This window comes from Flavobacterium sp. UGB4466 (genome assembly GCF_903469665.1).
Classification (GTDB): Bacteria; Bacteroidota; Bacteroidia; order Flavobacteriales; family Flavobacteriaceae; genus Flavobacterium; species Flavobacterium lipolyticum.
This window is the reverse complement of record NZ_CAGKLC010000011.1, coordinates 1-57,671: the sequence shown is the minus strand read 5'-3', so window position 1 is coordinate 57,671 and position 57,671 is coordinate 1. Positions and strand designations below refer to the sequence as shown.

Below are 57,671 nucleotides of genomic sequence, written 5' to 3'. Positions count from 1 at the left end.
ATTTTATTTCCTTAAAGTAAAAGCTGAAGGACAAATCAAAACCATTAAAATAGTGAAGAAATAAAACCACCAAAAGCTCATCACTTTCTATAAAACAAAAGGAGACTGTCTGATTTAGACCGTCTCCTTTTTTAATTGAGTTATCCCATTAAGTGCAATTCAAAAAAAATAATATTCAACACATAGAAACATAGTCATTTCGCCTAAAAAGAATACTACAGAGAAATATTTTTCTCTCACATAGCTGATGTATTTTTAAAAATTAGTGAAGCGCCTTTTTGAGACAACTACATCTATGTTCCTATGTGTTTAAATCGATTACAACCAATGGCTTGAATTAATTGTACCGTTAAGAATTCGCTCCGGGATTTGGAATAATACATCCTGCCCAATTGAAAGCACCGTTAGCAATATTGTTGTACGTTACATAAAAGAACCCGCTGCGTCCCCAACCTGCTCCCCAGGAATTTTGTACTTTAAAAAGTCCGGTAGCATCGTCATATCCTATGATACAAACACAGTGACCTCCTTGTCTGCTGCCGTAAAGACTGGACCAAACATGGTTGTTATTACGGATATCATAAAAACTCTGATTGACATCAAAACACACTGCAACAGCATAATTTTGATTCAGATAATACTTGATATCAGCTGTACTTCTTGGATTCACATTAAACCATCCTCCCGTTTTTCTGGCGGCAGCCCACGTTTTTTGCTGAGCTGAAGGCTGAGTATTACATCCTCCGGCAATGTAAGGCATTTGAGCCTCTGAACATTCTCCCTGATTTTTGATCAAATTCATGGCATCATTCGGGTAAGAACCTGCTCCGCAATTCCCCAGTTTTATCTGATTGTAAATATAAGCCGCACTTCTTGAAGCCCCGCTCCAATTGCTTTGATGTACTGAATTATTAAGGTACCGGGCAATACTGTGTGCCGCATAACCCACTCCCCAGCCTACGCAGGAACCTTCGCTTCCCTGATCTCCAACCGGTGGAGTCGGTAAGTTTTTTGCGGCCGCAACTTTAGCCGTCAAAGACATTTTTTGCGTGCTTGTCACTAAATCTGGTCGTAACTCCGCAATTCTCGCACGATAATCAACGGGAGTTAAAAATTCAATACTTTTTAAATAGGCATCCGGCATCTGAGCAAGTCCGTATCTTCCTTTGTCTAAAAGATCGACATTACCGTCCATTAATTTGTCCTGAGCAACGGCATCAGCCTGGTCATTTCCTTTCTCACAAGAGTATAAGGCAAGCAATGCCAGCAGTACAAGTGCCAGTTTTTTAATCGAAAATTTGGTAAATAGTTTTTTCATAATTCTTTTGGGTTTTGTTGTTAATTTTTAATTTGTTAAATTATTTAACGAATTTATTATTAATTTTAGCAGAACATTAACACTAAAAAGATCACAACAATAACTTATCTTACACACAAATCTATAATCAGGATTTAATTAACAGGAATTGTATTTAATTATCGTCAAAACGAACGTCAATTATTAAAAAATTCGCCTATGGAAATCATAATAGAAAAATTAATAAAGGGCATACAATCACATCCAATCATACAAAACAGTACGCTCTCTGGTGTTACAGATTGGAAAAGAGCGCACTACATTATCCTTTCGGAAATAATCTCTGATGTTTTAGAGAAATCGGAATTTATGCAGGGCTCCAAAAGAAATGAGCTTGGATGTTCGATCTCGAGCATGACCTTGCAAAGGATTTTCACCAATGACTCTTCTAAAACCAAAAACTCTGATTTGCGGTTTTTAAAGAGTCTGGACAAACTGGCTATTTTTATCGGCTATCCTTCTTTAAACCATTTTCTGAACGATGAAGCGACAGACGCTGTAAAAACTTTACAGTCTGAAAATAAAATGGAATCGGGTGCCTTTTTTGAAAAACTGATTAGCGATTATTGTCAGGAAGAGTTTAATTCTTTACAAAAATTACCAGTCGTTAGTATGGAGGGATTATGCGATTTTGTATTCAAAGAAGGACCTTTTGCAAAAAGGATCAAGGATCTTTTTGAAAATTATTCGACTTTAAAATATCATTTAAACTGTGAAGATAATCGGTCTAATTTTGAGCTTTATGATTTTAAGATTTCAAGTCTGGAAGAAAATATCGCAATTCTTACGGTGAAGGAGTTTTGGAATCTGGAATGGAAAAACGAAAATGACGTTACTACAATTGTACTGAATAAGGTGAACAGACAGACTTATTTCATTAAAAAAAGAGACGATGTCTGGAAAATATGGGACAACTACAACCCCGATTATAACGAGATCTCAACTAAAATACACTCGGCTATAGAAAACCAGCACATCAAAAAAGTTCTTATTTAAACCGTTGGGGCTAACTTTTTTTAACACATAGAAACATAGCTTTTTTTAATTGAAAACTAGGCATTTCACTTCAAATAAAACTTCCCGATGCATCGGAATGAAAGAAATGTATTTCTTTTAAGTATTCTTTATCGTTTGTTAAAAATCTATGTTTCTATGTGCTGAAAAATTTTTTTTGAATCACATCCAAAAGATTTTTTTATGAACGTTCTCCCTGATCAATTTTTTATCAACAGCTAACAGCTCTTAAACCATAAAAAATCCCAAATTCCAATTTTAGTAAAGGAATCTGGGATCTTTCATTGAAATTCCAAGTTCGGGCTATAGAATTTCGCTATTAAAAATCAAAACTATTAATGGGTATGTTTAGGATTAAAACCATCTTCACTTAATTCTGTTGGCGTATAATCCGCGAACATTTCAGCTTCGTAGTTGATTTTTTCTCCTTTAGAGAATTTATAAATAATTTTCTCCATGATATTATAAATAACCGGAACCACAATTAAGGTAAGGAATAAAGACGAAATCAATCCTCCGATAATTACCCATGCCAAACCGTTTTTCCACTCAGCTCCTGCTCCTGATGCTAATGCAATTGGGAACATACCGAATACCATCGCAATAGTGGTCATCAAAATTGGACGCAAACGAGCGTGGTTGGCCTGGATTAATGCGGTACGAATGGATTCCCCTGCCGCTCTTCTCTGGTTCGTATAATCGACCAACATGATCGCATTCTTACACACCAGACCGATCAACATGATGATCCCCAAAATCGTAAAGATGTTCAATGAGTTGTTGGTCAAAGCCAAGGCTAACATCGCACCGATAAACGAAAGCGGGATAGCAAATAACACGACAAACGGGTGAACAAAACTGTCATAAAGTCCAACCATTACCAAGTAAACCAAGATAATAGCGGCCAATAAAGCGATTCCTAAAGTACCAAATCCTTCTGATTGGTTCTCCTGGTCACCACCCCAGATGTAGTTTACACCGGCTGGTTTTTTCAATTTGTCTAATTTCACTTGCCATTGCTGAACAATTGTTCCTGATGGTACTCCAACGTTTTGTCCTTTAACCGTTACCGAAGCCGATTTGTCTCTTCGCTCTAACTGGCTAGGTCCTGAACCTTCTGTAATGTCTGCAAACTGCGACAATTTAATTTGTTGACCAGCTGCATTAACAAAAATCAGGTTACTAACGTCAGTAATACTTTTTCTGTCGAAGGCATTGTATCTGATGTTGATATCGTATTCGTATTCACCAGCTCTGTATTTACCGTCTGTATTTCCACTAAAAGCAGTCTGCATGGTTAAACCAACGGTTTGAAGTGTTAAACCCAACGCTGCCATTTTATCACGATCTACTTTAACGTTGATCTCCGGGTTTCCGTCCTCAACCGTTAATTTAATCTCTGTTGTTCCCGGAATCGTACGTAATTCTGCTTCTGCCAATTTAGCAAATGCCATAGCACTTTCTGTTGACGGACCTGTTACGATCAATCCTAATGTAGCATCTTCGGCTGTTCCTAGGATACCTACCGGAACGGTTTTTACTTTAGCACCAACTAATACTTTTTCTAACTTTCGTTTGATTTTTGCTGCATAAACGTTAGCATCGTCGGTACGGTCTTTTTGTTCGATCATTTTTACGTCGATCTCCGCTTTGTAAGCCGTTGCCTGTGATGCTCCAAAACCTTCACTGGTTTGTCCTACCGTTGTAATCTGGCTGTGAACATATTCTTGTCCTTTCAAATAAGCTTCTGCTTTCTGAGTCATGAAGTTGGTTTGCTCTAACGAAGCGTCTTTCGGCATTTCGATTTGAACTAAGAACTCCCCACTATCAGAAGAAGCAAAGAACTCTCCTCCGATGAACCCCCCTGCCATTAAACCAACTGTTGAAGCAAAGAACAATACAATTACTACTGCAAATGTTTTTATATAATGATCCAGACACCAGGTTAATAAATGAGAAACCCAGTCCGTAAAACGTGTTAAATAACTTTCGAAGCCAAGAATGATTCTTCCAAATAAATTCTTTCCTTCAATATGCTCTAATTTACCATAACGAGAAGACAACCAAGGAATGATGGTAAAAGAAGCTAAAAGCGACAACATCGTTGAAATGATTACCGTCACACAGAATTGTGTAATGATATTCGATACTAATCCGGAGCTCATCGCAATTGGAAGGAATACCACCACAATTACTAAGGTAATCGAAGTTACAGTTCCTCCAATTTCGGCTGTTCCGTCATACGAAGCACGAATTCGGCTTTTACCCATTTCCATGTGTCTGTAGATGTTCTCCAGTACCACAATCGCATCATCCACCAGAATACCAACTACAAGAGATAATCCTAATAAACTCATTAAGTTCAGAGTATATCCCATTAAATAAATACCGATAAAAGTAGCAATCAAAGAGGCCGGAATCGACACCATTACAATCAGCGAGTTTCTGATACTATGAAGGAAGAACAACATTACGAAAGCTACCAGTACTACCGCAATTAATAAATCGTGTACTACAGAGTCTGCCGCCTCTAAAGTAAAAACGGTACTATCCTTTGCTACTTCCAGTTTTAACTGGTTTACTTTATAATCTTTTTCAAGAGTAGCAATTGTCTTTAATAAATGCTCACTTACCGCAACCGCATTTGCATCTGATTGCTTTACAATTTGCAAAACGATCGCACTTTTCTGATCTACACGTGATATTTTTTCAGCAATCTTTTGAGTATCCTGTACATCGGCAATATCTTTTAAACGAACCTGAATTCCGTTTTGAGAAGAAACTACCAGGTTTCTTAATTCTTCAACACTTTTGTATTTACCTGCTAAACGAATTAATATTTTTTGATCACGAGTCTGGATGTTTCCTGTGGGGAAATCCAGATTCGAAGTCAAAATGTTTTGTTGCACCTGCGGAACAGATAGTCCGTAACCCTGCATTTTTAAAGCGTCAAGGTTTACCTGAATTTCACGCTCTGAACCACCAATAATATTTACCTGAGCCACACCTTGTACACGGGATAAGATAGGAGCAATTTTTTTGTCAATTAAGTCATAAAATTCTGCCTCATCCATTTTTCCGTTGGCACCAAGTGTCATGATGGGTAAATCACTTAGCGAGAATTTCGTTAGTGCCGGTGTTTTTACGTCTTCCGGTAAATCACTAATAATCGCGTTTATTTTTCGCTGTGCATCATTCAGAGAGAAATCGACTTTTGCTTCAGATGTTAGTGTAATCGAAACGATGGATAAACTCTCGTACGATTTCGAGTCAATTTTCTTAACGTTCTCTAAGGATGCGATCGCATCTTCAATTTTCTTGGTTACTGTATTTTCTACCTCACTTGGAGAAGCTCCCGGGTATATGGTAGAAATGGTAATAACGTTTTGTTCAAATTTTGGGATCAGCTCATAACCTAACTGGCTGTAGCTGAACAGTCCACCTAATGTCAGAATTGTAAAGAGTACAATTACCAACGACGGACGTGTGATGGATATTTCGGCTAATTTCATATATTTTGCTTTATGCTATAGGCTGTAAGCTATAGGCTTTAGGCTCTTGTTAAACGGCTTAAAGCGTATTGCTTAAGGCTTAAAGCCAATAATTATTTAATAATTTCTACTGTGTTACCGTCTTGCAGGTTGATTTGACCCGTTACAATTACAGTTTCTCCATCAGTTAATCCGTTGATGATTTCTACTTTATCACCCAAAATTCTTCCGGCAGTTACTTTTCTTAATTTTGCAATACCTTTTTCTACTACGAAAATTTGGTTACTGCTCACACTTCCTACGAATGCATTTCTAGGTACAACCATAAGGTGTTGTTTTTGTTGTTTCGATGCAAAGTTTGCAGTTCCGTACATACCAGCTTTCAGGTCGTTGTTTACGTTATTTGTAATTTCGATTTCAACCGGGAAGTTCAAAGATTCATCCGCTTTTGCAGCAATGAAAGTAATTTTTCCAGAGAAGTTTTTATCCGGATAAACACTTGCTGTTACGTTAATATGATCTCCTGTTTTTAAACTCGCTACCTGATTTTCGTTTACGGTAACTACTAATTTTAATTTAGAAACGTTAACAATATCAAACAATGCTGTTGCAGGCATTCCGGTTAAGATAGATCCCGGCTCGATGTATTTTTTATTGATAAAACCGCTAATTGGAGCTTTTACTCTGGTATCACCAACATTGATTTTTGCTTGTGTCAAATGCGACTGTGCATTAGTTAAAGCCAGTTTTGCCTGGTCTACCTGCTGCTTGGTAACTCCTCCGGTTTTAAAAGCATTTTCATATCTGATGTAATCTGATTTTGCATTTTGATAAGCCGCTTCTGCAGTCTGAGCATCAACATTGATAACATCTCCTCTCATTGTTAATAAAGTTTGCCCCACTCTTACGTAGTCTCCTTCTTTAGCCAGAACACTGATTACTTTTCCTGATTTCTCAGCAGAGAATGTCAACTGCTGGGTCGGTTGGAAGTTTCCGTTTGCTACGAAATCAAGTGAAACTTCTTCTGTTTTAACCGGAGATACTTTTACTGAAACTGCAGCATTCTTTTCTGCTACGATATCTGTCTTTTCCTTGTTCTCTTTCTTATTTTTATTTAAGATATATCCAATCACGCCCAGAGATGCGATTATGATTACGATTGTTATAATAGTTTTCTTCATTGTACTTCTAGTTATTTAATAAGAGTTTTAAGTTCGCCTTTTGATTTGATTAATGCTACTTCGGCAATTTTATAATTTAAAACTGCTCTGGTATAATTATTTTGTGCTTCAAGAGAGGCATTTTCTGCATCTAACAAGTCTGTTAAAGAGGCCAATCCCTGAAGGTAATTGTTTTTTGTATTGCTTAAGATTTCTGTCGCTAAGCGCATATTTTCTTTTTGATTGGTGATCGTCACAAGGTTGTTATCGATTTGTGCCATCGCATTTTTATAGTCCAGATCAAGTGAAAGTTTGGTATCCTTGATATCTTCCTCAAGTGATCTTAGCTCAACATCGGCCTGTCTTACTTTTGCACGAGTTCCGAAACCTGTAAAAATCGGCACATGTAAGTTTAAGGCAATTGCAGAGAAATCGGACCAGTACACTCCCTGAGAAGGTTTTGCAAACCAGGGCATTTGAGGCCCCTGACCAATATAGTTATACCCAGCAGTTAAGGAAAGTGTTGGATAATATCCTGCTTCAACCGCTTTTTTATTGAATACTAAAAGTTCCTGTTGTTTTTTCAAAAGCAGGTACTCTGTTCTGTTTGCAGTATTTGGCTGTTCTGTCAAGGCAGCAGGTACCACTTCAAACTCTTCTTTTGGCAAATCAATTTGAGTTTCAATTGGCATTCCCATATAAAACTTCAAAGCGTTTTCCTGTAACGTAATCTGATTTTTGATTTGCTGACGTTCTGTATCAATGTTTGACATTTTTACGATGATACGATCTAAATCAATCTTTTTAGCCAGACCATTGTCAAACTGTCCTTTTACGATATCACGAACTTTAGTAGTATTCACATAATTACTGTCTAATAAAGTAAGTCTCTCTTTTTGTACGTAAACAGAATAGTAGTTATTGGCTACTCTTTCAATAACCTGCTCTTCTGTTAACTGATCGTTGATCTGATAGAACTCACGGGTAGATCTTGCCGCTCTTAATCCTGTAAAAACAGACTGATCAAAAATGGTCTGTGTTAAAGAAACTCCGGCAGTCGAAACCCATTTCTGACCAAATGCTGCCTGAATCGTAGTCCCCGGTGCACCAAATCCTGCACCATCAATTACGGTAGTCTGAATGATCGGATTGTGTGTTAAATTTCCATTTGCCGAAATTTGAGGCAAAGCTCTTGAGCGTATTTCCTGTATTTTGTATTCACTGTTTTCAACCTGAAGTTTCGCCTTTTTAGCATCGGCTTTATTTTGAAGCGCATAAGTAAGCGCGTCTTTTAAGGTTAAACGTGTGACTTGTGCACTGGCCGACAGACCTATTGTACACAAAAAAAAGAGAACTATTCGTTTCATATGCTGCTAGATATTTGTTTGTGTTGATGATTTAAAAAATCATACTATTATTGATTGATGATTATACTTTGATTTTCTTAAGTTGCTTTTCCAATTCCACTATTCCTTTTTCTGTTGCCATAGCTCTGGTGTGATATTCCAGTGCCTCCAGTTCTATTTTTTGTGCTTCACTTTCTGAAACAGTAGTTTCGTTGATATGAAAAATTAAGGTGTAATAAAATTTCACATACACTGGTATATTGATATCCGTACGATACAATCCTTCACGGATTCCTTTTTCAATATTGACTCCAAAATAACGGTTGCACTGATCGATTTCGTGCGAAAGTATGTTTTGGTAAATTTCCGGATAGTGTCTTTTCAATTGATAAATAGGAGAAGTATCTGTATTATTCTTAAACATATTTCTAAACATTTCTCTGATTTCAAAATTCTCATGGATCGCATTATAATCTTTCGCCACAATCGTATCAATTATTTCATGTACCTGTTTGTGAACTAATGATGTGCTCTCTTCAATCAATACTTCTTTATTACAGAAATATTTGTAGATCGTTTTTTTCGAAATACACATTTCTCCTGCAATATCATCCATTGTAACACTTTTAAAACCAAGTTTTAAAAACAACTCGCTTGCTTTTGATATGATTTTCTCTTTCATTTTAATTTTCAAATTGTATTACAAATATACTGAGGAAACTAAATTCACGAAAATAGTTTCCGTACTATTTGTAATAATTTTACATTAATTTACTTCATTCTCTAAGATTTATATGCTAAACTCTAAATTTGCAATAAGCTTAATGTCTTTTCCTAAAGCCAAACCTCCATTATGACTGAACGAATTGTAATCTAAACCAAAATCCTGACGCTTAATATCTCCTTTGATTTCAAAAGCAACTTTCTTCTCTCCATTGTATGTATTAACTCCTATAAACTCGGCATCAAGTTCCACTACTTTGGTAACATCTTTAATCGTTAAGTCGCCCTTGAAGAAATTAATATTGTTGTTTACTTTTTGAAACGAAGTCGATTTGAAACTAATAATCGGATGTTCGTTTACATCAAACAAATCCTGAAGTTGTAAATAAGTATCAATTTGCTGAAAATTATCAATCTTGTTGTTAATGTCAAGCGAAAACTCAACCGATGCATCTTCTACTTCATTGTCTTCAATATTCACATAACCACCAAATTTATTTGTAGTTCCTCCCATGTAAGCAATAATCGAATGTCTCATTTTAATCAAAACATCTGATTGGCTAGAATCTAAGGTCCATGTTGTTTTCATAAATTACTGTTTTTACTGAGGTTATAAATTTCTCAATTCTTCGCGGAAACTTTTTTAGTGTCCTAAGTTTCCATTTAACGGTGCAAATATAAACAGGAAACTCTGAATACCAAAAAAGTTTCCAAGTTTTTTTGAAAATAATTTTAAAACAAGCCCAAAACCGCCTTCGACTCCGCTCAGGCCGACAAACACAATCACAATGTGAATGTCAGCCTGAACGAAGTTGAAGCCTCCCGCACTTACACCAAAAACCCATTATCAAATTATCAAATTACCTCCACTATCTAATTCCTCCACCATCTTTTAAAATTTTAAAAACGCAATAATTCATAATGAATCGTATCTTTGGACCTCGCAAATCAGAATTTCATTTTATGCACAATATTAGTCAGTACCAGGATTTTTTTATTCATTATTTAAAAACCCAAAGCATACATAAAGAACCCCAAAATCTTTACGCACCCATTGAATACATTCTGGGCCTCGGCGGAAAACGAATCCGTCCCGTACTTACTTTGATGGCTGCAGAAGTTTTTAATACCCCATATACAACAGCACTTCCGGCTGCAATGGCTGTGGAAGTTTTTCATAATTTCTCGCTTGTACATGACGATATTATGGATGATGCGCCTTTGAGAAGAGGACAGGAAACTGTTCATGAAAAATGGGACCTCAATACCGGAATTTTGTCCGGTGATGCCATGCTTATTCTGGCGTATCAGTATTTTGAACAATACGAACCGATTGTTTTCAGAAACTTAGCAAAACTATTCAGCAAAACGGCTCTTGAAGTTTGTGAAGGGCAACAATGGGACGTTGACTTTGAACAAAGAAATGATGTTACGATTCCGGAATACCTAAAGATGATCGAATATAAAACGGCCGTTCTGGTTGCTGCTGCCATGAAAATGGGAGCTATCGTAGCCAAAACATCTGAAAAAGAAGGTGATTTAATTTATGATTTCGGATTGAATTTAGGTCTTGCTTTCCAGCTTCAGGATGATTATCTGGATGCTTTTGGAGATCCGGAAACTTTCGGAAAACAAGTTGGAGGAGACATTATCGAAAACAAAAAAACGTATTTATACCTCAAAGCAAGAGAATTTTCTTCTCCTGAAAAAGCTTCAGAGTTAGAGCAATTATTCCGTTTACAATTAGAAGACAATACCGCTAAAATAGCTACTGTAAAAGCAATTTTCAATGAATCCGGTGCTTCAAAAGCCACTCAGGATGCCATTGAAATGTATACGTTTAAAGCTTTTGAAACGCTGGATCAAATGGATCTTAACGCTGAAAAGAAAAATATCCTGCGTACTTTTGGGGAGAACTTAATGGGGAGAAAGGTCTAGGCTTCGACTTCGCTCAGCCTGACATTCGACTTCGCTTAGCCTATCATTCGACTTCGCTCAGCCTGACATTTGACTTCGTTAAGTCTATCACTCGACTTCGCTCAACCGGACAATTGACTTCGCTGAGCCTATCACTCGACTTTGCTCAGCCGGACAGTTGACTTCGCTGAGCCGCACATTTGACTTTGCTCAGCATGACATTTGACTTCGTTAAGCTTATCACTCGACTTCGCTCAGCCGGACACAATAATTTAAATGATAACGTTGTGTCCGGCTGAGCGAAGTCGAAGCCCCCCCCTTTTAACTAAAAAAGTACATCCGGATCAACCAAGTCCGATAATTTTTGTTTTAAATCTTCTTCCAAAATAGTTAAACCATACTGGTACGAAGCATTCATCCATCCAAAACCTTCTTCGGGGATAAAATCAAATTCAGTTCCGACGTTTCCATATTCTGCAAAGATTTTATGCGAGCTGATCGACAAATCAAACTTTTCCGGAATGGTTCCGTTATAATCCACTGCATTTCTAGTAATCAGCCAAAGCCAGCGGTATACCATTTCCTGTGCTTCTTCATTAAAATTATAATTCAGCAAACCTTCCCACAAAAGCATTTGATGTGGTGCCCATCCAAACGGATAATCCCATTGACGTACTGGTGCATTTTCGTCTATAGCTGCAATGGATTCTTTGGTACTTCCAGCAATTCCGCCTTTCATTTTAAATTTTGGAAGGGTCTTTTTTACCAGAATATCAGCTTGTTCGGGTGTGCTTATTTTGGCCCAAAGCGGATAAAAAGTAGTTGCAGCCTCAAAAAAATGCTGCTCTTCATTTACAAAATTATAATCCAGATAACATCCATATTCTGAATTCCAGCACAATTGATTGATTTTTTCCTTTCTTGAAGCTGCTTTCGCAAACCAATATTCGGTTGAAAAAGACTGGTCTTCAAAATATTGAAATTCGTTTTTAAAATACTTCCTAATCAAAAAGGCAATATCCGTTTCGTATTTGTAAAGCAGACTATTTATCGCAACGGTATTTAAATTGGCACAAATTCCAACCAGTCTGTTGGTCGTGTCATGACCGCTTTCGCGCATGCTTCGGTCGTGAATAAAATACTTATCCAGTTCAGCATCGACCACTTCTCTTTCCAGATATTTTTTTTCGAATTCGCGGGTAGACAAATTGTATTTTGGTGCGTATTGCTCCAGAATATCATCAAAATGCCCCTCCTCTACTTCAAATGGCAGTCCAATTCCTTCAGCTTTATACCTATTCAACCCATTAGCGGTTAGTCTTTTGCCTTCTTCCATCCAAACCGTCAGATATTCTTTAATGGCCGTTTTTAAATGTCTTTCGATCCAGAAAATATCCGGATTCGATTTTTCCAAAACATCGATAATCAATGACGTATAAAGCGGAGGCTGCGTACGGGTTAAATAATAACTCCGGTTCGCATTTAGTATTTTTCCGTAATGATCAATCTGGTATTTAAAATTCTCTGCAATTCCCAGAGCTAGCTCTATTTTATCATCTATTAAAAGTCCTTTGGCAATAAAATAACTGTCCCAGCCATACATTTCATTAAACCTTCCGCCGGGAACTACAAAGGGAACTCCCGAAATTTCATTGTTTTTAATTTGAAGTGCCAAAGCCAATATGCCCGGCTTTTGATTGAGCGACATGACATACTCCGGTGAAATATGTTTCGGCATTTGTACCACTTTTAACTTTGGAGTTACGGCTTCCAGTTTTTTGAAATAATCAAAAACGATTTCATCTCCAAAAGGAACATACAAATACGAAATAGCATTTTCTATTTTATTGTCTTCCAGTATTTTTTTCACCCCATTGGCATCAATCGTACGTGTTAACCCTTTCCAATACAGGTTTTTTATTTTTCCGGAGATTCTTTTTACAGGATCCTCTACAATTTGATCGAGACTGATTTCGGCAAATTCCGTATTTTCTTTTTTAGCCAAAGCCAGTTCCTGCAATAAGTTTGAAAGCTGGTAGGTTCCTTCAATAAGGATTGAATTTCCCTCTTCACCATTCAGTAAAAATCGCTTCGGACCATGATCATCAATCGTTATTTTTTTATCGCCGTCAGTATCTTCCTGAGCCAATAGTTTTTCGATAGTTTGGGATATATGTAGTTTAAATTTCATCTTTTGCAGTTATTTTTTTAAGAATAAAAAAAGACACTAATAATAAAGACATTGGAATTAATGTAAAATAAAATGCCTTTTCCGGTCCTTCATTTTTAAACAGCCAGCCTGTTATTCTGGAGCCTAATGTTCCGCCAAGAGCCGAAAAAATCACAATTAATCCTGTCATCGAACTTTGCAGATTTTTAGGCAGCGCACTCAATACAATCGAATTTAACAACGGATAAATTGGTGCAATAAACAGTCCAATTAAAGGAAATGCGAAACCAATTAAAGGTATGTCTGCCAGGGTATTGATGCTTTTCACTTCCAATCCAACGGTTTTTGGAAGTACAAAAACTACAATCAGCATGGCTGAAAGAATACAGAAACTTAGCACCCAGAGCCAGCCCACTTTTTTAGTTACAATTCCGGCAATCATCCTTCCGGCTGCCAGTGAAATGGCCAAAATACTAGCCATCATAATGCTTATATTTTCAGGCAAATGCAGCACTTTTGTATTGAATGTAGGCAACCAGGAAAGGATTCCCTGTTCAATCATTACAAACAAAAAGACACTGATTACAAAAACAACCGTTAGCAATTTCGCCATTAAACGGAACATTTGCATGAAATCGTCTTTGAGATTTGCTCCTGCGGCGACTTCGGTTTCTTCAAACTTCACAAAGCACAAAAACAGAAACGACAGCAACGACAATCCGGCAAGAAACCAATACACATTTAGCCACGAATTGGGATCCTCTTCCTTATTAAAAGCCGGAAACAGAAAATAAGCCAGTGCAATTCCAACCATAAAAAAACCTTCAATACTGCTCATCAAGGCATTGTGTTCTTTTTTGGTTTCGGTAACAGTACCAATTAAGGAATAAACCGAAACTTTAATCAAGGCAAACGAAACTCCAACGGTTGCAAAAAGAATTTTAGCATTGTCAAATGAATTTCCAAAATACATGGAAATACAAGCCAGAGTAACCAAACCCAAACCAATCAGCATGGATTTTCGATAGCCGATTCTGGGCAAAAAAGAGGCTATAAAAAAGGAAACAATCGCAATAGGCATGTCCTTAAACGCTTCTAAAATACTCGCCTGAACTTCATCTACTCCATAATTTTTCTGCGATTTCAAAATCACAATGCCTACGCTATTCAGGAGAATAGCGAAGACAAAATAATTGAGGTAAAGAGAGATTTTAATTCCTATGTTTTTCATTTTTTATTGGTTTGTCGTTTAATAGTTGAAATGTTTCAGGTTTCAGGTTTCAGGTTTCGAACATACTCTACATCTCACATTTCACAATCTCTTAAAAATTAATCGCCACCGAAAATCTAAAGGCGCGTCCTAAAATTGGTCTTGCCATAAACACATCACTTGCGGCTGACGTAGTTTGTCTTGGATCACCTTCGGTTAAACCTATTTCATTGAACAAGTTTGAAGCATCAACCGCAAAACGAAGATTATGATAGGTATAATTTAATCCCGCCCCTACTTCTTTATAAGCCGGCAAAACTTGTTTATTGTCCTGATTCGTGAATTTTTTATCATAATAAGAGAACTGCACATAAGCTGTAAAATCTTTTGTAATATCCACTTCCGGTCTTAAGTTACAGAAAAACTTAGGGATTCTTCTGGCTGTGTTTCCGTTAAAATTAAAAGTCGATCCGTCAGCATTGGTACCCGTAAAATTATCATACTCCGGTTTTTGAACCGTAAACGTAAAGTTCATTTTTACCATTTTATATCTGGCATTCGTTTCTACTTCAAGACCAATATTGTTTACATCGGCAAATTTATTCTCAGAAGATCCATCCGATAAAATATCCGTAAAGGCAACATTTTTTAAGCCCATGTGAAACAAGTTGGCATTTACATTGAAGAAAGAATTAGAATATTTATACCCCAACTCAAACTGATTTACCTCGGTGTTTTCCAGCTTGCTCAAATCGGCTGCATTATCATAAAAGGACTCTTCAATAGGCGATCTGAAACCGTGGCTGTAACGTACATACGAAGCCATATTGTCATTGAATTTGTAGTTTCCGGCAGCGGTATACGACCATTCGCTCACATCATATCGCCAGTACGTATACGGATTTCCTTTTACCGTTGTTACCTTATCATCGGCCGTATTGTTGTTTAAAATCCCCAGGTTCTCTGCAAAAAATCTCGCATTGTCTCGGTACCCTGAATACTTGTCTTTATTGTATCGTAAACCGGCATTGAAAGTCAGCTTGTCTGTCGCTTTGATTTCAGCATCGGCATAAACATCATTCAAAACCCCTTTGGTTTGGGCATCTCTTTCTAACCAAGTAATTCTTTCCACCCCATTCCAGGTATGATTTACGCCTGATGTATTGTCTTTTACATTTAACAATCTCGGATTGTCTGAAACTCCCACTAAATACGAGTTCCAATTCCAGTATTGATTCGATTTCCAGTTGGAATAATAGTAACCCGCAGTCAGTTTTACAGGATCTAAATCAAACGCAAAAGAGAAATTGTTCGCAAAATTGTTCATCTTTTTCTCGATGTGCCAAAGATCTGCTCTCATAATTAAGGCATTCGGATCAAGAGTTGCTCCATTATCGACATAAGAATAGGTCAGGTTACTGGCCGTGGTATTCTGAACCCCTGTTGCATAAGCATCTTGTGTCCACGGACCTCCATTTGGAAAAATAGCATTGTAATTCAAATTGATATTGGTTTGTTTGAAGGCATTCTTAAACGTCACTTTCTCCGATATCTTCTTTTTAAATTCCGCACCGATCGAGTTGATGATCGGATGAGATCCATCTTCCAAATCTGCCGTAAAAGTTCCCCCACCGTATTGCGGTACATTTAAACGGCTAAAATTTACTGACGTCAAGGTTCCGTAATTTGGATTAAAGCCCGGAATTCCTTCTATTTTACCATTATTACTTTTTAATGGAATCGGTAAATAGAACGCATTTCTGTCATCCAGATGTTTGAAGTTAATTCTCAAATAATCGTTATCATCAAATTTATAAGTAATATTTCCTTTGATCTGCCCTCCTTTATTAGCAGTAAAACCGGTATTTCTTACCCCATTATCGGCTCTGTAAAAACCTCCAACGTTAAAGAACAATTTGTCCTGAATTAAAGCCCCCGATAAATTAAGGTCGGTACGGAACATTCCGTAATCTGAAGTCGAGAATTTAGCTCTTCCCTGAAAGTCATTCTGTCCTGTCTTCGAAATAAAATTGATGATTCCTCCCGGCGCATTATTAGCAAAAATAGATGCTGAGCCCCCGCGAACTGCTTCCATTTTGCTCACGGTTTCGTCTAATCTGTAAAAAGTATCAGCATTCGCAAATTGCAGCGCGCCATCTTCAAAAACCGGCAATCCGTCTTCCTGAATCTGTACATACTCATAGGCTCCGGCAGACGGAATTCCTCTTGCAAAAAGGTTGTTTCCAATTTCTCCCCCTGAAGCTTCTACCACAAATCCGGGAATCGTTTGCAATAAAGCAGCTGTACTTGCCGGTGCCCTGTCTTCGATAGCCTTAGCTCCCATGGTGGTAATGGCCACACTGGATTCTAATTTAGACCTCGGACTTGAAGATCCTGTTACGACCACTTCTTTCAAACTTTGTGATTCCCCTTCCAGAAGTAAACTAACCTCTAGAGATTCTCCTTCTTTTACAGTGATTTGTTTTCCAAAGGTTTTACACCCCACATTGGTCGCTACAATGGTATAATCTCCTGCGGGAATATTGGAAAATACGAACCTTCCGTTTTCATCTGTAATCGTATTTTTATCTGTTCCTTTAAGCGAAACATTGGCTCCCGGAATCGTTTGTCCGCTCTCATCGAGTACTTTTCCGGAAACGGTATTTTTATGCTGTGCAAACAAATGGTTCGGAACAGAGATTAAGCACCATATCAGAAATACTATGCTTAAATAAGAATGTTGCTGTTTCATGTTTTTTTGGTTTAGTTAGTAAATCTTTCATTTATGAAATGTAAACTTACTCAAGGAATTAACTCTAATTTAAGAATTCTAAATCGAAAACGTTTTCGAAATCCCCTAAAACGTTTTCGGAAGTTATTTTTTTATCAATACACTTTATTTTTTAGTACTTTTATTTCATGAATGACACCAAATTAATAGATATAGCCTCGGCATTGGGAATTTCGGTTACCACGGTTTCAAAGGCATTAAAAGGCTATACCGATATTAGTAAGTCTACACGTGCCCGCGTGATCGAAATGGCCGAAACCATGAATTACATGCCCAATTCGGTCGCGGTAAACCTAAGAACCAACGAAACCAAAACAATAGGTGTAATCATTCCGGCTACCGTGCATCATTTCTTCTCCAGTGTCTTAAATGGTATTCTCGAAGAAGCCGAAAAAAGAGGATATCTTGTCATTATATTACAATCCAACGAAAAATACGAACTGGAGAAAAAACAGCTGGCCTTATTAATTCAAAAACGAGTTGACGGGGTTTTAATGTCACTCTCTAATGAAACAGATGATTTTACTCATATTAATGAAGCGATCCGCAAAAACACGCCCGTTGTTTTATTTGATAAAATTGCCAAAAGAGTCGATTGTTCCAAAGTCGTGATCAATGATGCTAAAGCGGCATTCGATGCCGTTTCCTATCTTATTAATAAAGGATTCAAAAAGATCGCACATTTTAGAGGTTCTTATGTTCCTCAAAACTCCATCGACAGATTCTTAGGATACAAAAGAGCTTTGGAAGCACATGGGATTGAATACGATTCCAAACTGGTTTATGTATGTGACAATAATACCGATTTTGAGGATGGTTACGAAAATGCTCAGAAAATAATGACGGAGCACCCGGACATAGACGCGATTTTTGCCATCACTGATCTGGTCGCTATCGGAATTATCAAATATTTTAATGAGGCGGGAATCAAAACACCGGAACAGGTAGCGGTTTTTGGATTCAGCAACTGGTTTATGAGCACGGTTATCTCACCTAAATTAACCACAATTGACCAGCCCGGCTTTGAAATGGGCCATCAGGCCGTTTCGCTTTTAATCGATGAAATTGCCGACCTGAAAGAGCATCGGCCGGTGACGCATCAAATTATTGAACTTCCTACAAGAATCATTGAAAGAGAATCAACCGTAAAATGATTTTTTAGTTTTAACTTTGCGTCAATTCTTAAAAAGCCTCAATGTTTCCAATCCCTGCAAATACCGACATTTTATTGGCTGATGCCGAAAGCGAAAATCTATATTTAAGTTTGATTGAGCAAATTAACAAAGACTTTAATTTGGCCAACGAAGGAATAGATTTTCCAATGAGCATTTCTCCCGAAGAACTAAAAATTCAACTTCACGAGAAAATCTATAGAATGATTCAGTACAAATTTGCGGAGTACCTCAATCTGCTTTATATCATCGATGTTTCTGAAGATGAAATCAAAAAACTCGACGGTTCTGATTTGGTAATCTTAGCCGAGCAGGTTTCCTTTTTGATTTTAAAAAGAGAATGGCAGAAGGTTTGGTTCCGAAATTATTATAAGTAGAGGGGCTAAGGTACTGAGATACTAAGGTGCTGAGGCTCTAAGTTTCTGAGATTCTAAGTTTTTTCTATACTTGTTTCCCATCCATCGTAATCTCCATTATATTCAATTGCCCTTTCCCATAGATAGATTACATAATCATTTACACTATTTTCATCAACTTTGTCAATCCTTTTTATTTGTAATTGATATGGAAACTCATCATTAATTTTATCTGAACTCACTAGTTCAAATCCTTTCTTACTAACTTCTGTCAAATAATTATTTCTTTGTTTTTCATCTTTGAAATAAATCCAGTGAAAAACTTCTCTTGAAGCAGTTAGCTTATCACCAGCATTACTCAAAGAATTTATCACTCCAAGATTTGCATCTATTTGAGCTTGTTTTTTAACATCAACGTTTTTTGTTTCCTTTTGTTGACAGGACGAACTTCCAAGAAGAATTCCAAAAAGAAGAGCAAAATATTTTTTCATTTAAGAACTGTAATTATGATAATGAATTAAAAACTTAGCATCTTAGCATCTCAGCACCTCTAAAAATAAACTCTCACAAAAGGCATAAATCCTGATCCGTAAAGACTTGTATTTTTATCATACAAAACATCATAACGTGCTCCAATAGTAACACTTCCGGTTCGGTAACCCGCACCGAGGTACAAGGCGGTATTCCAATAATCATCAGAGTAACTTGGTCGATAGGCCGTTGATTTATAGTCTGTATTGATACGAACCTGTTCCAATTCTGCTGACAGCTGAATTTCAGGAATCGGATTCACGAGTCCAACCAGGCTTCCACCATAAACAAAAGAACTATAATAATTTTTAGAAGACAAATAACCAAACTGCAATCCAACACCAACCGCTACAATTTCGTTTACATTATAAATAGCACTTGGTGAAACCGAAATGTCCGTATATCCGGAACCAATTCCTAAACCAAGACCTCCTCCAAACTGAACTTTCTCCCAAAAATGATTGCTGTTGTCTATGACATATTTTTGTTGTGCAAAAGCAGAACTCGAAAATGAGACAGCCAAAATCACAAAAAAAGTTTTGAAAACGATTGAAATTTGATTTTTATCCATAGTAGAGTCTATTTTTAACAAATTTTTACGTAAAAGTACGTAAAAAAAAGATTTAAATAAATGTGATTGTTGTACTTTTGCGATTCTATTTAACAAAAAGTATATTCACTCATATTATGGATAGGTTTTCATTTTTAAATGCAGCGCATACAGAGTTTTTCGCACAATTATATGATCAGTATTTAGTAAACCCAGATAGCGTTGAGCCAAGCTGGAGAAGTTTTTTTCAAGGTTTCGATTTTGGACAAACGACTTATAATGACGAAAATCCGGTTCAACGAATCGTTGAATACGTAACAAACGACAACGTAGATTGTAGTTTAGTTTCTGATAAATTACAAAAAGAATTCAATGTCCTAAAATTAATCGATGCTTACCGTACTCGCGGGCACTTGTTTACTAAAACAAACCCAGTTCGTGATCGCAGAACATCGTCTCCAACTTTAGACATTGAAAATTTCGGATTAACAACTGCTGATCTTTCAACAGTTTTTGATGCTGCTCAGGCAATCGGAGTAGCGCCTTCTACACTACAGGATATTGTTACACGTCTTCAGACTATTTACTGCCAGCACATTGGTATCGAATACATGTACATCAGAAATCCCGGCGTTGTAAAATGGATCCAGGACAAACTGGCTGTAAACGTAAACCAGCCAAACTTCTCTTCTGACGAAAAGAAAACAATCTTAAATAAATTAAACCAGGCCGTATCTTTCGAGAACTTCCTGCATACTAAATATGTAGGACAAAAACGTTTCTCATTAGAAGGTGGAGAATCTATCATCCCGGCTTTGGACGCTTTGATCGAGCAGGCTGCCGAAAAAGGTGTTGAACAATTCGTAATGGGAATGGCTCACCGTGGTCGTTTGAACGTTTTGGCTAACATCTTCGGAAAATCAACTCAGGATATTTTTGGTGAGTTTGACGGTAAAGATTACGATCAGGAATATTTTGACGGTGACGTAAAATACCACTTAGGTCTTACTGCCGACAAAAAAACAAGAACAGGAAAAAACATCAATATCAATTTAGCACCAAACCCTTCTCACTTAGAAACGGTTGGAGCTGTAATTGAAGGAATCACAAGAGCAAAACAGGACAAATATTATCCTAACGATTTCTCTAAAGTATTACCTATTGCCGTTCACGGAGATGCTGCAATCGCAGGTCAGGGAATCTTGTATGAGATCATTCAAATGGCTCAACTTGACGGTTACAAAACAGGTGGTACAATTCATATCGTTATCAACAATCAGGTTGGTTTTACCACTAACTATTTAGATGCACGTTCGTCTACGTACTGTACAGATGTTGCCAAAGTAACACTTTCACCGGTATTACACGTAAATGCCGATGATGCTGAAGCTGTTGTACATGCCGTATCTTTTGCATTAGATTATAGAATGCAGTTTGGACGTGACGTATTTATTGACTTATTAGGATACAGAAAATACGGTCATAACGAAGGTGATGAGCCTCGTTTTACACAACCAGTTTTATATAAAATCATCGCTAAACATAAAAATCCAAGAGATATTTATGCAGAGAAATTATTGTCTGACGGCATAATCGATGCTTCTTATGTAAATGCTTTAGAAAAAGAATACAAATCTGCTTTAGAGGAAAACTTAGAAGCTTCCCGTAAAAAAGATTTGACGATTATAACTCCATTCATGCAAAACGAATGGAATGGATTTGTTCAGGTAACCGATACGCAAATGTTAGAAAAAACAGATACTACTTTTGACAAGAAGGAACTGGATTCTATCATCAATACAATCTCGACATTACCGGCAGACAAGAAATTCATCAACAAGATCACTAAAATTGTTACTGACAGAAAAGTTGGATACGACAACAACACTTTGGATTGGGGAACTGCGGAAGCATTGGCTTACGGTTCACTTTTAACAGAAGGATTTGACATTCGTATTTCCGGTCAGGACGTAGAGCGTGGTACATTCTCTCACCGTCATGCGGTAGTTAAAGTGGAAGATTCTGAAGAAGAAGTTATTTTACTGGACACTATAGCGAACAAAAAAGGAAAATTCGGTGTTTTCAACTCGCTTTTATCTGAATATGGTGTTCTTGGTTTTGATTATGGATATGCCTTAGCGAATCCAAATGCTTTAACTATTTGGGAAGCACAGTTTGGAGATTTCTCTAACGGAGCCCAAATCATGATTGACCAGTATATTTCTTGTGGAGAAGACAAATGGAACAACCAAAACGGTATTGTTTTATTATTGCCTCACGGATATGAAGGTCAGGGAGCTGAACACTCTTCTGCAAGAATGGAACGTTACTTACAACTTTGTGCAAGACACAATATGTATGTTGCCGATTGTACAACACCGGCTAACTTCTTCCACTTGATCAGAAGACAAATGAAAACGAAATTCCGTAAACCATTGGTAGTTTTCTCTCCAAAAAGTTTATTACGTGATCCAAGATGCGTATCTACTGTTGAGGAATTAGCAAACGGAAGCTTCCAGGAAACAATCGACGATACTACAGTAAACAAAAAAGACGTAAAATCTTTAGTATTCTGTACCGGTAAATTCTACTACGACATTGTCGCTGAAAGAGAAAACAATGGAAGAAATGACGTTGCAGTGGTTCGTATCGAGCAATTATTCCCTTTCCCTGTAGAGCAAATCAAAGAAATCATCGCACAATATCCAAATGCTGACGATTACGTTTGGGCACAGGAAGAGCCTAAAAACATGGGAGCTTACAGCTTTATGTTGATGAACTTTGACCTTGTGAAATGGAGATTAGCTTCATTAAAAGCTTACTCTGCTCCGGCATCAGGAAGTTACACACGTTCAAAACGTCGTCACGCCGATGCTATCAGAATGGTATTCGATAAAAATTTATTCAGATAAAAAACAATGTTTCAAGTTTAAAGTTTCGGGCCCCTACAAAACCTGAAACTTTAAACAAAATAAACTTTAAACAAAGAAATAAGATGATTCTAGAAATGAAAGTCCCTTCACCAGGGGAATCTATAAAAGAAGTTGAAATCGCAACTTGGTTAGTAAAAGACGGCGATTATGTAGAAAAAGATCAGGCTATTGCTGAAGTTGATTCAGACAAAGCTACTCTTGAACTTCCTGCTGAAATGAGCGGAGTTATTACGCTTAAAGCGGAAGAAGGTGATACAGTAGCGGTAGGTGCTGTAGTTTGTTTAATCGATACTGACGCAGCTAAACCATCAGGATCTGCGCCGGCCGCTGAAGCTCCAAAGGCAGAAGCACCAAAAGCGGAAGTAAAAGCTGAAGCACCAAAAGCTGCTCCGGTTCAGGCTCCGGCAGCAACAAGTTACGCAGCAGGAACTCCATCTCCGGCAGCAAGAAAAATATTAGACGAGAAAAACATTGCTCCGGCTTCAGTTTCAGGAACTGGTAAAGGTGGAAGAATCACTAAAGATGACGCTGTAAACGCTGTACCTTCAATGGGAACTCCAACAGGAGGAAGCCGTGGAACTGAGCGTACAAAATTATCTATGTTGCGTCGTAAAGTAGCAGAGAGATTAGTTTCGGCTAAAAACGAAACAGCTATGCTTACTACTTTCAACGAAGTAAACATGACACCAATCAACCAAATTCGTAACGAATACAAAGATGCTTTCAAAGCAAAACATGGTGGTTTAGGTTTAGGATTCATGTCATTCTTTACAAAAGCAGTTACAAGAGCTTTAGAATTATACCCTGATGTTAACTCTATGATGGATGGTGACTACAAAATTGCTTACGATTTTGCCGACATCTCAATCGCAGTTTCAGGACCAAAAGGATTAATGGTACCAGTAGTTCGTAACGCTGAATTATTAACTTTCCGTGGAATCGAGGCTGAAATCAAAAGATTAGCGCTTAGAGCACGTGACGGTCAAATTACCGTTGACGACATGACAGGAGGAACTTTCACTATTACTAACGGTGGAGTTTTCGGAAGTATGTTGAGTACTCCAATCATCAACCCTCCTCAGTCAGGAATCTTAGGAATGCACAACATCATCGAGCGTCCAATTGCTGTAAACGGTAAAGTGGAAATTCACCCAATGATGTACGTTGCACTTTCTTACGACCACAGAATCATCGACGGACGTGAGTCAGTTGGTTTCTTAGTAGCTGTAAAAGAAGCCCTAGAAAATCCATTAGAGTTATTAATGAATGGAGATGCTAAACGCGCTTTAGAATTGTAATTGTAATACTTTTCAACAATCATACAAAACCTGCTTCTTAACTGAAGCAGGTTTTTTTTCTTAATATTGACTTAAAATCCGCTTAAAATGTTAAAAAATTGCACAATAAAAAGTTTTGCCTTTTAAAAATTAGTTTATTTAGAATAAATAAGAATAGTTTGTTTGATTTGTATTCTGCACTTAAATTTGCACTATTAAAATCAATTCTAAATAATAATGAAAACCAAATACACAACAACATTTTTGGCTTTTCTCTTTGCACTGCTTGCAACTCCAACCATTTGGGCACAGCAAAGAGCAAGCATAAAAGGACAAATTAGCCTTAGTAACAATCAGGCCGCAGATAATGTGACCATTATCTTAAAAGGGACCAAAATAGGAACCAATACAGACAGCAGAGGTTTTTACGAAATTAAAAACATCAAACCGGGAAGCTATGTGATTAAAGTTTCTGCGGTTGGGCATTCTTCAAAAGAAAAAAGTGTCTCTCTTAATGGCGGAGACGAAATAATTGAAGATTTCACGATCAGTTCCAATTCTGAACAACTGGACGAAATTGTAATCAACGGTCACGGAAAAAAGAATCCATTAGCCCGCAAAGAAAACCAGCAAGTATCAAGATTACCTCTTAAAAATCTTGAAAACCCGCAAGTTTATTCTACTATTACAGGCGAATTGTTAAAAGAACAAGTCGTAACCAATATCGAAGACGCTCTTAAAAACGCTCCGGGATTAACCACCCTTTGGGCTTCTACAGGACGTGGAAATGATGGTGCAGGCTACTTTTCTCTAAGAGGTTTTGCTGTTCAGCCTACTATGATTAACGGATTGCCGGGACTAACAAACGGAAGTCTTGATCCTGCCAATATCGACAGAATCGAAGTAATCAAAGGACCATCAGGAACCTTGTTTGGAAGCAGCCTTATTTCCTACGGAGGATTAATCAATATTACAACCAAAAGACCTTACGATCATTTCGGAGGAGAAATAAGCTACACTACTGCAAGTTACGGATTAAACAGAGTTACTGCCGACGTTAACACCCCATTAGACGACGAGCACAAAATAAACCTGCGCATCAATTCTGCTTATCACACTGAAAATAGTTTTCAGGATGCAGGATTTAAAAAATCATTCTTTTTTGCCCCTTCTCTGTCTTACGAAGTAAACGATAAACTTTCATTCTTTGTTAATACTGAATTCATGAACAATAAAGCGACCAATCCAACCATGTTGTTTTTAGACAGAGGTACTGCTTTAAGAGTTCACAATATGAAAGAACTGGGCTATGACAACAAACGTTCTTATACCAGTAACCAGCTTACTATAGAAACACCTTCATACAATCTGCAAGGACAGATGATTTACAAGTTTAATAACGAATGGACTTCTCAAACAGTGGTTTCCAGAGGATCAACAAAGTCTGAAGGCTACTACACCTATCTGTACGAAAAAACGAAATCAATACCCACTATTTCCGAAGGAATAGTATTGGGTCGTTCTTTAAACTATCAAAATTCGACAACTTTAACTACTGATATTCAACAGAATTTCATAGGCGATTTTAAAATAGGAACCTTAAGAAACAGAATTGTTGCAGGTTTTGACTACTTCAACACCTCATTGATAAACAACAGTACCGGATATGTTGCAAATGGAGATGTATACATTGGTAATGCCAGTTTGAAAAGGGTTAACGAAGAGGTCTTCAAAATTACCGATCCTGCAAAATACATTACAACCGGTGATAACGGAAATTTATCCAAAGCCGGAACTGATGCTCTTTTAGCAAAAGCAAAAACAAACAACAACAAAACAAAACAGGAAGTATACAGTGTTTATGTTTCGGATGTCATCAATTTTACCCCTGCATTGTCAGCCATGGCAAGTGTACGTGTAGACCGTTTTATGAACGCCGACAACGGAGGATACAATCAAACTGCTTTTTCTCCTAAATTCGGATTAGTGTATCAGCCGATTTTGGATAAAGTTTCTGTTTTTGCCAATTATATGGATGGATTTTCAAACGTTGCTCCCGGAGAAGACCTGATTGCAGGTGTGGGAACTCCAAGAATTTACAACCCGGAACATGCTAATCAATTTGAAGTTGGTACCAAACTGAATCTTTTCAAAGACAAACTTTACGCCACTTTCAGTTACTATGATATCAAAGTTACCGATCAGGTTTACAGCATCAGAACCGATGCTACAAACTCTACTTCTTACCAAAATGGAGGCCAGAGAAACAAAGGTTTCGAAGCTGAAATCGTTTCTAACCCTGTTGCCGGTTTAAATATTGTATTTGGATACAGCTATAATGATGCAGTACTTACGGCAGGTGATCCTGAATTTGTAAACTTCAGACCGGAAAGCGCAGGAGCAAGAAATTTAGCGAATCTTTGGGCCAGCTACAAATTTTTGGAAGGACCGCTACAAGGTTTCGGATTAGGTTTTGGAGGAAATTATGTGGGTGATAACAAAATCATGAACAGAAAAACGACCGGAGCGTTTACGATTCCTGAATATACCGTATTAAACTCTTCTATTTTCTATGCTGCAGAGAAATTCACTTTAACCTTAAAGATGGATAACATTGCAAATGCAGATACTTATGATGGATGGTCTACGATTCATCCCAGAAATATGAGAAGTGTAGCGGCAAGTTTCGCTTATAAATTCTAATAAAAATCAAAAAAACACCTTTCTTTACGGGAAAGGTGTTTTTTAAATTTCGTCAATCATGATCACAATTGCAAGTCTTATTGTTTTTTTAGCTTTTTACACGCTGTACTACACCTCGAAAAGAGCCACATTATCGCATGATTTAGGTTTCGAAAAATGGATGAAAAGCAATCCTAAACCAACTAAGTTTTTAGGCCTGGGACTTCTTTTACTGGCTTATGTGCTCTGGCTGCTTACACAGTCCTTGTGCTGCGGAACCCTAATGTTCTTTATTCAGCTCATGACCATTGGAAGTCTGATCATCATTCTGGCTCCTCTAAAAAAAATAAGCCGCTATGCTATTCTTGTTTTTTTTATACTTGCAGCGCTACTGGAATTTTACTACTACTAATTCATTTCTACTTAAAATATGCCGGCCAATCCAAAATATTTAACCCAATCCAAATGGCAAAGATTTGCCAAAATTACAGCTGCTATATTAGGCGGCTATTTTGTTTCAGTCACCTTTCATTTGGCTTTAGCAGCCTGGTTCAGTCGTGCCGATATACTGATGACCATGGCTTTTAGCGGATTCATCCTCTGGGTAGCCCTGATGGTCGTTGCCTTTCTGGCCAAAAGCGGATGGAAAATATGGGGCATCTACATCCTTATTACTTTAATTTTCTCTCTTTTAATATACCTGGGTCAAACCTACAATCCAATAGCAAAATAATCCATGAACAATCGTAATTACAACATCTATTTTCATACTCATACCGTTAGCGGAATTGTGATTAGCGTAGTACTTTTTGTGATTTTTTTCGCAGGATCCTTTTCTTTCTTCAGAGATGAAATTATCAATTGGGAAAGAAATGAATCTACTGCCTTAACCAAAGAAATCCAGCTCGACTATACTTCAGCTTTACAAAAACTGGACAAAGAATACGTCTTACACGGAAGAAACATTACCATTTCGAAACCAAGTACGGAACGAAGAGTAGCTGTTTATATGGAGGGTACAAAAGATACCCTGGCCCCTAAAAAACAACAAGAAGGATCGTTTTTCTACCTTGACACCAAAACCTTCAAAACCTTTACTTACGAAGATTCTTATTCTTTAGGAGAATTTTTATACCGCTTGCATTTCCTGGCACAAATTCCTTATCCTGCCGGTTATTACCTTTCGGGTTTCACCGCCTTGTTTTTTTTATTTGCCATCGTAACCGGGCTTTTACTGCATTGGAAAAAAATCGTTTCCAACTTCTACATCTTCCGTCCAAAAGAAAAACTAAAAACCTTATGGACAGATGCTCACACCGCCTTAGGAATGATTGGATTGCCTTTTCAATTTGTATATGCTGTAACCGGAACTTTTTTCATGATTAAACTCTTAATTGTGGCTCCGGCAGTAATGGCTTTATACAAAGGCGATCAGGACAAATTATACAAAGAACTGGAATATAAGGATCCTGAATACAAATTCGACAATAAGAAATTAGCAGCACCATTTAATATCGATCAGCTTGTTGCTCAAACAAAAAACAGCTGGAAAGATTTTGAAATCACTCGTGTTTTCATTCAGAATTATGGAGATGCCAACATGCACGTTTTAGTCGAAGGCCAAATGTTAAGTCATAAAAAATTCACCGGAATTGGGAAGATTGTCTATCGAATTGCGGACGGAAAAGAAATGGCCCGAAAAAATCCGATTACTCAAAACAACTATCTCGACGTGGTAAAAAACGTTCTGTATCGCATACATTTTGGTGATTATGGAGGTTATGCTCTCAAAATTGTAAGTTTCGTTCTAGGTATAATTACCTGTTTTGTCATCATTTCGGGCGTTATGATTTGGTTAGTCGCCAGACAAAAAAACAACTTACCCGAAAAGAAAAGACGTTTTAATGCCGGAGTTGTTAGAATCTACCTAGCCATATGCCTGAGCATGTACCCGATCACGGCCTTTGCTTTTATTGCGGCCAAAATATTCCACCCTCTCACTCAGGATCAGTTATACATGGTTTACTTTATAGGATGGCTTATTCTTACCGTGTTTTTCATCCTTAAAAAAAATGACGCTTTTACCAACAAATACTGCTTAATTTCAGGAAGTATATTAGGTTTTTTAATTCCAATTACAAACGGAATTGTCTCCGGAAATTGGTTTTGGACCTCTTTCATGCAAAATAAAACTCAAGTCTTCTTTGTGGATATTTTTTGGATATTCCTGGCTTCCATAACTCTTTATGTCGCCTGTTCATTACAACCTAAAAACGAAGCCGTTTCTAAAAAATAAATAAAATTACTTGCTCCCCATTGATTTTGCGTATAATTTTGCGTTTTTACAATAAAATGGGATTCAAAACACAAATACGATTTCTGCACAAATGGCTCGGATTAATTTCCGGGCTTATTGTTTTTATTATCAGTATTACCGGTTGTATTTTTTGTTTCCATGATGAAATAAAAGACATCACCCGTAAAGAATGGCGAATCGTTGAACCTCAGAGCAAACCTTTTGTTCTACCTTCTGTATTGAAGGAAAAAGCCAAAGAGATTCTACCAAATTACAACTCAAGTATGGTTTCGTATTACGGAAAAAACCGTTCTGCAATTGTTTACACCTATGCTGATAGCGAAAATCGATACCTCTACTTCAATCCCTACACAGGAAAATACCTGAAAACCGAAGATCCCGATACCGACTTTTTTATTATTGTCGAACGCATTCATTTGTATTTACTCTTACCGGATTATATAGGAAAACATATCATTGGAAGCGCAACCATCATCTTCATTTTATTAGTAATTTCAGGACTCATTCAATGGTGGCCCAAACGAAAAAGCGATCTCAAACGAAGCTTTACTGTAAAATGGTCCGCTAAATGGAGACGTGTCAATTATGACTGGCACAATACTTCCGGATTTTATATTTCGATTCTTGCCGTAATTATTGCCATAACCGGTTTAACTTTCACCTACGAGTGGGTAGGTGACGGAATCTATAGTACGTTCAATTTTGGGGGAGATAAAACGCTGGAAATAAAAGTACCTGTCATCGATACGACAAAATTCAACAGCAACTCCGTTACTGCTGTCGATCGCGCTTTTACAACAACCGCAAAACTTCAACCCGATGCCGAAATGTATTTTGTTACCTTTCCACAGCAAAAAGGTAATATCATCGAAACAGGAGCTTATCCGCATGCTTTACGATACGACCATCAAAGCAACTATTATTTTCATCCTCACACTGGAAAACTGATTCAAAGCGAACCGTTCCAAAAGAAAACGCTGGGTTTACAGGTTGTCGAAATGAATTATGGCATCCATACCGGACAAATCTTAAACCTGCCCGGAAAAATTATGGCCTTTATCGTAAGCTTAATTGCAGCCGCACTTCCTTTAACCGGTTTTATCATTTGGTACGGAAGAAATAAAAAATCTAAAAAAAGCAGAGCATAAAAAAAATCAGCACAATCAGCTAACCCGAGCGAAAGCGAATTGGCGAAGCAATCTGCGTAAAAAAAGGATCAAGAACAAAAGTCGGGAAGAAAAAGGCTGAAAGCCTGAAAAGCAACAACATCGTGCGCAGCACTATGAATTAGACTAAGGTGTAGAATTGCCCTGAAAGGGCAAAAGCAAACTTATACCTTACAATTTTCAATAAAGACCAAACCGCTCTTTTATAAAATATAATTCAAAATAGAATAAAATCAACTTTTTACGTGTAAGCTTCTGCCCTTTCAGGGCGTAACCGATATTCGCTATCATTACTCATAGTGCTGCGCACCATTCTATTGGTTAAGCTCTTTCAGAGCAATACTCCCAACTTTTGCACCTGACCCGAAAAAACTAAAATACCGAAATACAAAGGCATAAAAAAACCGTCTCGTTAAAAAACGAGACGGTTCTATAAATCATTCGAAATCTTTTTAATTTCTATTGGCTAAAGCATTTTTCTGTAAATTCTTAACAGATGTTACTTTGCTGTTTTCATACGCTACTTCGCAAAGATTTTTGTCATTGAAGAAAATCCATTTTCCGGTTTTTACTCCTTCAGTGTATTCTCCAACAGCCATCTTATTTCCTTTTGTATCATAAGATACCCAAACACCATCTAACTTACCGTCTTTGAAGAAACCTTCTTGTTGAACACTACCATTTTCATAGTAATACGTAGCTTTTACTCTATTTCCAACAGCTTCCAATTCCGGTTTTATCTCTTGTGCAACTAAAATTCCAGAGAACAATATTGCAACTAAAATTACACACTTTTTCATATCTTTAGGTATTAATGTTATCAAATCTTTATCAAATATAATCAATTGTTTACATTAAAAAAACTTTTACTTAACAATTTGGTAACATTGGATAAAAACTTAACATTGGAAATTTTTCAAAAACAAAAAAACCAAAGCTTAAGCCTTGGTTTTACTGCTATTTCCTAAAAAAATATAAAACTTTTATAAACTTGTAATTTGAAACGTAAGTTACTTTAATAACGCATCTAATTGCGTCTGAAGCTCTGGAGATGAAGGTCTTTCTGCATCACTGCTCACTACTTTACCGCTTGGATCCACAATAATAAATCTTGGAATTCCGGTAACACCATAGCTCGTTACAAACTCTGATTCCCAGTCTTTATCCGCAAACAATTGAATCCCTCCAAGCTTCTTATCCGTCACAAACTTCTTCCATTTTTCATTATCCTTCGCTTTATCCACAGATACACTCACGAACTCGATATTTTTTCCATGATACTTTTCTTCCAGTTTTTGTAAATACGGAATCTCAGCTCTGCATGGCGCACACCAGGTAGCCCAAAGATCAATATAAACGTACTTTCCTTTTAAATCAGAAAGCTTCGTTTTTCCACCTTTATGATTTTCGTAATCAAAATCAGGAGATAAAGTTCCTGTCATCTTATTGGCTTTTGCAGCACTCTCATAGTCATCTTTAGCGTAACGATTAAAACTTTCAAATTTCTTTTTCAAAGCCGTCGTAAATTCAGCGTCGAAATTACCTTTCTCTAAACTTGCCAGATCCGTTTTCAGCTTTGCTTCCAATAGCGATGCAAACTCCGTAGCTTCCTTAACAAAAGCTTCCTTCTGAAACTTTTCATCATTTAAAGCCTGCTGAGCCAGAAAATTACTTTCGCCAACCCCTTTTCCTTTGTACACAATCGTTTCGTCAAACTCCTTGGCGTCCATTGTCAAATTAACATCAGAATTGGGTTTTAAATACAAATTAGAACCTTCCGTTCCATCCGAAAACATATAAAAACCCTTTGGAGCATCAAAAGAAGCCACAAAAATTCCCTTTTTATTAATTGGAATCACCTGTTTGAAATTATCTTTTCCTTTAATTACTAAAGTATCACTGTTTCGGTTCGTAATCTTAGCTGTGAATTTAATCGGGCTCTTGGTCTGACCGATCACACCCAAGGTGCTGCAAATCAACAAACCGGTTATTAAAAATTTGTTCATATCAATTGGAGTTTAGATTTTGTAATCCAAATCTAACGAAATTAGCCTCTCGAAATTTAAGAATTAACAAAATATTTCAAATTTCTAAGCATCAAGTCATCACTTTACTATATTAATTTGAATTTTGTGTTTACTTTTGCAGTCTAAAATTTTGATCATGTATAGAAGTCATAATTGTGGCGAATTAAACGCCTCAAATATTAACACGGAAGTTACACTAGCGGGTTGGGTTCAAAAATCACGCGATAAAGGATTTATGAATTGGGTTGATTTACGTGACCGTTATGGAATTACACAACTTATTTTTGACGAAAGCCGCACGGATAAAGCAGTTTTTGAACTTGCCAAAACCTTGGGAAGAGAATTTGTAATTCAGGTAAAAGGAACCGTAATTGAGCGTGAAGCCAAGAACAAAAATATTCCAACCGGTGAAATCGAAATTTTAGTATCGGAACTAACTATTCTGAATGCCGCTTTAACACCTCCCTTCACAATCGAAGACGAAACGGATGGTGGTGAAGATATCCGAATGAAATACCGTTACTTAGACATCAGAAGAAATCCTGTAAAAAACAGTTTATTGTTCCGTCATAAAGTAGCTATGGAAGTTCGTAAATATTTATCGGACTTAGATTTCTGCGAAGTAGAAACTCCATATCTTATCAAATCGACTCCGGAAGGAGCACGAGATTTCGTTGTACCAAGCCGCATGAACGAAGGACAATTTTATGCCTTGCCACAATCACCTCAAACCTTCAAACAATTATTGATGGTGGGTGGAATGGATAAATATTTTCAGATTGTAAAATGTTTCCGTGACGAGGATTTACGTGCGGACCGTCAGCCTGAGTTTACACAAATCGACTGCGAAATGGCCTTTGTAGAGCAGGAAGACATCTTAAATGTTTTTGAAGGACTGACCAGACATTTATTAAAAGAAATCAAAGGCATTGACGTAGACAAATTCCCAAGAATTACCTACGACTATGCTATGAAAACATATGGAAATGACAAACCGGACATTCGTTTCGGAATGGAATTTGGTGAATTAAACGAATTTGCGCAACACAAAGAATTTCCGGTATTCAACGCTGCAGAATTAGTAGTAGGTATTGCCGTTCCTGGAGCAGGAAACTATACCCGTAAAGAAATCGATGCCTTAATTGACTGGGTAAAACGCCCTCAGGTTGGAGCATCAGGAATGGTGTATGCCAAATGCAACGACGACGGAACTTACAAATCTTCTGTAGATAAATTTTACGATCAGGATGATTTAGGCCAATGGGCAAAAATCACAGGAGCAAAACCGGGAGATATGATTTTTGTTCTTTCAGGACCTGCCAATAAAACCCGTGCACAGCTTTCCGCACTTCGTATGGAACTTGCAACCCGTTTAGGCTTGCGTAATCCGGAAGAATTTGCACCATTATGGGTAATTGATTTTCCACTATTGGAATTAGACGAAGAATCAGGGCGTTACCACGCAATGCACCACCCGTTTACCTCTCCAAAACCGGAAGACATGCAACTGCTGGAAACAGAACCAGGGAAAGTTCGCGCAAACGCTTACGATATGGTGTTAAACGGAAATGAAATTGGCGGAGGCTCGATTCGTATTCACGATAAAGCAACACAGCAATTAATGTTCAAATATTTAGGCTTTACTGAAGAGGAAGCTAAAGCACAGTTTGGTTTCTTAATGGACGCCTTCCAGTTTGGAGCACCACCACACGGAGGTTTAGCCTTTGGATTAGACCGTTTAGTAGCCATTTTAGGAGGTCAGGAAACCATCAGAGACTTTATTGCATTCCCAAAAAACAATTCGGGACGTGATGTGATGATCGATGCTCCTGCAGCTATTGATGAAGCACAATTGAAAGAACTTGCTATAAAATTAGATTTGAAATAATTTCTTATTCTCTTTTTTAGAAAATAAAAAACGACAACTAAAAGTTTCAGTTGTCGTTTTTTTATGCATTTTGACGTCATTTCGCCCTTTTTTCGTGTTAATAAAATCTTAAAACACAAAATAAAACCCTAGTAAACACAGGCTTTTTCCCACAAAAACAAGTCTAAAAAAAACAAACTCCGCTTAATATACAAAATTTTTGTAAAACATAAGCTACTTTTTTAACATTTAATTATAATAATTAATGATTCTCAAATAAAGTATACACATACCAAATTTGATGCAATATAAATAGCGAAAAGACTGTTAATCAATAATTTTTACAAAAATTTAACAGGTATATGTCTTTTGTATGAATTTATATATTACATTTGCTTTATTATAAATTATTATTACAATTACAATGCGTACAGGTACAGTAAAATTTTTCAATGAGTCTAAAGGTTATGGATTCATTACAGACGAAGAAACAGGAAAAGACATCTTCGTTCACGCTTCAGGAATTAACGCGGAAGAATTACGCGAAGGAGACCGTGTAAGCTACGAAGAAGAAGAAGGAAGAAAAGGGAAAGTTGCTGCTAAAGTAGCAGTAATCTAAGAAAAATATAGCAATTTATTTTTTTTGCCTCTGAATGGTTTTCAAAACGTCCCGAAGTATCGGGACGTTTTTTTTTACCCAAATCTTAAAAAAATACTAAAATCCTTGGATCTTATTTATAATCAATAAAAATTAGCTGTTAACCCGGTTTCAGGGCACACTTAAATCATTTTTTAGCTTGTGATTTACAGAGTTGAAAGTTATCTTTGTGGCTTATTCTTTAAGTAAAAAAGCTAAGTTTATGCAATCTGATCAATACAGTTACATTCCTATTTTAATGCAGTTCATTTTGGCTGTGGGTTTTGTCGCAGGAACCATCGTTATTTCCGGAAAATTAGGTCCAAAAAGAAGTTCTGAAGTAAAAGATAAAAACTTCGAATGTGGTATCGAATCTGTTGGAAACGCACGTATTCCTTTTTCTGTAAAATACTTCCTGGTAGCCATTTTATTTGTACTGTTTGACGTAGAGGTAATTTTCCTTTACCCATGGGCAGTAAACTTCAAAGAACTAGGCGTAGAAGGAATGCTTAAAATGATTGTTTTCATGTCGCTTCTTTTAGTGGGTTTCTTTTATATCATCAAAAAGAAAGCTTTAGACTGGGAATAATTGCGATTTTAGATTTCAGATTTTAGATTTTAGATTACCTGATTTAAAATTTTAGATTTGAAAGATAACTTCTCAAAACACAATATTGATTTTTAAAATATTGATTTCGGTTTCAGAATTAAAAATCTAAAATCTAAAATCTAAAATCTAAAATAAAAAATGAGCGATTCAAATGTAAATATGGTTGCGCCGCCGGAGGGAGTTACTGGTGAAGGTTTCTTCGCCACAAAACTAAATGATGTTGTAGGTTTGGCAAGAGCCAATTCACTATGGCCACTACCTTTTGCAACCTCATGCTGTGGTATCGAATTCATGGCAACAATGGCTTCACATTACGATTTAGCACGATTTGGTTCTGAGCGTGTGAGTTTCTCTCCTCGTCAGGCAGACATGCTTTTGGTAATGGGAACTATTTCAAAAAAAATGGCGCCTATTTTAAGACAAGTTTACGAACAAATGTCTGAACCTCGCTGGGTAATTGCTGTTGGAGCATGTGCTTCATCAGGCGGAATCTTCGATACTTATTCTGTTCTACAAGGAATTGACAAAGTAATTCCGGTTGACGTTTATGTACCGGGATGTCCTCCAAGACCTGAACAAATTGTTGACGGAGTAATGAAACTTCAGGAATTAGTAAAAAGCGAATCTGTAAGGCGCAGAAGCTCTCCTGAATACCAAGAATTACTAGCTTCATATAATATTACTTAAGATGGCTTTAGAAAATACCCTGATCCAAGATAAACTTACAGAAACATTTGATACAAGTGTTTTTAACTTTCAACAGGAAAGAGATATTTTTTCATTGGAAACTACCGCTGATAAAATCACAGCCCTGATTCTATTTTTAAAAAACGATTCCGATTTACGCTTCCACTTTCTAACCGATTTATGCGGTGTTCATTATCCGGACAACGAAACGGATCGTCAGTATGCCATCGTTTATCACTTGCACAACTGGTACGAAAACAAACGTATTCGAATCAAAGTATATTTAAACGGTGAAAAACCGGAAATCAAAACCATTTCAAATATTTTCTTGAGTTCGAACTGGATGGAAAGAGAAACATACGATTTCTTCGGAGTCAATTTTATTGGACACCCACAATTGAAACGTATTTTGAATATGGACGAAATGGTGTCTTTCCCAATGCGAAAAGAATTCCCAATGGAAGACAGCGGAAGAACTGATAAAGACGACAGATTCTTTGGAAGAACAACAACAAATTGCTAAAAATAAATAATTCAACATTATAAAATGTCAGAACTATTATTATCACCAGAGCATCGATATGCTAAAATAATTAAGGACAAACTAAACGAAGACGGAAGTGAACTTTCAGTACTTAATTTAGGTCCTACACACCCGGCGACTCACGGTATTTTTCAAAATATCCTGTTGATGGATGGTGAAAGAATTCTTGAGGCTGAACCAACAATCGGTTACATCCACAGAGCTTTCGAAAAAATTGCTGAAAATCGCCCTTTTTACCAGATTACTCCTCTTACTGACCGTATGAACTATTGCTCCTCTCCTATTAACAATATGGGATGGTGGATGACTTTAGAAAAATTACTAAACATTGAAGTTCCCAAAAGAGCACAATACCTTAGAGTAATTGTAATGGAGCTGGCCCGTATTACAGATCACTTAATCTGTAACTCGATCCTGGGTGTAGATACTGGTGCTTATACTGGTTTCTTGTACGTTTTTCAATTTAGAGAAAAAGTTTATGAGATTTACGAAGAAATTTGTGGAGCTCGTTTAACAACCAATATGGGAAGAATTGGTGGTTTCGAAAGAGACTGGTCGCCTGAAGCTTTCCGCAAACTAGACGTCTTTTTAGAAGAATTCCCTGTTGCCTGGCAAGAGTTTGTTAACTTATTCGAAAGAAACAGAATTTTCCTTGACAGAACCGTAAACGTTGGTGCTATCTCAGCAGAACAGGCAATGGCTTACGGATTTACTGGTCCAAACTTACGCGCTGCAGGAGTTGATTATGACGTTCGTGTAGCACAACCTTACTCCTCTTACGAAGATTTTGATTTTGTTGTTCCTGTTGGAAAATCAGGTGATACTTATGATCGTTTCTGTGTTCGTAATGCTGAAGTTTGGGAGAGTTTAAGCATTATTCGTCAGGCTTTGGCTAAAATGCCGGCAGGAAACGAATACCATGCAGAAGTTCCGGATTACTACCTTCCTCCAAAAGAAGATGTTTACACTTCGATGGAATCTTTAATTTATCACTTTAAGATTGTAATGGGAGAAGTTCCTGTACCGGTTGCAGAAATTTACCACCCGGTTGAAGGAGGAAATGGAGAAATAGGATTCTATTTGGTTACAGACGGAAGCCGAACGCCATACCGATTACATTTCAGAAGACCTTGTTTTATTTATTACCAGGCTTATCCGGATATGATTAAAGGATCTTTACTTTCGGATGCAATTGTTATTCTATCCAGTTTAAATGTAATTGCAGGAGAATTAGACGCGTAAAGATATTGTAGATTTTAGATTGCAGGTTGTAGATTGAAAAATCTAAAATCTAAAATCAGAAATCTAAAATTAAAAAAGATTGCAGAATATGGATTAATGGACAAAGATTGAAAAAATCTGAAATCCAAAATCTAAAATCTAAAATAAAAATGGAACGAAAACATTACAAACAAGAAATAAACATGACCGAAGCATTGATGTCCCGCATCAATGAATTGATCAGTCATTATCCTGAGGACAAAAGAAAATCGGCTTTGTTACCCGTTTTGCACGAAGTACAGGACGCTCATGACAACTGGTTGAGTACAGAGTTACAGGATAAAGTTGCCGAAATTTTGCACATCAAACCAATTGAGGTTTACGAAGTGGTTACTTTTTATACCATGTACAACCAAAAACCAATTGGAAAATACATGTTCGAATTTTGCCAGACTTCTTGTTGTTGTTTAAACGGTGCTGAAAATTTAATGGATTATACTTCTGAAAAATTAGGCATTAAAATGGGAGAAACAACTCCGGACGGAATGTTTACCATTGCCGGTGTAGAATGTTTAGGCGCTTGCGGATACGCTCCGATGATGCAGTTGGGAGATTTCTACAAAGAAAAATTGACAGAAGAAAAAATCGATCAGTTAATCGCTGATTGCAGAGAGGATAAAATAATATTACACGATAAATAAAAGTGCAAAACAATCATTTAACATATTTCAAAATCGAAAATTTCAAGAAGTTTGACTCTCTTGAGATACAAGATATTGGGCAATTTAATTTGATTGTTGGAGATAACAATGTTGGTAAAACTTGTCTACTGGAGGCTTTGCTGTTTGATAAAAGACCAAAAAACACAATCAATTGGTTTCATGAATTATTAATTAAAAGAAGACTAATTCCCAATTTATTTACACTCTTAAATGAAGAAAACAAAGAGTTAAATTTTGAGAGCAATACTTTTACTTTTTACCAGAAAAACAAAAAACGACCTATCGGTTTTCAGATAAATGAGGACAGATATTCAATTGAAAACATATTTGAAGAAATACATAAGACTTCAAAAGAAGATTTAAAAAATTTCACAGATAAGGTTAGTTTATTTGATTATGATGGTATAAGAAAGAAATCAAAAAACTGGATAGTTTTTAAAAATAATGATGATGTAAAGTTTTTACTAGACCTAACATCCACTTATTACGAAAACTTCATCAACAAACCCGAAAATAGCAAAATACCTAGTATTCCTTCATTAATGCTTAATGATGAATTAGAAAAGTTTTTAGGCAAACATTATGAGCAGATTTTTGTAAAATTAAATTTAGGCGTTAAAATTTCAGAGATAATTTTAAAATTATTTCCAAATATAGAAATTACCGAATTTCAAAGTTCAGAAATAAATCTACTTTCTTTCAAAAGCTTAATGATTAAAACAACCGAAAGAGATGAGTTTCACAATATAAGAGAATACGGAGAAGGATTTGTCCGAAGTATTTACATAACTATTTTATTATTGTCCAGCGATTATAATAAAATTATTATTGACGAAATAGATACTGGGATTCATCATACAAAACTAGTAGAACTTTGGAAAATTGTTATTCAGCTTTGTAAGGAATTAAACATTCAACTTTTCGCCACAACGCATTCTAAAGAATGCTCAGAAGCTTTTTTTCAAGCTTCTAAAGAATTGAACGAAACGATTCAAAACGATATAAGGTTAATTGAACTTTTTCAATCAAAAGAAACCGTTTTCTCTGGAACTGTTTCTGGTTTTGAAAACATAGAGTACTCAATTAAAAATTTACCATTTAGAGGAGAAAAGATATATGATTGATGTAGTTCTTTTGGTAGAAGACAAGAATGATGTTTCATTCTTTAGAGATTTTATATTAAAAAATTATTGTGACTCTGACATTAAAAAACAAAAGTATGTTACAGAGAAGGAATATGAAATTACGGTTGGTAACAAAAAAATTGTTGTTACTGACACAAATAAGGGAAGTACAGAAACTGAAAATACTGGTGGATGGGCAAAATTAAAAAATCAGATAAATTCAAATTTTTTTATAAAGCTTAAAGCAGAGAATGAAAACATAAAATTTATCTCTTTATTTGATGCAGATGAAGATAAAAGTGATAATATTTCCAAAAAAGAAAAAGATATTCAAGATTGGCTAAATGGAAAAAAAACCACAATTAATCGATTCTATCTACCTTTCAATAATAATGAAAGTCATAATTTAGAACAATTGTTAGAATTATCATTTAATAAAAATATAACCCCATGCTGGGATGATTTTATTTCCTGCATCGTAAATGATAGAAATGCCGACGCAACAATTCCATCTAGTAAGAAGGGGAAAATTATAGTATATAAAGATCTTTATTCAAGTATAAGGAATAAAAATAATGAGTATTTATCAGAAATGTGGAATTTAGATACAACTACAAATGAACATTTAAAGCCTTTAAAAGGATTTTTAGACCAATTTTTAAAATAAGATGTCACAGAAAATATTATTAGATAAAATCAACATTCCGGGTATTAAAACCTACGAAGTATACCGCCAAAATGGTGGATATGCCTCTGTAGAAAAAGCTTTAAAAACACTTACGCCGGATGAAGTTACTGAAGAAGTAAAAAAATCAGGATTACGTGGTCGTGGTGGTGCAGGTTTCCCTGCTGGAATGAAATGGAGTTTTATTGATAAAAAATCAGGAAAACCAAGACATTTAGTTTGCAATGCCGACGAGTCTGAACCGGGAACTTTCAAAGATCGTTATTTGATGGAATTTATTCCTCACCTATTGATTGAAGGAATGATTACCTCAAGTTATGCCTTAGGCGCTAACCTGTCTTATATCTACATTCGTGGAGAATATATGTGGGTTTTCAAAATTTTAGAAAGAGCCATCGCCGAAGCTAAAGCAGCCGGTTGGTTAGGAAAAAACATATTAGGTACAGGTTACGATTTAGAGTTACACGTTCACTGTGGAGCCGGAGCTTATATTTGCGGAGAAGAAACTGCACTTATCGAATCTCTGGAAGGTAAAAGAGGAAATCCTCGTATTAAACCACCTTTCCCGGCGGTTTCAGGACTTTGGGCCAATCCAACAGTGGTAAACAACGTAGAAACTATCGCTACTGTGCCTTGGATCGTAAACAATTCTGGTGACGATTATGCAAAAATAGGTATTGGACGTTCTACAGGAACTAAATTGATTTCGGCTTCAGGACACATTAAAAACCCGGGAGTTTATGAAATTGAATTGGGTTTAAGTGTTGACGAATTCATGAATTCTGATGAGTACTTAGGGGGAATGTCTTCTAGCAGACCTTTAAAAGCGTTTGTTCCGGGAGGATCTTCAGTGCCAATTTTACCTGCTGAATTAATTTTTAAAACAGCAAACGGTGAAGACCGTTTAATGACTTACGAATCTTTAAGTGATGGTGGTTTTGCTACCGGATCGATGTTAGGTTCCGGAGGATTTATTGTGTACAACGACACCGCTTGTGTGGTTCGTAATACCTGGAATTTCGCCCGTTTTTACCACCATGAATCTTGCGGACAATGTACGCCATGCCGTGAAGGAACAGGATGGTTAGAAAAAATATTGTGGAGAATTGAAAACGGTCAGGGCCGTGAAGAGGATATCGAATTATTGTGGAGCATTCAAAGTAAAATCGAAGGAAATACGATTTGTCCACTTGGTGACGCAGCCTCATGGCCGGTAGCCGCAGCAATTCGCCACTTTAGAGATGAATTTGAATATCACGTTCGTTTCCCGGAAAAAATTAAGAATAGAGATCACTTTGTAGCTGAACCTTTCTCACAAGTGAAGCATTTAGTAGGCAAACAAACAGTTTAAAAATATAGTTTAAAGTTTCGAGTTTTTTAGTTTCAAGTGAAAGCCTGGAACCTGAAACCTGAAACTAAAAAAACAAAAGTAAGAGATGAAAGTAACCATAGACGGTCAAAGTATAGACGTAGAGCCAGGAACAACAATCCTGCAGGCTGCACGTATGATTGGTGGAGATTTAGTTCCGCCAGCCATGTGTTATTACTCAAAATTAAAAGGCAGCGGTGGAAAATGCCGTTGTTGTTTAGTTGAAGTTTCGAAAGGTAGTGAGGCTGACCCAAGACCAATGCCAAAATTAATGGCATCTTGCGTAACAGGATGTATGGACGGAATGGAAGTAAACAGTAAATCTTCTGATCGTGTAACAGAAGCCCGTAAATCGGTAACAGAGTTTTTATTGATCAACCACCCGCTGGATTGTCCTATTTGTGATCAGGCAGGAGAATGTGATCTTCAGAACTTAAGTTTTGAGCACGGAAATCCGAAATCACGTTTTATTGAAGAAAAAAGAACGTTCGAACCGGAAGATATCGGTCCGAATATTCAACTGCATATGAACCGTTGTATCTTATGTCAAAGATGTGTACAAGTTGCCGATCAATTGACAGACAACAGAGTTCACGGAGTATTAGACCGTGGTGACCACGCTAATATTTCAACCGGAATTTCTAAAGCAATCGACAACGAGTTCTCAGGAAACATGATCGACGTTTGTCCGGTTGGGGCTTTAACCGATAAAACTTTCCGTTTCAAATCCAGAGTATGGTTCAACAAACCTTTCAACGCTCACAGAGAATGTACAACTCCGGGATGTTGTGGTAAAACAACCGTATGGATGTTTGGAGGAGAAATTCAACGTGTTACCGGTCGTAAAGACGAGTACCATGAAGTAGAAGAATTCATTTGCAACAGCTGTCGTTTCGATCATAAAAATGTAAGCGACTGGGTAATTGAAGGACCAAGAGAATTTGAAAAAGATTCTGTAATCAACCAAAACAACTACACTCAAAAATTAGAGAAAGTTGAAATCGATACAGAGAAAAATATCCTTTTAGGTAGAGATATTGATCGTAAAAAAATTAGTATGGCAGCAATTCCATTAATTACTAATGATAAAAAATCTTAAGAAATGGAAAGTGCATTTATTATAGAAAAAAGTGTCGTTATTGTTGTCGTTTTTGCGATTACTATGATTATGGCAATGTATTCTACCTGGGCTGAACGTAAAGTTGCTGCTTTTTTACAGGACCGTGTAGGACCAAACCGTGCCGGATGGGGAGGATTATTACAACCTCTTGCAGATGGTATGAAATTATTCTCGAAAGAGGAGTTTTTCCCCAATACACCAAATAAATTTTTATTTATCGTAGGGCCCGGAATCGCAATGAGTACGGCTTTAATGACCAGTGCTGTTATTCCTTGGGGAGACAAATTACATGTTTTTGGCCGTGATGTTTATTTACAGGCGACTGATATCAATATTGCGTTATTATATATTTTTGGTGTTCTTTCTGTTGGAGTTTATGGTATCATGATTGGTGGATGGGCTTCTAACAATAAATTCTCTTTGATGGGAGCTGTTCGCGCAGCTTCACAAATGGTTTCTTATGAAGTTGCCATGGGATTATCGATGATTGCTTTATTGATGATGACCGGAACTTTAAGCTTAAAAGAAATTTCCTTACAACAACAAGGAATGAACTGGAATGTTTTTTACCAGCCGTTATCTTTTCTAATCTTCTTAATTTGTTCTTTCGCTGAAACGAACAGAACTCCTTTTGACTTAGCAGAATGTGAAAACGAATTAATTGGAGGTTACCATACGGAATATTCATCGATGAAAATGGGATTCTATTTGTTTGCTGAATATGCGAGTATGTTCATCTCAGCCACTATTATCTCGGTATTGTTCTTTGGTGGATACAATTATCCCGGAATGCAATGGATGGTTGATAATGTAGGGGTAAACGCAGGAAATATTTTAGGTATCGCAGTATTGTTTGTTAAAATATGCTTCTTCATCTTTTTCTATATGTGGGTACGTTGGACGATTCCAAGATTCAGATACGATCAATTAATGAATTTAGGATGGAGAATTTTAATTCCGCTTTCCATTATTAACATTATGATTACGGGTGCTGTAATATTAAGACACGATATCGCAGCAGCTTTAGGATTCTAAGAACCGTAATGCCCTAGCCCTGATAGCAGCGGGATCCTTTTGTGATCTCGTTTTTGAACGAGACAAAAGATACAGCGGATAGCAGGATTAGCTTGAAAAGAAAAATAAAACAGATTTAATTTGTATCATACAAATAGTGAATCGTAAATCATACATTAAAAAATGTCAATAGAAACTATATCATTATCGGGTAGAAAAAAGGTGGTCTCTAACAAGGAGATGACTTTTATGGAACGATTGTATCTTGTGGCGATTGTAAAAGGATTGTTTATCACGCTTAAACACTTATTCAGAAAAAAGGTGACCATTCACTATCCCGAACAAGTGCGTGAAATGAGTCCGGTTTATCGTGGTCAGCACCAATTGAAACGTGATGAACAAGGTCGTGAAAACTGTACTGCCTGCGGATTATGTGCTTTATCATGCCCTGCAGAAGCGATCACAATGAAAGCCGCTGAGCGTAAAGCAGATGAAAAACATTTGTACAGAGAAGAAAAATATGCTTCAATCTATGAAATCAATATGTTACGTTGCATTTTCTGTGGTTTATGTGAAGAAGCCTGCCCGAAAGACGCCATTTACCTGACGACTTCAAAAGTTTTGGTACCTTCAAGCTATGAAAGAGAAGATTTCATTTTTGGAAAAGACAGATTAGTGATGCCTCTTGATGTGGCTATCAAAAATGCCCAACTTAATAATGCTAACTAAATGATACATATTCCCGATTTTGCACACGCAACAACTGTACAAATTATATTTTGTTTCTTAGCGTTTATTACGGTGATTACCGCTTTCCTGACTATTTTTAGCAGAAACCCAATTCATAGTGCTATTTACTTAGTGATTTGTTTTTTCTCTATTGCCGGTCATTATTTACTATTAAACTCTCAATTTTTGGCTATCGTACACATTATAGTCTACTCGGGAGCGATTATGATTCTGTTCCTGTTTACGATCATGTTGATGAACCTGAACGAACAAAAAGAAGTACACCGTCCCAGAATTACTCGTTTGGGCGCCATTGTTTCTTTCTGTTTGATCTGCATCGTATTAATTGCCATTTTTATCAACTCTAAACCAATTGTTGGCGAATACGACTCAACGGGTGAAGATTTCCAATCAATCAAAGTATTGGGTAAAATATTACTGAACGAATATATGGTTCCGTTCGAATTTGCTTCGATCTTGCTTTTAGTAGCCATGATTGGAACTGTATTATTGTCTAAAAAAGAAAAATTAAATAAATAATGGGTAATATATTAAATCAAATAGGTATTGAAAATTACATCTTTTTGAGTGTTGTACTTTTCTGTATTGGTATTTTTGGTGTATTGTACAGACGAAACGCTATTATCGTTTTCATGTCTATCGAAATCATGTTGAATGCTGTTAACCTTTTATTTGTTGCTTTTTCAACTTACCATCAGGATGCGCAGGGACAAGTCTTCGTATTCTTTTCGATGGCAGTTGCTGCAGCAGAAGTCGCAGTTGGATTGGCTATTTTAGTTTCGATCTTTAGAAATTTAGGTTCGATTAGTATCGATAATTTAAAAAATTTAAAAGGATAAATAAAAATGGATACCAATTTAGCTTTACTTTTAGTTTTATCTCCTTTTTTAGGATTTTTAATCAATGTTTTCTTTGGCAAGAGCTTAGGAAAAACCGTTTCAGGAATCATCGGAACTGCTGCTGTAGTGGTTTCTTTTGCTGTTACCCTTTTCTTTTTCAATCAGGTGAGCCAAACCAAACAAGCGCTTCAGGTTACTTTATTTGACTGGATTCAAATTAGTAATTTAAAGATCAATCTTGGATTTTTACTAGATCAGTTGTCTTTACTTTGGTTGCTTTTCGTAACCGGTATTGGATCATTGATACATTTATACTCTATCAGTTATATGCACGACGATGAGAATATGCACAAGTTTTTTGCTTATTTGAATCTGTTCGTTTTCTTCATGATTACTCTTGTAATGGGAAGTAACTTGTTAGTTTTATTCATCGGTTGGGAAGGTGTTGGACTTTGTTCGTACTTATTAATTGGATTCTGGCACAAAAACCAGGATTACAATGATGCTGCGAAAAAAGCTTTCATCATGAACCGAATTGGAGATTTAGGTTTATTAATCGGAATGTTCATACTAGGTGCTATGTTCTCTACTTTAGATTATGCTACTTTAAAAACGGCAATCGCAGGAGCATCGAACTTAAATATCCCATTGCTTTCATTAGCTGCTTTATGTTTGTTTATTGGAGCTTGTGGTAAATCAGCACAAATTCCATTATACACCTGGTTGCCAGATGCGATGGCAGGACCAACTCCGGTTTCGGCATTGATTCACGCTGCGACAATGGTAACCGCCGGTATCTTTATGATTACCCGTTTGAACTTTGTATTTGATTTAGCTCCGGACGTTCAGTCGGTTATTGCTGTTATTGGAGCTGTAACTTCATTAGTTGCCGCAACAATTGGTTTGGTTCAGACCGATATTAAAAAAGTATTGGCCTACTCTACCGTTTCTCAATTAGGTTTAATGTTTTTAGCCTTAGGATTTGGTGCTTATGAAGTAGCTGTTTTTCACGTAATCACACACGCTTTCTTCAAAGCTTGTTTATTCTTAGGTTCAGGATCTGTAATTCACGGTTTACACGGAGAGCAGGATATGCGTAAAATGGGTGGTTTGCGTAAAGCGATGCCTATCACTTTCTGGACGATGTTAATTTCATCATTAGCCATTTCAGGTGTTCCGTTTTTCTCCGGTTTCTTCTCTAAAGACGAAATTTTATTAACGGCTTTCCATCACAATATTCCTCTTTATGTAGTAGGATCTATTGCTTCGATCATGACAGCCTTTTATATGTTCAGATTGATGTTCCTTACTTTCTTTAAAGATTTCAGAGGAACCGAAGAGCAAAAACACCACTTACATGAAAGTGACGGATTGATTACTTTCCCTTTAGTGATTTTAGCTATTCTGGCTACTTTTGGAGGATTGATCAGTTTACCTGGAAACAGCTGGTTAAATGGTTATCTAGCCCCTCTTTTCACAAAAGTTGCAGGTGAAGAGCACCATTTAGGTACCACAGAATACACGTTAATGGGTGTTGCTGTTTTGGGTGGATTATTAGGTATTTTAATTGCTTATGTGAAATACTTCAAACAGGATAATGTTCCGGAAGCGGATGAAAACATTAGCGGTTTGACCAAAGTATTGTACAACAAATATTATGTAGACGAAGCTTACGATGCAGTATTCGTTCGTCCTGTTAATGCATTATCAAAATTTTTCAGAGACTATATCGAAACTGGTCTGTCTGCCCTTGTTTTTGGATTAGGAAAAGTAGCCAACGAATTGGCTTTTCAAGGTAAAAAATTACAAAACGGAAGTATCGGATTATATCTTTTTGCATTTGTTTTAGGGCTTTGTGCCATTGTTTCCTATATATTTTTAGCTAAATAATTTTACAACTATGAACGTTTCTCTTATATTAATTATTCTTCTAATTGGTGCATTTGCCACTTATTTTGTTGGTGACAAACTAGCATCAAAAGTAGCTTTGTTCTTTAGTTTGGCGGCTTTAGGTTGTTCAATTGTTTTATTAAATCATTTTTCAGCTGGTGAGAATATCAGCCTGATCAATACCTGGATTACTCAGCCAAAAATTTCATTTGCTTTAAACGCAGATGGTTTAGGTATGGCGATGCTTTTACTTACTGTAGCTTTAACGCCAATTATTATATTTTCTTCTTTTGGTAACGAATACAAAAATGCCAAAGGTTTTTATGCTCTAATTTTATTTATGGCCTTTGCTATGACAGGAACATTCCTGGCAGCAGACGGTCTTTTATACTATATTTTCTGGGAGTTGGCGCTTATTCCAATCTACTTTATTGCCCTTATTTGGGGGAATGGTGATGCCGAAGAACGCAGAAAAGCAGTAGTTAAATTCTTTATCTACACCCTGGCAGGTTCCTTGTTCATGTTAGTTGCTTTTATCTACTTGTATCAGAAAGCCGGAAGCTTCTTAATTGAAGATTTGTACAAATTAAATTTATCAGCTTGCGAGCAATTATGGATATTCTTAGCTTTCTTCCTTGCTTATGCTATTAAAATTCCAATCATTCCTTTCCATACCTGGCAGGCAAATGTGTACCAAAAAGCACCAACGGTTGGAACAATGCTTTTATCCGGTATCATGTTAAAGATGGGATTGTACAGTGTTATTCGTTGGCAATTGCCACTTGCACCATTGGCAGCAAAAGAATACATGAACATCTTTATTGCTCTTGGAATTGCGGGTGTGATTTACGGATCAATTGTAGCTTTAAGACAAAAAGACTTAAAGAAATTATTGGCTTACTCTTCTTTGGCGCACGTTGGTTTAATTGCTGCAGGAACTTACACCCTAACTATTGATGGTTTACGTGGAGCTGTATTGCAAATGATTGCTCACGGTTTTGTAGTAGTAGGTTTGTTCTATGCAGCCGAAATTATCTTCAGAAGATATGAAACCAGAGAAATTTCACAATTAGGCGGTATTCGTACACAATCTCCAAAATTCACCTCTATGTTTTTAATTTTGGTATTGGCTTCTGTTGCTTTACCAAGTACTTTTAACTTTGTTGGAGAATTTACTGTTCTGTATAGTCTTTCTCAAATTAATATCTGGTTTGCTGTTTTAGGCGGAACTACTATTATTTTAGGAGCTTATTATATGCTTAAAATGTTTCAAAATGTAATGTTGGGAGAAACCAATTCGAAAACTTTTGCTGACGTTTCTGTTAATGAAGGAATTTCATTAGTAGCGATTATTGCAGTGTTGATTTTCTTCGGATTCTATCCAAAACCAATTACAGATTTGATTACACCAAGTTTAGAAACGATTCTGAACGTTATCCATAAAAACTAAGATTTTAGAATACGGATTAACGATTTCTGATTTCAGATTTATAGAGAAACTTAAAAAGTTAAACACTGTAAAAAAATTAAAAAATATTTTAAATAAAAATAAATTAGGGCGTCATTAGTTTTAGATTTCCTAAATCAAAAAAACAAAAATGAATACATTAATAGCTATAACAGGATTGGGTATTTTCTGCCTATTGTTTGAAATTCTTAATTTAAGAAAGGCCATTGTTCCTATTACCATCATTGGTTTACTAGGTGTTTTGGCACTTAACTTTTACGAATTCGGATCAACAGCAAGTTACTATAACAATATGATTACAGTGAGTAAGTTCTCTGTGACATTTTCATCGTTGTTTATTGTGTTGACCATTTTCCTGGTAGCATTAAGTCATAATTTTTACGAAAATCATCCAACCAAAATCTCCGATTTCGTTGCGATCAAAGTATTTTTATTAGCCGGTGGAGTGGCTATGGTTTCTTTCGGAAACTTAGCGATGTTTTTCTTAGGAATTGAAATTCTATCAATTGCTCTTTACGTTTTGGCAGCAAGTGATCGTTTGAACTTGAAAAGTAATGAGGCTGGTATGAAATATTTCTTAATGGGATCTTTTGCATCAGGAATCATTTTATTCGGAATCTGTTTGATTTACGGAGCGATGGGAACTTTTGATGTAGCTGAAATCCATGAAATCTCTTTATCTGCCGAATTACCAATCTGGTTTCCAATCGGAATGATTTTGATGATTATTGGTATGTTGTTCAAAGTAGCAGCGGTTCCTTTTCATTTCTGGGCTCCGGATGTTTACGAAGGTTCTCCTGCATTGACTACTGCTTTAATGAGTACTTTGGCAAAAGTTGTGGCAATTGCGACGCTTTATAAATTGGTTTCTGCATTGAATTTCATTCCATCACTAGACAATCAGGATCTTTTAGGAACTTTTGAAACTATTGTTGTAATCGTTTCAATCGCTTCTATGACAGTTGGAAATATAATGGCATTGCGTCAGGTAAATGTAAAACGTATGCTGGCATTCTCAGGAATCTCGCATGCCGGTTTTATGTTAATGACTTTGCTAACGATAGCAACCTCAGCAGGTGTTTTATTGTATTACACAGCTGCGTATGCATTGGCCGGAATCGCTGCATTCAGTATTGTTTTATACGTATGTAAAAATCAGGATAACGAAGATATTACCAATTTCCATGGTTTAGGAAAAACAAATCCTCTATTGGCAGCAATCCTTACAGGTTCGTTATTGTCTATGGCTGGTATTCCTATTTTCTCCGGTTTCTTTGCTAAGTTATTCTTGTTCAACCAAACCATTCAGGCAGGATACATTGCTTTAGTAATTGTAGCGGTTATCAACTCCATTATTAGTGTTGGATATTATTTCAAACTAATCTTAGCGATGTACTCTAAAGAGCCGAATCAGGAACGTACAGGAAAACCTTTCCTTATTTATGCGGTTGCAGTAATTTCAATTGCTTTAAACATTGCTTTAGGTTTATTCCCTTCTTTAGTTTTAGATGTTTTAAAATAAAAAATTCAACATCAAGATACAAGCCGTCAATTTTCATTGACGGCTTTTTTATTTACAGGAATAAAGCTTCAAAACAATCGTCCCCAAACTGTTAAAAATTCCATAGGAATCAAGGCACATCAAAAAATATCGATTATATTTGATGAGTTTTTAAAACCAATTACATTATGAACTTCAATTCAAAAAATCCATTTTTAAGCAACAAGCGTTTCTCCTCTAATGCTGTTTCAAAAGCTGAAGAAGTACATCAGGCACAAATTATCGACTACAATCAGGAGATGACTTTATCGGGTACAATCAACAAAACGGCTATTTTGTTTTTAATTTTATGCGGATCGGCCATGGTAACGTGGTGGATGGCATTTAATGGGATGAATGTGATGCTGCCAGCTATTGGTGGTGCCATCATTGGACTAATTTTAGTTGTAATTTCAGCCTTCAAACCTCAGGCTTCTCCTTATTTAGCTCCTGGTTATGCTTTATTTGAGGGACTATTCATTGGAGGAATTTCAGCCATCTTTGAAGCCAAATATCCCGGAATTGTAATTAATGCCGTTGGCGCAACTCTGGTTACTTTTTTAGTATGCCTTGGTTTATATAAATTCAGAATCGTAAAAGTAACGGAGCAATTTAAGTCAGTTGTTGTTGCGGCAACATTAGCAATTGCTACTTATTATTTAATTTCATGGTTAGTCTCTTTATTCACAAGCTGGACTCCTGTTCATTACGGAAACTCCATGATGAGTATCGGAATTAGCGTTTTTGTGATTATTATTGCTGCGTTAAACTTATTCTTAGACTTTGATCAGATCGAAAAAGGAGTACAGCAAAGAATGCCAAAATTCATGGAATGGTATGGCGCAATGGGACTAATTATCACACTAGTTTGGTTGTACATTGAATTCTTACGACTATTATCAAAATTATCAAGCAAAGATTAATTCTTTCTTTTTCTCATAACCAAAGCCTTTTGAAATATTCAAAAGGCTTTTTTTTTATGCTCTTACCCCTCAGGCTAATGCCCACTCCATGTTAACACTATACTACTGTTTTAAGCTTTCAGCCTGCTTTAAAACTTCAATCTAATCAATACTGCAGAATTCACAGACACCTTTCTCTACTACTTTCTTTTTTCATCTCAAAAGGTATGAACGGCTGTAGAAAAGATGATTTTTAAATCACAAAATGCAACTTTTCCACCTCTATAACATAAATTACTCAAAATGTTATAAATCTATATTTTCGTTTTATTGCATTTGTTTTCTTTCCTCCAATATGCTCTCAAATGCAATAAAAATGCTACTTCACAAAACCCATCGTATTTATGTAATAAATTACAATTAATGCAATTTATTACATTATCACTATTTAAAAGTATAATTTTTTATCATTTTTACTTTTTTATAACAAATATTTTACACATATCGAAAAATAACATATTTTTGTGTAATCGATTACAAATTTGTTTATTGAAGCAATACCCAAAAAATCACAAAAAACTTTATTAACCAAAAAACCACAATTATGAAAAAAAACCTACTCATTCACCTGCTTTTACTACTTACAGTACCCCTATGGGCACAACAAGTACAGATTACCGAATCCTCGGGCTGGCTTGAATCGGCATTTGTTAAATGGCAGCCTGTAAGCAATGCACAAACCTACAATGTGTATTACTCCGGTAATGGAGTCACCGATAAAAAAATTGACGACCAATTGATCAGAAGTTACGGAAGTTATTTTCGTGCGGACATTCCGGGTCTAAAAGCGGGATCTTACACCGTTAAGATCAAACCAGTCATTTCGGGTGCAGAAGGTACTGGTTCAACAACAGGTTCGTTAACCGTTGCTGCCCATGATCGTAATGGATTTGCTTTTGAGGGCGGACGCGTTCCGGGAGGATACAAAGCTGACGGAACTCCGAAAGACAATGCGGTTATTTTATACATCACACAAAATACCAAAAACACTATTTCGATGAATATCACCGGAGCCAGTGCAAATCCTTGTGTTGGTTTACAAAATATATTGTATGCCATCAAAAAAGGAAAAGATACACGTCCGTTTATCATTCGTTTAATTGGAAATATTACCGACATGTCTGTGATGGAAGGCGGAGATGTTGTTATTGAAAATGCCAACAATGCAGCCAGTTACCTTACGATCGAAGGAATAGGAAATGATGCTGTTGCCAATGGCTGGGGCATACGTTTGAAATCGGCATCGAACATAGAGGTAAGCAATCTTGGTCTTATGAACTGTAACAGTACCGCGGGTGACAATGTTGGTATGCAACAAGACAATGACCACGTTTGGGTACACAACTGCGATTTATTTTATGGAAATGCAGGAAGCGATGCTGATCAAATTAAGGGAGACGGAGCTTTAGACAATAAAACATCAACTTACATTACCCTGTCTTACAATCACTTTTGGGACAACGGAAAAGCAAGTCTTTTGGGGCTAAGCGAAGGCACTACAAGTGGTTTGTACATCACCTATCACCACAACTGGTTCGATCATTCTGATTCGCGTCATCCTCGTGTGCGCTATTATTCCGCTCACATTTACAACAATTATTTTGATGGTGTAGCCAAATACGGTTCGGGGTCTACATTAGGATCTTCGTTATTCATAGAAGGAAATTACTTCCGCAACAGCAAGCACCCCATGTTAACTTCTTTGCAGGGTACTGATATCTGGGACGAAGCCAATCAGGTAAACAATGCCGGAACTATGGGAACTTTCTCAGGGGAAACCGGAGGATCAATTAAAGCTTTCAACAATACCTTTGATGCTTCAAACGGAACGAATAGCATGCGTTTCGTTGCTTATAACGATCCTAATCCGTTATACAATATTTCAGGAAAAATTAGCTCAACAACCGACTTTGATGCTTATGTTGCCACGACAAGAGGTGAAACAGTAAGCAGCGCTGTTAAATCAAAATCGGGAGCCAATACCTACAATAACTTTGATACTGATGCTTCACTATACGTTAAAAATTTAATCCTCGAACAACCGGCGACTGCTAAAACAAAAGTAACTCAATACGCCGGACGTGTTTCGGGAGGCGATTTAAAATGGACTTTTGATAATAGTGTAGATGACACCTCTTCACTTGTAATCACCGCACTGAAATCGGCACTTACCAATTACACCGGAACTTTAGTGGCTGTTCAGGGAGAAGGCAATCCGCCTACAAGTTCTCAAACCCTAACGGCAACTGCCAATAACAATCAAACTGTAACCAGCGGTACTGCTATCGGAACGATTGTTTACACTTGGGGAGGCGACGCAACAGATGCAACGGTTACCGGACTTCCGGCGTCAGGAATTAGTTTTATAAAAAATGCCAGCGCCAAAACCATTACTATTACCGGAACTCCAACCGCTACTGTTTCTTACTCTATCGCCACTACCGGAACAGGAACTCCGGCAACGGGTTCAGGAACCATTACAGTAACCACAGCCGGCACGCAAACACTGACATCCACAAACAATAACAGTCAAACAGTTGCCAGCGGAAACGCAATTGCAACGATTGTTTTTACCTGGGGAGGAACTGCAACAGATGCAACAATTACAGGATTGCCTGCTTCAGGAATTAGTTTTGTAAAAAATACCAGTGCCAAAACGATCACCATTACAGGAACTCCAAGTGCTAACGTGTCGTATTCGATAGCTACAACCGGAACCGGAACTCCAGCAACAGGTTCAGGAACTATTACTGTTACTACCGGAACACCTGCCGGAGATGAGATTCATAACTTTACAACATCCGGAAAAACAAGTTCATTTTACACTATTACGGGAAATATGAATTCAACTAACGGATCAGTAACCTATGCGGGATTAACTCTTACAGCACGTCTCAAAATAGAATCAAATACTACCATTACCTATACTACTACGAGTCCTTCAACATTAACCTTGGTTTTCGACTCTAACTTTACCGGAACGATCAAAGTAAATAATGTCTCATACACTGCATCAGCCGGAAGGGTGACGGCTTCAATTCCTGCAGGATCCAATACCATTACAAAAGGTTCTGTTGCCAATTTGTTCTACATCAGTACAGAATACAATAGCGCAAGTACGCTAAGAACAACACAAACAGCTGAAATTCCTGCAGAATCAAAAGCTTCAAAGGTGATTTTATATCCAAATCCGGCTTCAAATGTTTTATACTTCTCCGAATCAGCGCAAAGTATAGAAAAAGTTCAGGTATACAATATGTCGGGAACTTTAGTAAAAAGTGTAGGCAAAAATGTTGAAAGCATTGATGTAAGTAATTTAATTTCGGGTACCTACTTAGTAAAAGTTTATACTAATGAAGGCTCGTTCAACCAAACTGTTCTAAAAAAATAAAGCACTCAATAGCTTAAAATTCAAAAAGGCTTCCAAATTTGGAAGCCTTTTGTACTTTATAACTGTTATTAAAAACGAATTCTACAAATCAAATTTAATTCCTTGTGCCAAAGGCAGACTCGTTGTATAATTGATTGTATTGGTCTGACGACGCATGTAAATTTTCCAGGCATCAGATCCTGACTCACGACCACCTCCGGTTTCTTTTTCTCCACCAAAAGCACCTCCAATTTCAGCACCAGAAGTTCCGATATTTACATTCGCAATTCCGCAATCAGAACCCACTACTGATAAAAATCTTTCTGCTTCACGCAAATTATTGGTCATAATTGCTGATGACAATCCCTGTGCAACTCCGTTTTGAAGATCAATAGCGTTATCCACTTCTCCTGAATATTTAATCAGATACAACACTGGAGCAAATGTCTCGTGCTGCACAATTTCAAATGAATTCTGAGCTTCGGCAATTGCAGGTTTTACGTAACAGCCGCTTTCGTAACCTTCTCCCGAAAGGACTCCGCCTTCTACTAATACTTTCCCTCCTTCGGCAACCACTTTGTTCAAAGCAAGTGCATACATTTCAACTGCATGCGTGTCAATAAGCGGTCCAACATGATTGTTTTCATCCAATGGGTTTCCAATTCTTAATTGTTTATAAGCAGCAACCAAGGCATCCTTTACTTTATCGTAAATACTTTCGTGAATGATTAATCGTCTTGTCGATGTACAACGTTGTCCCGCTGTACCCACAGCTCCGAAAACAGCACCAATAACGGTCATTTTAATATCGGCATCCGGAGTAACGATGATCGCATTATTTCCCCCTAACTCTAACAATGATTTCCCTAAACGTCCGGCAACAGCCTGCGCTACAATTTTCCCCATACGGGTTGAGCCTGTAGCCGAAACCAATGGTACTCTCGTATCTGCTGTCATTAATTCTCCAATTTTATAGTCGCCATTGATCAAACAAGAGATTCCTTCCGGTAAATTATTTTCTTTGATCACCTGAGCGATAATGTTCTGACAGGCAATTCCGCAAAGAGGTGTTTTTTCAGAAGGCTTCCAAACACAAACATCTCCGGAAATCCACGCCAAAGCCGTGTTCCACGACCAAACTGCAACCGGAAAGTTAAATGCCGAAATGATTCCCACAACTCCTAACGAATGGTATTGCTCGTACATACGGTGTCCCGGTCTTTCGGAATGCATTGTTAATCCGTGAAGCTGACGCGATAAACCAACTGCAAAATCACAGATATCAATCATTTCCTGTACTTCACCGTAACCTTCTTGCAATGATTTACCCATTTCGTAGGAAACCAACTTACCAAGCGCTTCTTTATTGTCACGAAGCTTTTGTCCAAACTGACGCACAATTTCTCCACGTTGTGGTGCAGGAATTAAACGAAAACTTTTAAAAGCTTCTGTAGCTGCCTGCATAACTTTTTCATAATCCTGAGGCGTCGACATTTTTACTGATGCTATTAATTTTCCATCAACCGGTGAAAAGCTGTTTAAAATTTCTCCTGAAGAAAAATTCTCCAGCCCCGTTGATGTTCCTTCGTTTATTGATTTGATGCCCAATTTTTCCAGAGCCTCATTCATTCCAAACTGTGATGCTATTGTTGTCATTGTAACTTTTTTTGTTAAAATTGTTATATTTTTATGTAAAGATATTATTTCGGACCGAAAATAGACCAAACTAATTTGTTAAAATCAGGTAAATTTAGCTTTAATTAAAATGAATCACAGCTTTCTATCATGATTTATTCGTCTTAATTGATGAAATTTGTGGTACTAAAATTACTCTAATATGTCTATTCTTAACCGATTTTTAATCTGTTTCCTTTTAATTTCAGTTCAGGCCTTTTCTCAAAAAGAAAAAAAATCTTCCTTTCAGGTAGTTCCGTTAGGCATAAAAGGAGGAATAGATGAGAAGAATCTTTCAGCCTATTTAGTTGCCCCTACTCACACCAATGATTTTATCTGTTTAGATGCCGGAACTGTGAATGCCGGAATTGAAAAAGCAATTGAAAACAAGGTTTTTAAAGTTTCAACCAGCGAAGTTTTACGAAAATACATTAAAGGTTATTTTGTTTCTCATGCCCATTTAGATCATGTTTCGGGTTTAATTATAAACTCTCCTGCTGATTCTTCCAAGACGGTTTATGCCACTGAAAAATGTATGGAAATGATGGAAAATCACTATTTCAATGATCAAACCTGGGCCAATTTTGGAGATAAAGGTCCCGGAACTCCATTAAAAAAATACCATTTTCAGACTTTAAATATAGCAGAAGAAATTCCGATTACCAATACCACGATGACGGCAAAAGCATTTCCGTTAAGTCATGTGAATCCGTTTGAAAGCACTGCCTTCTTAATTAAAAATGGTGAATCGTATGTACTCTATCTGGGCGATACCGGTCCTGATGCTGTAGAGAAAAGCGATAAATTAAAGTCTCTTTGGACAGCAATTGCGCCTTTGATTAAAAGCAAACAATTAAAAGGTATTTTTATTGAGGTTTCCTTCCCAAATGAACAACCGGATCAGTTTTTATTCGGACATCTGACTCCAAATTATCTCATGAAAGAGCTTCATGTCTTAGAAGAATTAGCAGGAAAAGGTACTTTGAATGGTTTTCCTATTATTGTGACTCATCTAAAGCCACCCACTAAAAATATTATAAAACTTAAAGAACAGCTGCAAAAACAAAATGACTTAAAGGTTAAAATTATTTATCCTGAACAAGGAAAAAGATTTGAATTGTAAATACTTTTGTAGGTGTTTTTCTATAAATTTACTAAGCTAATTTTTTAATAATGAAAATTGTTTGGTCAACAAAAGCTAAATATACTTTTTATACAACACGTAATTATTTAATTCAATATAGAAATATTGAAATCGCACAAAAATTTGTGAATGAAGTTTTACGAAGTACTAATTTAATTTCGAAAAATCCCCATTTAGGAAAGTTTAGGTATGATTTAGAATGTAATGAAATATTTATTACAAAACATATATCACTCTATTATGT

General features: G+C 36.7%; 48 protein-coding genes (1 of these 48 running past the window's edge). 34 read left to right on the top strand and 14 right to left on the bottom strand.

Annotated features, from left to right (window positions below):
* Nucleotides 1-64: the final stretch of a T9SS type A sorting domain-containing protein gene (locus JO950_RS05140; RefSeq protein ID WP_202701623.1), read on the top strand. It extends 5,132 nt beyond the left edge of the window; 64 of the gene's 5,196 nt are visible here — the last part of the coding sequence; the start codon falls outside the window, past its left edge; it ends in the stop codon at nucleotides 62-64.
* A gap of 285 nt (nucleotides 65-349) precedes the next feature.
* On the opposite strand, the gene JO950_RS05135 is transcribed toward JO950_RS05140, so the two are convergent.
* On the bottom strand, nucleotides 350-1,318 hold the full coding sequence (locus JO950_RS05135; RefSeq protein ID WP_202701622.1) for a C1 family peptidase: 969 nt from the start codon (nucleotides 1,316-1,318) through the stop codon (nucleotides 350-352).
* A 198-nt stretch (nucleotides 1,319-1,516) separates the two neighbouring features.
* Here JO950_RS05135 and JO950_RS05130 point away from each other — a divergent pair, with 198 nt between their 5' ends.
* A complete protein-coding gene (locus JO950_RS05130; protein ID WP_202701621.1) occupies nucleotides 1,517-2,353 on the top strand; it encodes a hypothetical protein in 837 nt (278 codons plus the stop codon).
* A gap of 353 nt (nucleotides 2,354-2,706) precedes the next feature.
* On the opposite strand, the gene JO950_RS05125 is transcribed toward JO950_RS05130, so the two are convergent.
* The 5 genes from JO950_RS05125 to JO950_RS05105 form a co-directional block, all read right to left on the bottom strand.
* A complete protein-coding gene (locus JO950_RS05125) occupies nucleotides 2,707-5,883 on the bottom strand; it encodes an efflux RND transporter permease subunit (RefSeq protein ID WP_202701620.1) in 3,177 nt (1,058 codons plus the stop codon).
* Between the two features lie 92 nt (nucleotides 5,884-5,975).
* Nucleotides 5,976-7,043: an efflux RND transporter periplasmic adaptor subunit gene (locus JO950_RS05120; RefSeq protein ID WP_202701619.1), complete on the bottom strand. Its 1,068-nt coding sequence runs from the start codon at nucleotides 7,041-7,043 to the stop codon at nucleotides 5,976-5,978.
* A gap of 11 nt (nucleotides 7,044-7,054) precedes the next feature.
* Nucleotides 7,055-8,389: a TolC family protein gene (locus JO950_RS05115; protein WP_202701618.1), complete on the bottom strand. Its 1,335-nt coding sequence runs from the start codon at nucleotides 8,387-8,389 to the stop codon at nucleotides 7,055-7,057.
* Nucleotides 8,390-8,450: 61 nt separating this feature from the next.
* A complete protein-coding gene (locus tag JO950_RS05110) occupies nucleotides 8,451-9,050 on the bottom strand; it encodes a TetR/AcrR family transcriptional regulator (protein WP_202701617.1) in 600 nt (199 codons plus the stop codon).
* A gap of 108 nt (nucleotides 9,051-9,158) precedes the next feature.
* Complete coding sequence (locus tag JO950_RS05105) at nucleotides 9,159-9,680, bottom strand: YceI family protein (RefSeq protein ID WP_017494629.1); 522 nt, start codon at nucleotides 9,678-9,680, stop codon at nucleotides 9,159-9,161.
* A 374-nt stretch (nucleotides 9,681-10,054) separates the two neighbouring features.
* Between JO950_RS05105 and JO950_RS05100 the strand changes: the two genes are divergently transcribed.
* Nucleotides 10,055-11,029: a polyprenyl synthetase family protein gene (locus JO950_RS05100; protein WP_202701646.1), complete on the top strand. Its 975-nt coding sequence runs from the start codon at nucleotides 10,055-10,057 to the stop codon at nucleotides 11,027-11,029.
* Nucleotides 11,030-11,333: 304 nt separating this feature from the next.
* On the opposite strand, the gene JO950_RS05095 is transcribed toward JO950_RS05100, so the two are convergent.
* The 3 genes from JO950_RS05095 to JO950_RS05085 form a co-directional block, all read right to left on the bottom strand.
* Entirely contained in the window at nucleotides 11,334-13,199 is a 1,866-nt protein-coding gene (locus JO950_RS05095; RefSeq protein WP_202701616.1) for a trehalase family glycosidase, read from the bottom strand.
* Nucleotides 13,189-14,409, bottom strand: coding sequence for a sugar MFS transporter (locus JO950_RS05090; protein WP_202701615.1), 1,221 nt, complete (start codon nucleotides 14,407-14,409; stop codon nucleotides 13,189-13,191). The genes JO950_RS05095 and JO950_RS05090 overlap by 11 nt, the downstream gene beginning before the upstream one ends.
* 91 nt (nucleotides 14,410-14,500) lie before the next feature.
* Entirely contained in the window at nucleotides 14,501-17,140 is a 2,640-nt protein-coding gene (locus tag JO950_RS05085; RefSeq protein WP_202701614.1) for a TonB-dependent receptor, read from the bottom strand.
* A gap of 167 nt (nucleotides 17,141-17,307) precedes the next feature.
* On the opposite strand from JO950_RS05085, the gene JO950_RS05080 reads away from it, so the two are divergent.
* On the top strand, nucleotides 17,308-18,333 hold the full coding sequence (locus JO950_RS05080) for a LacI family DNA-binding transcriptional regulator (protein WP_070906102.1): 1,026 nt from the start codon (nucleotides 17,308-17,310) through the stop codon (nucleotides 18,331-18,333).
* Nucleotides 18,334-18,374: 41 nt separating this feature from the next.
* The gene (locus tag JO950_RS05075; protein WP_202701613.1) at nucleotides 18,375-18,728 is read left to right on the top strand and encodes a hypothetical protein; all 354 of its coding nucleotides are present in this window, start codon (nucleotides 18,375-18,377) and stop codon (nucleotides 18,726-18,728) included.
* A 53-nt stretch (nucleotides 18,729-18,781) separates the two neighbouring features.
* On the opposite strand, the gene JO950_RS05070 is transcribed toward JO950_RS05075, so the two are convergent.
* Nucleotides 18,782-19,198, bottom strand: a complete 417-nt coding sequence (locus JO950_RS05070) for a ribonuclease E inhibitor RraB (RefSeq protein ID WP_202701612.1) — start codon at nucleotides 19,196-19,198, stop codon at nucleotides 18,782-18,784.
* 59 nt (nucleotides 19,199-19,257) lie between these two features.
* Complete coding sequence (locus tag JO950_RS05065; protein ID WP_202701611.1) at nucleotides 19,258-19,809, bottom strand: hypothetical protein; 552 nt, start codon at nucleotides 19,807-19,809, stop codon at nucleotides 19,258-19,260.
* A gap of 116 nt (nucleotides 19,810-19,925) precedes the next feature.
* Between JO950_RS05065 and JO950_RS05060 the strand changes: the two genes are divergently transcribed.
* The 7 genes from JO950_RS05060 to JO950_RS05030 all read left to right on the top strand — a co-directional run bounded on the left by JO950_RS05060 (nucleotide 19,926) and on the right by JO950_RS05030 (nucleotide 30,145).
* Nucleotides 19,926-22,700, top strand: coding sequence for a 2-oxoglutarate dehydrogenase E1 component (locus JO950_RS05060; RefSeq protein WP_202701610.1), 2,775 nt, complete (start codon nucleotides 19,926-19,928; stop codon nucleotides 22,698-22,700).
* 83 nt (nucleotides 22,701-22,783) lie between these two features.
* On the top strand, nucleotides 22,784-24,019 hold the full coding sequence (odhB, locus tag JO950_RS05055; RefSeq protein WP_017494618.1) for a 2-oxoglutarate dehydrogenase complex dihydrolipoyllysine-residue succinyltransferase: 1,236 nt from the start codon (nucleotides 22,784-22,786) through the stop codon (nucleotides 24,017-24,019).
* A gap of 216 nt (nucleotides 24,020-24,235) precedes the next feature.
* Nucleotides 24,236-26,701 carry a TonB-dependent receptor gene (locus JO950_RS05050; protein ID WP_202701609.1) on the top strand — a complete coding sequence of 822 codons (2,466 nt, stop codon included), beginning with the start codon at nucleotides 24,236-24,238 and terminating at the stop codon, nucleotides 26,699-26,701.
* Between the two features lie 58 nt (nucleotides 26,702-26,759).
* Complete coding sequence (locus JO950_RS05045) at nucleotides 26,760-27,092, top strand: hypothetical protein (protein WP_202701608.1); 333 nt, start codon at nucleotides 26,760-26,762, stop codon at nucleotides 27,090-27,092.
* Nucleotides 27,093-27,110: 18 nt separating this feature from the next.
* Entirely contained in the window at nucleotides 27,111-27,413 is a 303-nt protein-coding gene (locus JO950_RS05040) for a hypothetical protein (protein WP_202701607.1), read from the top strand.
* A 3-nt stretch (nucleotides 27,414-27,416) separates the two neighbouring features.
* Nucleotides 27,417-28,976 (top strand): PepSY domain-containing protein, encoded by a 1,560-nt coding sequence (locus JO950_RS05035; protein WP_202701606.1) that lies wholly within the window; start codon nucleotides 27,417-27,419, stop codon nucleotides 28,974-28,976.
* Between the two features lie 56 nt (nucleotides 28,977-29,032).
* Nucleotides 29,033-30,145, top strand: coding sequence for a PepSY domain-containing protein (locus JO950_RS05030; protein ID WP_202701605.1), 1,113 nt, complete (start codon nucleotides 29,033-29,035; stop codon nucleotides 30,143-30,145).
* Between the two features lie 470 nt (nucleotides 30,146-30,615).
* Here the strand turns inward: JO950_RS05030 and JO950_RS05025 are convergent, their stop codons facing one another.
* Entirely contained in the window at nucleotides 30,616-30,963 is a 348-nt protein-coding gene (locus tag JO950_RS05025; protein ID WP_017494612.1) for a toxin-antitoxin system YwqK family antitoxin, read from the bottom strand.
* Nucleotides 30,964-31,173: 210 nt separating this feature from the next.
* A complete protein-coding gene (locus JO950_RS05020; protein ID WP_202701604.1) occupies nucleotides 31,174-32,169 on the bottom strand; it encodes a TlpA disulfide reductase family protein in 996 nt (331 codons plus the stop codon).
* 157 nt (nucleotides 32,170-32,326) lie between these two features.
* Here JO950_RS05020 and aspS point away from each other — a divergent pair, with 157 nt between their 5' ends.
* From aspS to JO950_RS04920, 20 genes are all read left to right on the top strand, one after another.
* The gene (aspS, locus tag JO950_RS05015; RefSeq protein ID WP_202701603.1) at nucleotides 32,327-34,078 is read left to right on the top strand and encodes an aspartate--tRNA ligase; all 1,752 of its coding nucleotides are present in this window, start codon (nucleotides 32,327-32,329) and stop codon (nucleotides 34,076-34,078) included.
* 403 nt (nucleotides 34,079-34,481) lie between these two features.
* Nucleotides 34,482-34,676: a cold-shock protein gene (locus tag JO950_RS05010; RefSeq protein ID WP_007137066.1), complete on the top strand. Its 195-nt coding sequence runs from the start codon at nucleotides 34,482-34,484 to the stop codon at nucleotides 34,674-34,676.
* Nucleotides 34,677-34,917: 241 nt separating this feature from the next.
* Entirely contained in the window at nucleotides 34,918-35,283 is a 366-nt protein-coding gene (locus tag JO950_RS05005) for an NADH-quinone oxidoreductase subunit A (RefSeq protein ID WP_026109777.1), read from the top strand.
* Nucleotides 35,284-35,442: 159 nt separating this feature from the next.
* Entirely contained in the window at nucleotides 35,443-35,991 is a 549-nt protein-coding gene (locus JO950_RS05000) for an NADH-quinone oxidoreductase subunit B (RefSeq protein ID WP_017494608.1), read from the top strand.
* 1 nt (nucleotide 35,992) lies between these two features.
* The gene (locus JO950_RS04995) at nucleotides 35,993-36,514 is read left to right on the top strand and encodes an NADH-quinone oxidoreductase subunit C (protein WP_017494607.1); all 522 of its coding nucleotides are present in this window, start codon (nucleotides 35,993-35,995) and stop codon (nucleotides 36,512-36,514) included.
* A gap of 24 nt (nucleotides 36,515-36,538) precedes the next feature.
* Nucleotides 36,539-37,777, top strand: a complete 1,239-nt coding sequence (locus tag JO950_RS04990; RefSeq protein WP_202701602.1) for an NADH-quinone oxidoreductase subunit D — start codon at nucleotides 36,539-36,541, stop codon at nucleotides 37,775-37,777.
* Between the two features lie 149 nt (nucleotides 37,778-37,926).
* A complete protein-coding gene (locus JO950_RS04985; RefSeq protein WP_202701601.1) occupies nucleotides 37,927-38,457 on the top strand; it encodes an NAD(P)H-dependent oxidoreductase subunit E in 531 nt (176 codons plus the stop codon).
* 2 nt (nucleotides 38,458-38,459) lie between these two features.
* A complete protein-coding gene (locus JO950_RS04980; RefSeq protein ID WP_202701600.1) occupies nucleotides 38,460-39,602 on the top strand; it encodes an ATP/GTP-binding protein in 1,143 nt (380 codons plus the stop codon).
* Nucleotides 39,595-40,269 carry a DUF3226 domain-containing protein gene (locus tag JO950_RS04975; RefSeq protein ID WP_202701599.1) on the top strand — a complete coding sequence of 225 codons (675 nt, stop codon included), beginning with the start codon at nucleotides 39,595-39,597 and terminating at the stop codon, nucleotides 40,267-40,269. Before JO950_RS04980 ends, JO950_RS04975 begins: the two co-directional genes overlap by 8 nt.
* Nucleotide 40,270: 1 nt before the next feature.
* On the top strand, nucleotides 40,271-41,638 hold the full coding sequence (nuoF, locus tag JO950_RS04970) for an NADH-quinone oxidoreductase subunit NuoF (protein WP_017494604.1): 1,368 nt from the start codon (nucleotides 40,271-40,273) through the stop codon (nucleotides 41,636-41,638).
* Nucleotides 41,639-41,723: 85 nt separating this feature from the next.
* Nucleotides 41,724-42,755, top strand: a complete 1,032-nt coding sequence (locus JO950_RS04965) for a 2Fe-2S iron-sulfur cluster-binding protein (protein WP_173965355.1) — start codon at nucleotides 41,724-41,726, stop codon at nucleotides 42,753-42,755.
* A 3-nt stretch (nucleotides 42,756-42,758) separates the two neighbouring features.
* The gene (gene nuoH / locus JO950_RS04960; protein ID WP_202701598.1) at nucleotides 42,759-43,811 is read left to right on the top strand and encodes an NADH-quinone oxidoreductase subunit NuoH; all 1,053 of its coding nucleotides are present in this window, start codon (nucleotides 42,759-42,761) and stop codon (nucleotides 43,809-43,811) included.
* Between the two features lie 162 nt (nucleotides 43,812-43,973).
* Nucleotides 43,974-44,519, top strand: coding sequence for an NADH-quinone oxidoreductase subunit I (locus JO950_RS04955; RefSeq protein ID WP_026109775.1), 546 nt, complete (start codon nucleotides 43,974-43,976; stop codon nucleotides 44,517-44,519).
* Nucleotides 44,520-45,059 (top strand): NADH-quinone oxidoreductase subunit J, encoded by a 540-nt coding sequence (locus JO950_RS04950; RefSeq protein ID WP_017494600.1) that lies wholly within the window; start codon nucleotides 44,520-44,522, stop codon nucleotides 45,057-45,059. It abuts the gene before it with no gap.
* Nucleotides 45,059-45,379, top strand: coding sequence for an NADH-quinone oxidoreductase subunit NuoK (gene nuoK, locus JO950_RS04945; RefSeq protein ID WP_017494599.1), 321 nt, complete (start codon nucleotides 45,059-45,061; stop codon nucleotides 45,377-45,379). Before JO950_RS04950 ends, nuoK begins: the two co-directional genes overlap by 1 nt.
* A 6-nt stretch (nucleotides 45,380-45,385) precedes the next feature.
* Nucleotides 45,386-47,269 (top strand): NADH-quinone oxidoreductase subunit L, encoded by a 1,884-nt coding sequence (gene nuoL / locus JO950_RS04940; RefSeq protein WP_202701597.1) that lies wholly within the window; start codon nucleotides 45,386-45,388, stop codon nucleotides 47,267-47,269.
* 10 nt (nucleotides 47,270-47,279) lie between these two features.
* Nucleotides 47,280-48,719 (top strand): NuoM family protein, encoded by a 1,440-nt coding sequence (locus JO950_RS04935; RefSeq protein WP_202701596.1) that lies wholly within the window; start codon nucleotides 47,280-47,282, stop codon nucleotides 48,717-48,719.
* Between the two features lie 148 nt (nucleotides 48,720-48,867).
* On the top strand, nucleotides 48,868-50,259 hold the full coding sequence (locus JO950_RS04930) for an NADH-quinone oxidoreductase subunit N (RefSeq protein WP_202701595.1): 1,392 nt from the start codon (nucleotides 48,868-48,870) through the stop codon (nucleotides 50,257-50,259).
* 167 nt (nucleotides 50,260-50,426) lie between these two features.
* Nucleotides 50,427-51,200: a Bax inhibitor-1/YccA family protein gene (locus JO950_RS04925; protein ID WP_017494595.1), complete on the top strand. Its 774-nt coding sequence runs from the start codon at nucleotides 50,427-50,429 to the stop codon at nucleotides 51,198-51,200.
* Between the two features lie 583 nt (nucleotides 51,201-51,783).
* Nucleotides 51,784-54,630: a T9SS type A sorting domain-containing protein gene (locus tag JO950_RS04920; RefSeq protein WP_202701594.1), complete on the top strand. Its 2,847-nt coding sequence runs from the start codon at nucleotides 51,784-51,786 to the stop codon at nucleotides 54,628-54,630.
* A gap of 81 nt (nucleotides 54,631-54,711) precedes the next feature.
* On the opposite strand, the gene JO950_RS04915 is transcribed toward JO950_RS04920, so the two are convergent.
* Nucleotides 54,712-56,265 (bottom strand): aldehyde dehydrogenase family protein, encoded by a 1,554-nt coding sequence (locus JO950_RS04915; RefSeq protein ID WP_202701593.1) that lies wholly within the window; start codon nucleotides 56,263-56,265, stop codon nucleotides 54,712-54,714.
* A gap of 181 nt (nucleotides 56,266-56,446) precedes the next feature.
* Between JO950_RS04915 and JO950_RS04910 the strand changes: the two genes are divergently transcribed.
* Both JO950_RS04910 and JO950_RS22205 read left to right on the top strand, forming a co-directional pair.
* The gene (locus JO950_RS04910; protein ID WP_202701592.1) at nucleotides 56,447-57,406 is read left to right on the top strand and encodes an MBL fold metallo-hydrolase; all 960 of its coding nucleotides are present in this window, start codon (nucleotides 56,447-56,449) and stop codon (nucleotides 57,404-57,406) included.
* Between the two features lie 50 nt (nucleotides 57,407-57,456).
* A partial coding sequence (locus JO950_RS22205) for a type II toxin-antitoxin system RelE/ParE family toxin (RefSeq protein WP_237732278.1) occupies nucleotides 57,457-57,671 on the top strand: 215 nt, incomplete at its 3' end.

What these genes read in the sequence shown, in the direction of transcription:
- JO950_RS05080 (WP_070906102.1), top strand. Translation starts at nt 17,308, where the DNA reads ATGAATGACACCAAATTAATAGATATAGCCTCGGCATTGGGAATTTCG.
- nuoF (WP_017494604.1), top strand. Translation starts at nt 40,271, where the DNA reads ATGTCACAGAAAATATTATTAGATAAAATCAACATTCCGGGTATTAAA.
- JO950_RS05025 (WP_017494612.1), bottom strand. Translation starts at nt 30,963, where the DNA reads ATGAAAAAGTGTGTAATTTTAGTTGCAATATTGTTCTCTGGAATTTTA.
- JO950_RS04920 (WP_202701594.1), top strand. Translation starts at nt 51,784, where the DNA reads ATGAAAAAAAACCTACTCATTCACCTGCTTTTACTACTTACAGTACCC.
- JO950_RS04935 (WP_202701596.1), top strand. Translation starts at nt 47,280, where the DNA reads ATGAACGTTTCTCTTATATTAATTATTCTTCTAATTGGTGCATTTGCC.
- JO950_RS05105 (WP_017494629.1), bottom strand. Translation starts at nt 9,680, where the DNA reads ATGAAAACAACATGGACCTTAGATTCTAGCCAATCAGATGTTTTGATT.
- JO950_RS05050 (WP_202701609.1), top strand. Translation starts at nt 24,236, where the DNA reads ATGAAAACCAAATACACAACAACATTTTTGGCTTTTCTCTTTGCACTG.
- JO950_RS05040 (WP_202701607.1), top strand. Translation starts at nt 27,111, where the DNA reads ATGCCGGCCAATCCAAAATATTTAACCCAATCCAAATGGCAAAGATTT.
- JO950_RS05060 (WP_202701610.1), top strand. Translation starts at nt 19,926, where the DNA reads ATGGATAGGTTTTCATTTTTAAATGCAGCGCATACAGAGTTTTTCGCA.
- JO950_RS05120 (WP_202701619.1), bottom strand. Translation starts at nt 7,043, where the DNA reads ATGAAGAAAACTATTATAACAATCGTAATCATAATCGCATCTCTGGGC.
- JO950_RS04975 (WP_202701599.1), top strand. Translation starts at nt 39,595, where the DNA reads ATGATTGATGTAGTTCTTTTGGTAGAAGACAAGAATGATGTTTCATTC.
- JO950_RS05065 (WP_202701611.1), bottom strand. Translation starts at nt 19,809, where the DNA reads ATGGATAAAAATCAAATTTCAATCGTTTTCAAAACTTTTTTTGTGATT.
- JO950_RS05085 (WP_202701614.1), bottom strand. Translation starts at nt 17,140, where the DNA reads ATGAAACAGCAACATTCTTATTTAAGCATAGTATTTCTGATATGGTGC.
- JO950_RS05125 (WP_202701620.1), bottom strand. Translation starts at nt 5,883, where the DNA reads ATGAAATTAGCCGAAATATCCATCACACGTCCGTCGTTGGTAATTGTA.
- nuoH (WP_202701598.1), top strand. Translation starts at nt 42,759, where the DNA reads ATGGAAAGTGCATTTATTATAGAAAAAAGTGTCGTTATTGTTGTCGTT.
- JO950_RS04990 (WP_202701602.1), top strand. Translation starts at nt 36,539, where the DNA reads ATGTCAGAACTATTATTATCACCAGAGCATCGATATGCTAAAATAATT.
- JO950_RS05030 (WP_202701605.1), top strand. Translation starts at nt 29,033, where the DNA reads ATGGGATTCAAAACACAAATACGATTTCTGCACAAATGGCTCGGATTA.
- JO950_RS05110 (WP_202701617.1), bottom strand. Translation starts at nt 9,050, where the DNA reads ATGAAAGAGAAAATCATATCAAAAGCAAGCGAGTTGTTTTTAAAACTT.
- JO950_RS05035 (WP_202701606.1), top strand. Translation starts at nt 27,417, where the DNA reads ATGAACAATCGTAATTACAACATCTATTTTCATACTCATACCGTTAGC.
- JO950_RS05045 (WP_202701608.1), top strand. Translation starts at nt 26,760, where the DNA reads ATGATCACAATTGCAAGTCTTATTGTTTTTTTAGCTTTTTACACGCTG.
- JO950_RS05020 (WP_202701604.1), bottom strand. Translation starts at nt 32,169, where the DNA reads ATGAACAAATTTTTAATAACCGGTTTGTTGATTTGCAGCACCTTGGGT.
- JO950_RS04925 (WP_017494595.1), top strand. Translation starts at nt 50,427, where the DNA reads ATGAACTTCAATTCAAAAAATCCATTTTTAAGCAACAAGCGTTTCTCC.
- JO950_RS05075 (WP_202701613.1), top strand. Translation starts at nt 18,375, where the DNA reads ATGTTTCCAATCCCTGCAAATACCGACATTTTATTGGCTGATGCCGAA.
- JO950_RS04930 (WP_202701595.1), top strand. Translation starts at nt 48,868, where the DNA reads ATGAATACATTAATAGCTATAACAGGATTGGGTATTTTCTGCCTATTG.
- JO950_RS04910 (WP_202701592.1), top strand. Translation starts at nt 56,447, where the DNA reads ATGTCTATTCTTAACCGATTTTTAATCTGTTTCCTTTTAATTTCAGTT.
- JO950_RS05090 (WP_202701615.1), bottom strand. Translation starts at nt 14,409, where the DNA reads ATGAAAAACATAGGAATTAAAATCTCTCTTTACCTCAATTATTTTGTC.
- JO950_RS04955 (WP_026109775.1), top strand. Translation starts at nt 43,974, where the DNA reads ATGTCAATAGAAACTATATCATTATCGGGTAGAAAAAAGGTGGTCTCT.
- JO950_RS05100 (WP_202701646.1), top strand. Translation starts at nt 10,055, where the DNA reads ATGCACAATATTAGTCAGTACCAGGATTTTTTTATTCATTATTTAAAA.
- JO950_RS04950 (WP_017494600.1), top strand. Translation starts at nt 44,520, where the DNA reads ATGATACATATTCCCGATTTTGCACACGCAACAACTGTACAAATTATA.
- JO950_RS05000 (WP_017494608.1), top strand. Translation starts at nt 35,443, where the DNA reads ATGAGCGATTCAAATGTAAATATGGTTGCGCCGCCGGAGGGAGTTACT.
- JO950_RS04985 (WP_202701601.1), top strand. Translation starts at nt 37,927, where the DNA reads ATGGAACGAAAACATTACAAACAAGAAATAAACATGACCGAAGCATTG.
- JO950_RS05095 (WP_202701616.1), bottom strand. Translation starts at nt 13,199, where the DNA reads ATGAAATTTAAACTACATATATCCCAAACTATCGAAAAACTATTGGCT.
- JO950_RS04995 (WP_017494607.1), top strand. Translation starts at nt 35,993, where the DNA reads ATGGCTTTAGAAAATACCCTGATCCAAGATAAACTTACAGAAACATTT.
- JO950_RS05130 (WP_202701621.1), top strand. Translation starts at nt 1,517, where the DNA reads ATGGAAATCATAATAGAAAAATTAATAAAGGGCATACAATCACATCCA.
- JO950_RS05070 (WP_202701612.1), bottom strand. Translation starts at nt 19,198, where the DNA reads ATGAAAAAATATTTTGCTCTTCTTTTTGGAATTCTTCTTGGAAGTTCG.
- aspS (WP_202701603.1), top strand. Translation starts at nt 32,327, where the DNA reads ATGTATAGAAGTCATAATTGTGGCGAATTAAACGCCTCAAATATTAAC.
- JO950_RS05135 (WP_202701622.1), bottom strand. Translation starts at nt 1,318, where the DNA reads ATGAAAAAACTATTTACCAAATTTTCGATTAAAAAACTGGCACTTGTA.
- JO950_RS05005 (WP_026109777.1), top strand. Translation starts at nt 34,918, where the DNA reads ATGCAATCTGATCAATACAGTTACATTCCTATTTTAATGCAGTTCATT.
- nuoK (WP_017494599.1), top strand. Translation starts at nt 45,059, where the DNA reads ATGGGTAATATATTAAATCAAATAGGTATTGAAAATTACATCTTTTTG.
- nuoL (WP_202701597.1), top strand. Translation starts at nt 45,386, where the DNA reads ATGGATACCAATTTAGCTTTACTTTTAGTTTTATCTCCTTTTTTAGGA.
- JO950_RS05010 (WP_007137066.1), top strand. Translation starts at nt 34,482, where the DNA reads ATGCGTACAGGTACAGTAAAATTTTTCAATGAGTCTAAAGGTTATGGA.
- JO950_RS05115 (WP_202701618.1), bottom strand. Translation starts at nt 8,389, where the DNA reads ATGAAACGAATAGTTCTCTTTTTTTTGTGTACAATAGGTCTGTCGGCC.
- odhB (WP_017494618.1), top strand. Translation starts at nt 22,784, where the DNA reads ATGATTCTAGAAATGAAAGTCCCTTCACCAGGGGAATCTATAAAAGAA.
- JO950_RS04915 (WP_202701593.1), bottom strand. Translation starts at nt 56,265, where the DNA reads ATGACAACAATAGCATCACAGTTTGGAATGAATGAGGCTCTGGAAAAA.
- JO950_RS04965 (WP_173965355.1), top strand. Translation starts at nt 41,724, where the DNA reads ATGAAAGTAACCATAGACGGTCAAAGTATAGACGTAGAGCCAGGAACA.